Source organism: Streptomyces africanus (genome assembly GCF_002150735.1).
GTDB classification, from domain to species: Bacteria; Actinomycetota; Actinomycetes; order Streptomycetales; family Streptomycetaceae; genus Streptomyces; species Streptomyces africanus.
Genome location: NZ_MUKA01000030.1, coordinates 187 through 41,655, shown reverse-complemented (window position 1 = coordinate 41,655; position 41,469 = coordinate 187). Strand labels below are relative to the sequence as shown.

The following is a 41,469-nucleotide window of genomic DNA, read 5'->3' as shown; positions in this document are numbered from 1 at the left end:
CGGTGCTGGCGGTCTGGGCGAGTTCGGCATCCGCCTGGGTGGTGGTCAGCGCGCCGAGCCGCCGGGGTGCCTCGGACTGGTTCACGGCGGCGTAGCGCTCGCGCTGGGAAGCTTCCAGGTCCTTCTTCAGGCGGCGGGTACGGGCGGCCCGCGCTCTTCGTACGGCGCTGATCTGTTCGTCGGTGGCCTGGTCGGCCAGGTCCGCAGGCCCCAGGTAGCGGCCGGTGGCGGCGTGGTAGACCTCGATGCGGTGGTCGTGGTGGGGCATGAAACGGACCCGGACCCGGACCTGGATCCCGGCCTGTCCGGTCATCCACGCGCCCACATAGTCGCGTCTGCGGAAGCGGATGCCGCGGGTGGTCAGCGTGCGGGTGCCGGCGTCTTCCAGGGTGAACGTCCACAGATCTGTCGCGGGCACGTCCCGCAGCGGGGTGGGATCGTCCTGCCACGCCTCAAGCGGAGTCTTGCCCCGTAAAGGCGCGGGGCGGTGCTCGGTGTTCCACCACAGCGTCCAGTCCAGCAGCCGGGCGGTGAAGTCCTCGAAGCCGAGCAGCACCTCGTCCTTCGGGCGGGAAGAGCGTTTGCCGGGGCGCGGCTGGCGGGCATAGCCGGGCAGCGCGGCCAGGAACATGCTCTCCACCGCGCGGTTCAGGCCCTCCACCGTGCCCTTGAGGTGCGGGGTATAGGCGGGCAGGTCCTCCACGGTGACGTCCAGGAGATCGAACGCTGCGGTCACCGTCCGGGACAGGAAGTCCTTGCCGCGGTCCACCCGCACTTTCTCGGGCAGACCGCCGAGCGGACCGTAGGGGTCCTCGCGCAGGACCGCGGAGCGCAGCGCGGCCAGCACCGACTCCCGCGACGGATGCCCGGGCGTGACCGCCACACCGGTGATCGCGTTGGTGGCGCAGTCGGTGAACCAGGTGATCCACGGCCTGCGGGCATGACCGTCGACCTCGACCAGAACCGGGACCTGCATGTGGTCGGTCTCCCACACCTGGTTACGCCAGCCCCGCGGCCGGGCCAGGAACACATCATGCTTGCGCGCCGCCCGCTCCCCACCCGCAAGCCCGGCCCGCTCCCCCGGCGTCAGATCACGGCGGATCGCCCGGTGCAGCGTCGTCAGCGACGGTGCGTCTGCAGGCGGAAACTGCCTGGCAGCACGCAGGACCAGTTCGCGGTGGACCGCCCGCACGTTGCCCTTCCACAGCGCCAACAGCCCACGGACTTCGGGCGTGATCGTGAACCCCGTTCCCTGGGGCCGGGCGCCGGGGCTGGCGACTGCGGTCTCATCGCTCTCAGCGGCTGCCAGCCACCGCCACACCGTGCGCTCCGACACTCCTAGCGCGTCCGCGGCCACCCGTACATGGACTGCTGTCAGCCTCTTCCTTGCCCGCAGCGCGAGCAGCCGCCGCACGGCCGGACCGCGCAGCGCCGTCCTCGACGCCGCAGGCAGTCCGCCGTCTGGGCGGATGGCGTCGCCGTCCTTCATGTCAGCTCCCCTCACGCGGGTGGGGTCGTGTGTTTGCCGGCGGCCGGGAGCATGCGATCGGCCTCCCGTCTCTTGCAGGAGCGCTCCGTTCACAGTGGCGGCGCGACCCGCTTAAACAGCCGCCTCAGCAAGGCCCGGTCGACGGATGCGTCAGCGGTGGTGAGCAGCGCGTTCTGCAGGTGCGCAGTCAAAGCGGCCCACGTGTGGAACGTGCCGTGCGCGCACGACTGGTCGATCCACGTCAGGTCCGGGGCCGGGACGGTGCGCCACAGCGGATGGAAGCCGGTCACCGCGGGCGCCACTTCCGCTGCGGCCAGGCGTGGAACCTCCTGCCATGCGCCGATGCGCGATGCCAGCTGCGGCAGCCGGGACAGCGCCCGCTCGCTGCCCGCTCCGCACAGCACCAGCGTGATCCGCGTGCCGGGGTGGTCCCACAGGCTCTGCAGGTACTCCAGGCACGGCACGGACAGGCGCTGCGCCTCATCGACCACCAGCACCCGCGCCTCACCCAAAGCTTCCGCGACCGCGGCGTCGGCCAGCGCCGACGTGTGCGGGAAACGGCCCGCCAGCGCCAGCGCGTCGAACACCGCCCGCCTCATGCCGGCCACCGACGGGCGCACCGGTACCGGCGCCCACGTCACCTTCCAGCCCGGGGGCACTTCGCTGAGCGCCATCCGCACAGCGGCGGTCTTGCGGCCCGGGTCGCCGAACACACACACCGCGCCCTGGGTCGCCATCGCCTGACCGACCGCCTCGGCCACCGCCCGCACCGACGACGTCCCCACCAACTGCGCGCCGCCGGCAACGCCACACCCGTCAGCGCGCCGCCCTCCCCCACCAGCAAGCCCCCCGTCGCATCTGGTACGAGACGCGGGGGCGCAGATGTCTTCTCCGCGCCGCTCTGACGCGGCCCGGCCAGGGCGAGGTCAGACAGGGCCTGCCGCGTTTGCTGTTCTTCCCGCTCCTGCCGCACCACCGCGCGGCCCGGCAGGACCCTGCCAGCCTCCAAGTCCCGGCGCACCGCCCGGTGCAACGACGCCAGGGAGGGCACCTGGCCCCCGGCCTTTTTCAGATGCCGGTACAGCGCCGCCACGTTCCCGCCCGCCTGCGCCAGCACCTCCCACGCCTGGTCGGACAACTCCAGCCGGGCCCGCGGCCTGCGTTCCATGCGGCCTTCCGTCCGCGCCGCCTCCAGCCAGCGCCACACCGTGCGCACATTCACCCCGCCGACCTGGGCGCCGGCACGCACATGCGCCGTCGTCAACGTCCCGGCCGCCTCGAGCTCCAGCAACCGCGCCACCAGTACCGGCCTGGACACCCTCAACCCCGCCGTGACCTCACCCCACGCGCCCGGCTCCCCCACCCCACACCCTTCCGCCCGCGCAAAACCGACACCGACCACCGTGCCGCCGCGCAACCCTAGGAAGGATCAGAAGTGCCGTTCTCAAGACAGTGGAGCGGAGCGGGGTGTACCGCCCCATGACAGCCATGACGGCACCAAATCCCGCCCCATGTCAGTGACTCCCCACGCCCAAGACCCCACCAGCAGCGAAAACACCCTGACCTGACACGCCGTCACTGACACCCACCCACTGCCACCAAACCGGCACATCGCACTTCCAGGTAGGGCTGGCGCACGCCCGTGCCTTCGCCAACGTCCACGGCAACCTCGCCGCCGTCGCCCAAGCGACCCTGCATGACGGCTATCCGCTCGGGCGGTGGCTGGCCAACCAGCGCAACCGCTGGCGCACCGACCGCCAGCCCCTGCCCGCCTCCCGGGCGCAGGCTCTCGCGGCCATCGATCCCTGGTGGAACCCGCCGTGGCACCTGACATGGCAGCGGCGTTATTACCGCGCCCGCGACGCCGCAGCCGGCCATCCCCTGCGCCCGGAGAGCGGCTTCGACGGCCTCGACGAGGCCACCGCGCGCTGGCTACGCGCCCAGTGCCGCGCCTACGACCAGCTCCACCCCGACCAGCAGCACCTCCTCACGCTGATCGGAATCACCACCGAGACGGTCCGCACCGCCCAGGCCCCTCCCCCAGCGGCCAAAGCCCGACCGAAGCCCGCCATACGCCTCGCGCCCAAGCCCACAACCCTCCCCCGCGCAGCTTCAGCAAAACCCCTGCGAACACAACAGGCACGCCCAACGGCCAAGACGTCGACAAGCCCCGCCGCTCCGCCCGCACCCCAGCGTTCCCCCAAGCTGCCACAGCCCCCAAGCCACTTGCCACACCCCGCAGCCGCCTCGGGCACCGCCCCGACCTGATCCCGGGATTCGAGAGAGCCCTCACGCACGCCCGCGCCTACGCAGCCGAACACGGTCACCTCGCCGCCCCCCGCGACACCCATCACAACGGATTCCGGCTCGGCTGGTGGCTGTTCAGCCAGCGCAACCGCGCCAAACAACGCGCCCGCGACCGCCTGCCGCCCTCACCCCACCTCCAACATCTGGCCGCGATCGATCCGTGGTGGAACCCGCCGTGGGACCTGCACTGGCAGCGCAACTACCACCGCGCCCGCAAACATGTCGAAACAGGCCAGCCCTTCGACCCCGCCGCGCTGATCCCCTCCCCCGGCACCGCCCTCGGCAGCTGGATCACCCGAGCCTGCCTGAACTACCACCACCTCCACCCCGGCCAGCAGCAGCTCCTGGCCGGCCTCGGCATCACCGCCGAGGCCGCACACGCACGTACCCGGCGCGCGTATCCGTGGCGCACCGCCGTCGAACACGCCCGGACCTTCGCCGAGACCCACGGCCACCTCGCCGTCCCCCGCGACACCACGCACAACGGATTTCCCCTGGGTCAATGGCTGAACAAACAGCGCTACCGCACAAGAAGAACAGGCCCCACCCCCGCAGCCCACGCCCTGACCAGCATCGACCCCTGGTGGAACCCGCCCAGGGGCATGGTCTGGCAGCACGCCTACCAGCGTGCCCGCACCAACCCCCACACCCCGGCCAGCCGCCGCTGGATCCAGAAACAGCGACGTGGCTGGCTGCTCCTACACCCCCTACAGCAACACCTCCTCACCCACATCGGCCTCGCCCCACCGACCTGATCCGCCAACGCCCGTACCGGTGCCGATCCCTGTCCCGACAATGAGCAGATGGCCGACGCGCGCTTCTTCAACGACGAGCCCTTCCTCGACCACGAGGAAGGGCCTGACCTGCTCGGACACGGACAGTACGCCCGGCATGTGATCAACCTGCTGGACCGGGTACGAGCGCAGACCGAAACCGGAGTCCTTGCCATGATCGGGCCCTGGGGCTCGGGAAAGTCCAGCGTCCTCGGCAAGGTGACACGCCGTCTACGGGAGGCGGGCCACGATGAAGGCTGGCTGGTCGCGGAACTCAACCCATGGCTGTACTCCGATCTGGAGTCGCTGACGCTGGCGCTGTTCAGCGAGATCCGCGAAGCCCTCCCCAATGACGAACGGTGGTCCGATGCGCGGGAGAAGATCGGCGGATTCGGGAAGGCCATCAGTCCTCTGGGGAAGGTCACGGCTCTCTTCGGCCTGGACTCGGAGGGGCTGATCCAGGAGGTCAGCAACCGCATCAGCGGCGACACGAGTGCGTCCGCAGCCAAACACAAAGCCGAGGAAGCCCTGCGCAAAGCGGTCCGCCCGGTCCTCGTGGTCATGGACGACCTGGACCGCCTCACCCCCGAAGAGCTCCTCGTCGTCTTCAAGCTGGTACGCCTGGTAGGCCATTTGCCCAATGTGTACTACCTAATCAGCTTCGACGAGCGGACCCTGCTGGACGTCCTGCAACGCAGTGAGCTGGTCGGCAGCAGCGAGCCCCGCGCACGCGACTTCCTGGAAAAGATCATCCAGGTCCGGCTGGACCTTCCCGCGTTCCGTGAGCGCGACGCCGACATCCTGGTCGACCGCTCCCTCTCCGCAGTCCTCGCCTCGCACAGCCTGACCCTGACACCCAGCGAGCAGGAGAGGCTTTCCGAGGCCTACTACCGGCACCTGCAGGCCCGGCTGCGTACCCCGCGGGCCATCAAGCGGTTCTTCGGCCAGGTGGACGCCACCCTCGGCCAGCTCACCGGAAACGTCGACATCGTCGACTTCCTGCTCGTCACCTTCCTGCGCACCAGCGAGCCCCGCGCCTACCAGTTGCTGTGGCAGCACCGAGCCGAACTCACCGGCACCAGTGTCGAGATGCCCTCACGCCGCGACGAGCGGCCGGAACAGCGCATCGACCGCTGGCGCACCAGGCTCCAGGAAGCGGGCGTCGCCGGACAGCACCTGGACAGCGTGATCGGCCTGATGGGCATGCTGTTCGCACCACTCCGGCAGGCACTCGGCTACGGCGCCAACACCCAGGCCATCGCCCTGCGACGCGGTATCGGCAGCATCGACTACTTCGACCGGTACATGGTCTTCGGTATCCCCGACGACGACCTTCCCGAGCACACCTTCGACACCGCCCTGCAGCAACTGACCGACGGCGTCCCAGGCACCGAAGCAGACGAACTCCTCCTGCGCCTGCGCGACGACACCCAGCGCATCGCCCGCCGCATCGATTGCAGACGCGCTGCCGGCACTCCCCTTCCGGCGGCCGCGCTTCTGAAAGCCGCAGCCGAGCGCTACGGCCACCTGACCGCCGCCCCTCAAGGGGTCTTCGGCCTGTTCACAGCGGACCTCGCCATGGGTTCCCTCGCCAAAGACCTCCTGACCGACCTCGCCGAGCCCGACCGGCCCGCGATCCTCAAAACCATGGCCGAAACACCTGACGGAGCTGTCCTGGCTGCTCGCACTCTGCAACGCATCACCGTCCGGGACGACTCCGCCAGCCCAGACCACCCACAGACAGCAGCCACCCCCGAATGGATCGGCCAGGCCCGCTCACTCATGAGCCACGAGATCGCACGGCACCTCGCCCCAGCCGCAAGCCGACCCGTACACGAACTCACCGAGCTGGAGATCACCCTCCTCTGGGCATGGCGCCACACCGCACCCGAGGCCGCCCGGACCTGGATCAACCAGCGCCTCGACCAGGAGTGGACCCCGCTCGACCTCCTCGCCGCACTCCTCCCGCCCGACCGGGCGCCGTTCCCCGTCATCGACAACGACACCCTGCAAAGCCTCGACGCGCTCATCGGCCTCGAAGCGCTGTACAGCCGTATCAGCCCACACCTCGACACCCCCGCGGCAGACCCCGACAACTCCCCCGACGAACACCGGGCACGCCTCCTCCAAGCACTCCGCCAACACCGCGGCAACACCCCCGCCAGCGGCTGACCACCACCCGACCCACCCCTTCGGACAAGACGGAGCAGCAAGCCGTGACAGACAATCCGTTCGCCCTCGCACCCGAGCAATGGCAGCGCCTCGTCTCCGCCCGCCAGGCCTACACCGACACCGTCAGCCCGCACTACGACGAGACGCTGCAACACGTAACCCAACGTGCGTGCGTCAGCGGCGACATCGGCAAAGCCGACATCGGAGCACTGCTGATGTGGAAACGACTCAGAGCCGACACTCCCTGGGCCGCCGAACTCATGGCCCTCCCGGACGCCAAGGTACGCCGCGCAACCGCCGCAGCCACGGCCGCAGCCCGGGACACCACGCTCAGCCGCAGCTCGGCAGCACAAGCCGGCCGAGCAGCCCTGGCGTCACTACCCGGTTTCCGCACTGGTGACGCCCTCGCCTCCGCCGTCCTCACAGCAGCCGCACCGGACCGCATGGCCGTCTACGACCGCCGAGCCCACAACGGAATGCGCGCCCTCGGCCTCACCCTCAGCCACGCACCCGGACGCTACAGCCGCTACATAGAAGCGATCGACCAGCTCCTGACCGCCGCTCCAGGTCCCATCCGCAACTGGACCGCCCGCGACATCGACACCGCCCTGTACTGGCTCAACCACCCCGCCAACACCACACCCAGCACATACCAACAATCAACGAATCTGATCAGTACGCAAGGAAACTGACCACGCCTGACCAACATTCCCTCCAACTGACAAAGCGACAGGTCAGCACACAGCCCAAAACGCCCGCCCCGCCATCACCGAGCCGAAGCAACCCAGCCTGAAGCCCCTCACTACCACCAGCACCGAACTGATCAACCCAGGCCAACCCACCACCCACTGATCAGAAAAACCGCTCCTGGACAAACTCTCCGCCATCGACATGCGGTGGTCGTGATGGCCGTCGTCGTTACCTCGCCGCGCACCACCTGGCGCCTCGTAAGTGCCCCGGCCAGCGAGACGCGAGCGAGCTGGACGTGTTCGGCGCCCTTGAGGTACTGGCGGTCCCGAGCGCCGTGGCGTGCTCGGCGCGCGGCGCCGACGTCGCCCTGGCACCGCTCACCTAGCCCTGTAGGTGGGCTCGGCGAGCGGTGCCCTTTGCGCTTGTCGGCGGGCCGGGGTGTCCCGGGCCGCGTTTTTCGCGCGGGTGCCGGGGCTCTGGCGCCGGGGGTCGGTTCGGTCAGTTCAGGAGGGCGATGCGGATGGCTCGTTCGACATGGGCGGCGGTGTTTTCGTGTCCCGCGGCGTTGGGGTGGACCAGGGTGACACGCTTGCCGATGAGACCGCAGTTCAGCAGCGTGCCGGGGAGCTTGGCGGGCCAGTAGTCCGCGGCGTCGCCGCAGATGCCCTCGACCCACTTGGTGTCCGCGGGCTGGCAGGCGTCGTGGCCCACACTGGAGGAGTAGACGTCGACGTAGCGGTCGCCGAAGAACGAGGTGACCCGCTGGATCGTGTTGTTCAGCTGCTTGAGGACGGCGTCACGGAGCCAGTCGACGTCGGCGTGCTTGATCGAGCTGAGTTCGGTGAGGGCGAGTCGGTTGCAGTCACTGCCTTCCTCCGGCAGGACGGCCGGGTAGCCGACCGTGATCACCTTGGCGTTGGGCGCGGCCTCGTGCACCCGGGCCAGCATCTGGACGTACTCGCCCTCGACCCGGGCGAGCTTGTCCTGGATGCTCTCCTCCCCCTCGGTAGGACTGGTGTAGTACTCGCGGCACGACTTGCCGGGCGTCGCGCCCAGTTCGAGGCACTTGAGGAGCATGCCGCCGAAGGGCAGGCTGTTACCTCCGACACCGATGGTGACGACGTCGGTCTCGTCGTTGAGTTCCGCTCGCTCGATCTGCGGGTCCACCGCGGGCCAGCCTCCGGCGGGGGGCTGGACCGGGCTGATCGGCGTCTGCTTGGCGTCGGCGATGTCAGCGATGGTGGCGTTGCCGCAGCTGACGTTGGTCAGGTGGACGTACTTGCCCGGCGGGAACTCGTCGAGCTCCCGCTCGACAACGCCGGGGTAGGCGTCGCTGGTGCGGTCGCAGCCGTCCCGCGACGCATCGCCGAGCGGGGGCTGCGGGTCGCCGACGAAGCCGCCGGCGGTGTACGAGTCGCCCAGCGCGGCCCACTCGTACTGATCCGCCGCACCGGCGGGGAGCGCTGGCACGAGCGCGGACACCGCCAGCGTGAGCCCGGCGGCCAGGGCTCGCGTGCGCAGGCGGGAGAAGGGGTGTCGCATGGATCCTCCAGGGCTGGCCGGCAGAGGGAGTTGTCGAGGTGAAGGCCGCCAGTCGGCGTGCAGATGAAGACGCACCTAGCCTTCTCTCGCTCTAAGTAGTCTTCCGACTACGCTCCGAAGGTAGGGGAGGGCATACGGCGTCTTGCGGGTGTGCCGGGTAAACCACCCGCCCGTATTGCGCTGGGGCCCGGCCTCCGCGGCGAATGCGCCGGGCGGCCACCTCCGACCGCGAGAAGAGATGCCACAGCGGCCGGCTGCGACGGGCCGTACCAGGGCGGCCTGGCGTACCGACGGGCAGCCTGACCTCCTTCCGTAGAGGCAACCACCCACTCCCACGGGCCGCACACAAAGACCCGTACGGGCGCCCCCTCGTCGACCAAGACCGCCGAGTGAAAGACCCGCAGCACACCGCAGGGGTCACCAAGGCGCGGGGGCCGGCACCCATACGCCACCCGGACTGGGTCGCCAACCGCCCCCGGGGAGAGCACGAGAGACAGAAGGTTGCCGACTCCCTCACTGGCATTCGGCTCACCGGAGGACTTCGACAGGAGAGGCCCGGACCAGACGTCCGGGCCTTCGTCGTGCCCCGGGATCTTTCTTCCCGGCCACTGCTGTCCGTGTCCCGGCTTCCAGCTCTACGGGGTGAAAGAGCCGCGCCCGGCAGGACGAGACGCAAGCACCTGAGGCCTGTCACTGTCCCGCCCGCCATGTCGAACTCACGTCGAAGGCAGTACCGATGACCAGTCGCCAGACACCCGGGGCAACACCCGCGCCGATCGCCGCTACGCTGAACACGCCCACCCCGGGCCGGGCCGAGACCCCACAGGGACGCTCTCAGGCAGACAACCGCAGCAGGACCGCCGACCGCGCGGCGCACACTCCCGCGGACGACACCAGGCAGGTGTCCGCCGGTACTGCTCCTCCGCCTACCAGGAGAATCCCGATGTCCCGGGACCCACACTCCCCTGCATCCGCACACCCTGATCCACGCGGCACGCCCGAATCGGCCCCCGCCGGGAAACCGGCGCTCCTGTCGCAGCGCACCGCCCTGATCCTCTTCATAGCCGTCGCCACCGGCATAGGCATCGGCGTCCTGACCTTCTTCTCCGGGAAGTCCTACCCCAAGGCGGTCATCGCCGGTGTCGTCGCCGTCGGGGGCTGCGCAGCAGGACTGCACAACCTGATCGACTAGCCAAGCGGGGTCGGGCAGGGAGGCCCTGCCCGACCCCGCGGCCTGTCGGACGTCAGACGGAGCTGCACGAGCTCGCCCAGGGCTGTACCGGCTGCTCGAACAGCAGGGGTAAGTGATGGCAGCCCACTTACCTGTTTCTCAGCGACCTTGCAGGTCGGCCTCTGTGGCCGAGCGGAAGACGTCACCGCACGTCGGATTCGGCATCGGCGAGCGTTCGGCGAGGGTGACCAACGCGTAGCGCAGTTCCCTGCCGAGTTGGAAGAGTCGGCGGCTGGCCTGCCCGCCCTCGTAGGCGTGCAGGCGGAAGAGGCCGATGGCCTGTCTGTCACGATCGTCGGCGAAAGTGTCCGGAAGTCCGGCGAGCAGTTCGAAGTCGCGCTTTTTGGTAGCCGCGTCGGCCACCGAGCTCAGGGGGAGAGCGTCAAACTCCGCGGCGGGCACGGAAGTGTCGGCCGCGACGGCGTGGGCGGCCAAGGCAGCGAAGACCTCGATCAGCCGCTCGCCTACCGCAACGTCGATGCCCCAGTTCCGCAGGTTCTCGTGACGACGGGCCAGCCGCCACGGCTCCTGGTCCACCAGCGGCAGCAGGATGCGGCCCAGGTGGGCGCAGCGACGCCACAGCATCTCGTGCTCCGAGGTCACGGTGATCCTTTCTGCAGCATTGGAGGGCCTGCGGCGGAGAACAGACCCGACCACCGGAGGCCCTCCGGGCTTCCACTACACGCAGGGCACGTACAGGATGGGGCTGTTCGCCGAGCCCCGACCCACAGAGCCGCTCGAGCTCACAAAAGACCCGGCCGTCGAGGTACGCCAGGCGGCCTTCGGGTCACCGGGGTGGTTCACGCAGGTCGCCGCTGCGGTCGATGACCGCAGCGGTGGTGCGCACCTGCTCTGACGCAAGGTGGCCGCCGTCATCCACAGGTCCGAGAAGTCGTTGTAGAACTCAAGGTCGGCTTCGCTGGCGGCAGCTGACAGGCCCGCCCGAGCACGTCTCGAGGCCCCCGGTGCCCGTCATCCGGGAACCGCTGTGGTTGGGCTTGGAGGCGTAAGGCACACAGCTCGTTACCGCCTCAGTGTCCGGGTCCTGCGTGGTCACCGTGGCCTTGGGCGGATTCGGGTTCGGCGGAGGGCCTGCCTGAGCCGTCGGAGTGCTGGTGGCGATCAACGCGGCGCCTAGGACGTTTCTTTCAGATCATCGGATCGTTGGTCTGGGTGTGTCGTTGACTGACGCCCAGTGGGCCCGCATCGAGCCGTTGCTGCCGGACCGGACCCCTCGGCGGGGTGGGCGGTGGCGCGATCACCGGCAGGTGATCGACGCGATCGCGTTCAAGTACCGCACCGGAACGCCATGGATGGACCTGCCCGAGCATTTCGGCTCGTGGAAGGGCGCCCACAACCGGCTGCGGAAGTGGGCCGCCGACGGCACCTGGGAGAAGGTCTTCACCGCCCTGCTCGCCCAGGCCGACGCCGAAGGCGACCTGGACTGGGTCGTCGCGGTCGACTTCACGATCGTGCGTGCGCACCAGCACGCCGCCGGGGCCCGTCAAAAGGGGCCACGGCCGGCGAGCCGGCAGACCATGCCCTCGGTCGCTCCCGCGGTGGACTGACCACGAAGGTCCACCTCGTCGCGGACGGTCGCTGCCGGCCACTGGCGTTCGTCATCACGCCGGGCCAGGCCGGTGACGCACCCGCATGCGAGCAGGTCATGGCCCGCCTGTGGGTGCCCAGACGGATCGGCCGCCCCAGGGTCACACCGGACGTGGTCCTGGCCGACAAGGCGTATTCGTCCCGGGCGATCCGCCTCCATCTTCGACAGCGCAGGATCCGGACGGTGATCCCGCAGCCAGCGGACCAGGCCGCGAACCGCAAGCGACGCGGCCGGCTCAGCGGCCGTCCCCCGGCCTTCGACCGCGAGACCTACAAGCAGCGCAACACCGTCGAGCGGTGCATCAACAAGCTCAAGCAATGGCGTGGTCTGGCCACTCGCTACGACAAGACCGCCACCATCTACCTGGCCGGACTCCACCTCGCCGCCATCTTCATCTGGTCAGCGAGGTGATCCGCAGGAAACGGCCTAGGTGTATGAGGCCAGGACATTGCTTACGTCTGCGCGTAGTCGCAAAGCTGGCGGTCGTCCTTGAGCTGCACCGTGGGGTCAGCAGGACCCTGCGCGGCAAGCCCCAGCCGGTTGGGCCCCGGCCGCCATCGGCCCGCGCCGTCACCCGGTGGTGGATCCTCACCCACCCCGACGTCCCAACGACAGCGGGATCTCTGAGAGCGACGGGCCCAGCACGGTCACCGACGCTCTCGACGCGGCGTCCTCCGACCGAGTCCTCCTCGAGACCGACGGGCTCTTCGCTCGCTATGGAAAACGTCCGGTCCGACCAGCAGACCTTACCGACGTCGTAGCTCACCTCACCCCCCCATACTGGACTGATAAGCGCAGGTCAGGCCATCCAATCCTGACCCGAAATACCCCTTTTAGGCACCACGCGCTGGCCGGTCTCGGACTCGACTGGGCGACGGCGTAGCCACGTGGGAAGCTGCTTCAGGGTTCGTCCCGGACACAGTCGGCACGAACCCTCCACGCGCGGTGCGCGGCCACCTGACCGAAACGGGCCGCAACCGGCAACGCGTGCCGGGCTGTCCTGTTGATCGTGAGATTTTTCTTGCCCCGGCCTCGGACGGAACGGCGCGGCCTGCGCCTGTGGCACGTCTGGATCGTCCTGCCCCTGGCCCGGTGCCCGGGAACTCAAGCCCGAGCGCCGCATCGACTCCAAGACACTCTTCGACCTGGCCAAGCTCTCCTTCGGCGTGGTCGCCGGAGCCGGCGCTCTGGTTGCCCTGGTCGTGGCCTACCGACACCAGCGAGTCGACGAGGACGGCGCACTGCGCGAAGCAACCCCCCTGCACACCGAGCGCTTCACAGCAGCCGTCTCCCAGCTCGGCGACTCCGCCGCGGTCCCTCTCCCCGGGGCGCGGAGCGGTCGGCTGGCTGCCGGGCTCTCAGCAGCAGGTCGTAGGCCGCAACCGAGGGCGACGGCCGGGTGTCGGGCGGCAGGTGGGCCAGCCGCCGCTGGGTCAGGAATGTCACCGTCGGCTGCCTTCCGCGCCTCTAGCGCGACCGCGTCCGCGGTCAAGGCGCCGGCCCGCAGGGCGGTGGCGAGTCCGGCGACCAGGTGCTCATGGGTGAGGTGGCGGCCCAGCAGCAGTACATCGATCAGAGCCCGGGTGCCGTCCCTGTCCCCATGGGCCTTGCAGGCCGCAGCCCACCAGGCGGGGTGAACTTGCCTGCGGACTTCGCCTCTTCCAGGGCGGTCGCGCCCGGGAAGGCGCCGGGCTCTTTGTCCAGGGCCTCCAGGTAGTGGTCCAGCACCAGGCGGGCCTGACCCTTGGCGATGAGCCGCTCGTGCCGGGCGACTTCCTTCTGGCCGTCGTAGACCAAGAGCCAGTGCGGCAGGCCTTGGGACCAGAGCAGGTGCCACTCAGGCGGGTCCAGCAGCATGAGCTTCATCTTCCAGTACGTCGGCCGGTCCCCGCCTCGGGAACATGCCGAGCGAGATCACTGAGCTTGCCCCGGAGTTCACCGATGGACGGGTGGCCGATCTCCTCCGCGGTCCTCAGTGCGTCGAGCCAGGTCAACCGGGCCGCTTCCGGGTCGCCGACGGCAAGATGAGCGTCGCCGAGATGGCACAGGATCTCCGTCTCGCCGTACCGGTCGCCGAAGCCGCGGTCCAGGCCGAGGGCCCGCTGGTAGCAGTCGATGGCCTCGGTGTACTCGGCAAGGTGGTGATGTACGTAGCCGAGGCTGTCCCAGGCTCCCGCCTCACCGTGCCGGTCGCCGATCTCCTGGTTGAGAGCCACCGCCTGGGAACAGTAGTCGAGCGCCTGCTGGTAGTCGCCCAGCATGGTGTGTAGCCAGCCGGCGTTGTTGAGTGCCTTGGCCTGGCCGGCCATGTGGTCGGTCTGCCGGTAGAGAGCCAGCGCCTGCTCATTGTGATCGACCGCATCCCGCCGACGTCCCTGCCTGTCGCAAACCCAGCCCAGCCCGCGGTGTGTGTGGGCCTCACTGATCTGATCGCCCAAACGGCCGTAGAGGTCCAGGGCGTGGCTGAAGTGGGTGTGTCCGTCGTCGAGCCGGTCCATCTGGGTGTAGACGTTGCCGAGGCTGCGGTGCGCGCCGGCCTGCCAGGACCGGTCGCCGAGCCGCTGTGCCGCGTCGAGTGCGGTGTGCTGGCTGGCCGCCCAGTCGTGCCAGTGACCGCGGTAGTCGAAGAACGTCTCCAAGGCCCAGGCCAGTTGCCAGGCGTGCGCGTCGAAGCGAGCGCTCACCGCGAGGTCGACGGTGCTGAGCAGTACGGGGTGTTCGGTGGTGAACCAGGCCAGGGCGGCACCGTGGTCCGCAAGGTCCTGCGGCGTGACCCCCGGCTGGGCGGCGGCCAGGATGATCGGGTCACGATGCGGGTCCAGCCGCCGGGCGGCGGTGTGGGCCGTGTGGAGGTAGAAGTCCACCAGCCTCAGCAGTGCCTCCTCGCTGCTGTCGGCCAGGTCCTCCCGCGCCCGTTCAGCTGCGTAGAGGCGGATCAGGTCGTGCATGCGGTAGCGGCCGGGGGCGTATTCGTGGACCAGGTGGGCGTCCTGAAGTCTGCGCAGGAGCACGCGCAGGCGCGCCAGGGGCAGTGCGGTGAGGCTGGCGATGGCGTGCCGGCTGATGTCGGGGCCGGGTGCGAGACCGAGCAGCCGGAACATTCGTGCGGCATCCGGGGCGAGCGCGCGGTACGAGGAGGCGAACACCGTCCGGAGATCGGCCGTGATGTCACCGGTGTCCAGGGCGTCGAGCCGCGTCTGTACCTCGTGCAGTTCGTCGGCCAGTTCGGCGAGCGGAGTGGCGGGGTTCACGGTGGCGCGGGCGGCGAGAATGCTGAGGCCGAGAGGCAGGCCCGCACAATGGTTCAACAATGTGGCGGTTGCGTCAGGTTCGGCGGCGACCCGGTCGGTGCCGAGGTGGCGTACGAGGAGGCGATGGGCCTCGGTGTCGGTGAGCGCGTCCAGCGCGAGGGGTCGTGCGCCGTGGGCGGCGGCCAGGCCGGTGAGCTGGCTGCGGCTGGTGACCAGGACGGTGGACGCCGGGCCGCCGGGCAGCAGGGGAACGACCTGGGCGGTGTCGCGGGCGTTGTCCAGGACGATGAGCAGCTGCTTGCCGGCGGTCAGGCTGCGATAGAGCGCGACCTGGGCGTCCGGATCTGCGGGGATGTCGCGGGGATCGGTGCCGAAGGCGTCCAGGAAACCGCGTACGGCCGTCTGCGGCGGGACTGGTTCACCGGACGGATCGAAGCCTCTCAGGTTCACGTACAACTGCCCGTCGGGGAAGTCGTCGAGGTGTTCGTGGGCCCAGCGCAGGGCAAGCCAGGTTTTGCCTATGCCTCCCACGCCGCCGATCGCCGAGATGAGCAGCGGTTGGTCAGTGTCGGCAGCGTCCTTCACAAGGTTGTCGAGGGCGGCGAGTTCACGATCGCGGCCGACGAAGGCCAGGGGTGGAGCGGGGAGTTGTCGCGGAACGACTCCCCGGTGCACCGTCGCGGGCGCTGCGGCGCTGGTCTTGGCGGGCTGGAGCGCGGGGTCAGAAGTAAGGATCTGTTGGTGGAGCCGGCGCAGCGGTGCGCCGGGATCGACGCCCATCTCCTCGGCCAACTGCCGTCGGGCGCGCTCGAAGCGTTCCAGCGCCTCGGCCTGCCGCCCGCACCGGTACAGGGCCAGCATCAGCTGCCCGGCCACCCGCTCATCCAGCGGATGCTGCTCGGCGCGAGCGGACAGTTCCGCCGGCAACCGGGCGTGCTGCCCGAGCCGCAGCCGAGCATCGGCCAGGTCGATCTGCGCTGCCAGCCGCTCGGCGTCGAGGCGGGAACGCTGGTCGTTGAACCATGAGGTGTCCGCCCCGGCGAACGCCTCCCCACGCCACAGCTCCAGCGCCTCCTGCCACAACGCCACCGCGTGCTCATCCGTGTCCGCCGCCCTGGCCTGGTCCGCAAGCCGGCGGAACCGGTGCACATCCACCGCCGCCGGCTCCACCAAGAGCCGGTAACCGCCCTGGTCGCTCACGATGTCCACGCCCGAGGGGGCCAGGGCCTTACGCAGCCGCGACACATACCCGTACAGCGTTCCCAGGCCCCGTGACGGCACCCCCTCGCCCCACACGCGGTCCAGCAGTGCGTCCGTCGGCACCGTTCGGCCGACATCCATGAGCAACGCCGCCAGCACCCGCCGCTGCCGCGCATGCCCCACGGCCACCGGTGTGCCGTCGCGCCACACCTCTATGGCGCCAAGGATCCCGAACCGCACTGCCACTCCCCCCGCTCGCTCTGCTCCCCTTATCGGTGTATACGGCGCTGACCAGCGGGACCAGCGGTGATTCAAGACTTTCCCAAGGTTCGCTGCAGGCGTCCAGAGCATGGTGGGACATGACCAGGCGGCCCCACCACGGGGCCCGAAATCAACCGCAGGAAGAGGCGCTCATGTCCATCAAGCGAGGTTTCATCGGAGCCGCAGCCGGGGCCGTCGTAGTTCTCGGGGCCCTCACCGGGCCCCTCACCGCCCCCGCTCAGGCCGCACCGACGGGCGATACAGGTATAGCCGCCCTTTCATGCAACGACCCCTGGTCGGACCGGAACACCATCGGGTACTACTGCACCGGCAACGGCAACGTGCAGTTCCGAGCCGTGGCCCTGTGCGGCAACGGCACTGTCCAGCCCGGCCCTTGGCGCTACGCGACGGGCCAGTGGTCGTACGCCTACTGCGCGGGCAAGGGCGGCCTGGCGGACGGGTTCCTGCAGACGCGCTGATCAGCACGGCCGGGGGGAGCGTCCGTTCCTCAGCACCTTGATGGGCTGGGGAACGGACGCACGTCGTCGACCGGCTCATCTTCGAGGGCGACATTGAGGCTGCCCGGCGGCTGGTAGTGGCACCCTCCTCGGAACTGCTGACCACAGGGCCCGGCAGCGGACGGCGTGAAGGCGAGCGACTCCCCGGGATCGACGGCCGGCTCAGTGCCCCGGGCGCTGGAAGTGGGCGTAGGGCGGATGCGGCTTGAAACAGATCAGCACCTCGATACTGGCTTCCGCCGCGGGGGGGGGGAACAGGTTGGTGACCTTCCGGTATGGCCATCGGTGGGGCCGGTCGTCCAAGGTGGGCGATGAGCGAGCTCCCGCCCGGTGATATCACTGACGAGATGCGCCAGGCCGTGGACACGGCGCATCGGCAGGGGCTGCAGAAGGGCCTGCGCACCCTCGCGGCCCACATCCGCGCCGACGCCGAAGACCGGTACGACGGCGCGGAGCCCGGGTGGCGGGGCCGGCGTCGAATGGACGCTGCGGTGCCCGGGCGGCCGTCAGGGCGTGTCGCCGCAGTAGTAGAAGCGGCAGCTGACGCCGGGGCCGGGTGAGCGGGGTTCGCCGGGGCGCGGGTCGTACAGGGCGCGGCCTCCGGGCCACCGTCCGAGTTCGGTGGACAGGGCCACGCCGTCGTCGACTTCTTCGGTCCGCCACCCGTGGATGTCCAGCAGCAGACCGTCCAGTGGCCCGCCGACCAGTTCCGCGTAGGTCCGGTGTGGGAGCGGGCCGGGGTTGGGGTCGTCGTGGTCGTGGCCGTATACCCGGCCCCTCAGCAGCTGCTCATCGCCGTTCATCCGATCAGCCTTGCAGCCGCCACCGACAACGCGGGCTGCCCAGGGGCTGCCCGCGCCGCCGGTGGCGCGGCCTTGCTGGGTCAGGTGCGGAAGCGGGAGAGGCAGCCGCCGGCCTTCTCAGCGGTGCTCCTGGATGCGGCGTCCTGCTCCTGGCGCTCGCGTTCGTCCGCTTCCGTCTGCTGCTGGGCTGCGGCGGACCGGCTCTGGCAGTCCTCGTACAGGTGCGGGCGCGACTCGCGTGGCTGGTCCCATCCCCGCGCCTCGATCCGCTCCCATGGGTCGTCGGTGACCTTCCGCCCACATGCGAATGCGCCGACGCCCACGGGCATCTGGTCCGTGGACGTCGGCGCTGTCAGCGGTCAGCTCGCCATCATGGCCCGGAGGTCGCTCAGCGACAGCTCGTTCGTGCCACGGTCCGCCGCCTTGCTCTGCGTCCAGGCAACGATCGCCGGGTACGCATCCTGGTAGTGGGCGCCGGCGGTCGTGTGCTGCCCGTCGGTGGTGGCGACCTGGGTGAGGCAGGCGGCCAGGGCGTGCGGGCCGCTGCCGCTGTACCCGATCTCGTAGCCCAGAGCGTTCTTCTGCGGTAGGAACGACAGAACGCCCTTGTCCGTCCGGGCCCAGAACAGACCGCGGCCGGTGTGGAAGCGGCTGAAGATGTCGTTCGGGCGCAGTTCGAGCGGGGCGTACGTCGTGTAGCTCCACTGATCCGTGCCGCCGGTGCCCTCGTGCTTGAAGTGCTCGCCCACGACGGGCAGCCCGAACTCGGGGTCGTAGAAGGTTCGGCGGCACATGCAGCCCGATCCGTCGGTGGCCTAGGGGCTGTCCTTGTCCTCCGTGACGCACGGGTGGAACAGGATCGGGATCTTCTTCGGCTCCACGAGTGTGCAGTGCATCGCGTTCGGCTCGCAGCGCACCAGCCTGCTCAGCCACTCCTGGACGAGGTGTCACGGTCTGGAACGCCTCGATGTCCAGCACGGCGTTCAGCGACGACGAGGCGACGCCGCGCTGGGGTTCGGTGTAGAGGACGAAGTTCAGGTAGCCCTTCGTCGGATCGGTCAGGTTCAGATCGCGGGCCTCGAAGGGCAACGTGGCGCTCCAATGCGGGGGTCTTGGCAGCCGGGGCGCGGCCGCCGGGAACGGTGAGGATCAGCCGGCGCGGTGTTCCGGGCGCAGGGTGAGGCCGCCGTTCAGGAACTGCGCGGTGTCGTCCGGCCCGAGTCCGAGGGCGCGGGCGACGGCGGTGCCTTCGTCGTCGCGGACGAAGGCGAGTAGGATCTTGCGGCTGGCGGGGTCGGCCATGGTCCGGCGGGCGGCTTCGATGGTGTGGGCGACGCAGCCGGTGGTGCCGTCTTCGACGATGTCCCGGCGCGTGGTGTCGGTGGTACGTCGGCCACAGCACCACTCGGTCCCGGGCCGCCGGCCGCGCTGTGGCCGACAAGCTGGCAACGCCGCACGGCGCGCAGCCGTGAACGGGCTGAACGTTCTCGGCAGGCTGGCGAACGCAGCGCCCTCGAGGCCGTCCTGGTGCAGCCGGAAGTCGTGATGGAAGTCGACGTCGACGTCGCCCGCAACAGCAACGGACGGCGGTCGGCGTTCGAGCGGCTGCAGCGGCGCCTGGCCCGCCGCGGAGCCGGTGCGGCCGAGGCGGCACGGCAGGGGCCGGCGCACTACGTCGCCTTCGACCTGCTCCACCAGGGGCGACACCGACCTGACCCACGTGTCTCTTTGGTGGGTCATCAGTTGATCGGTGTGCCTGTCCGATTAGTGATTAGGTGGGCCGTCGAGGGGACGTGGGAGAAGATCCTCGCCGCCCTTCTCGCGGCAGCGGACGCCGCCGACGACGTTGCCTGGATCGTGTCGGTCGACTCGACCGTCGTGCGGGCCCACCAGCACGCCGCCGGAGCACTCAAAAGGGGGCCGCAGGCCGAAACGAGCCGGCCGGCCACGCACTCGGACGCTCCCGCGGAGGGCTGAGCACCAAGATCCACCTGGCGGCAGACGGCCATGCACGGCCCCTGGCTCTGGCCGTCACCGCGGGCCAGGCCGGTGACGCGCCCGTCTTCGAGGCGGTCATGGCCCGTATCCGCGTGCCGAAAACCGGCCAGGCCGGCCCCGGACCCGCCCCACCATGGTCCTGGCCGACCGCGCCTACTCATCCCGCGCGATCCGCAGTCACCTGCGTCGCCGGCAGATCCGCGCTGTCATCCCACAACCGTCGGACCAGATCGGCCACCGTCTGCAGCGGGGCAGCCAAGGTGGGCGTCCGCCCGGCTTCGATGCAGAGGCCTACAAGCAGCGCAACACCGTCGAGCGGTGCATCAACCGCCTCAAACAGTGGCGCGGCCTGGCCACACGAACCGACAAACTCGCCAGGCCGCACTCCACCTCGCCGCCATCCTCATCTGGACAGGACGCCGACCAAGGAGACAGAACCTAGCCGATCGTGCTTCGACGGAAGGCGTCGATGGTGTCACGTACTGCCGGTGCCTGCGGCCACGGTGCATGGAACCCGGCTGAACCGGCAGCCGTCCACCAGCCGGGTGGCGAGGTGGACGCTGTGGAGAAACTGGGTCCTGTGCCCGCAGAAGCAGTGGAGAAACCAGGGAAATCGACTGTGTGTTCTTGCATTCGCCGGGCACGAGGAGCGACGGAGGTTGATAACTATGGTTCCCCTGCTTCTCGTTCTTCTGCTGGCTCTGATCCTCTTCGGCGCGGGTTTCGCACTGAAGGCACTGTGGTGGATCGCCGTCATCGTGCTGGTCGTCTGGCTGCTGGGCTTCGTCATGCGCTCCGCGGACACAGGTGGCCGCAAGGGCCGCTGGTATCGCTGGTAACAGCAGCATGCGCGTGGGCTCCGGTGCATCCGGGGCCCACAGGCATGTCCCGGAACAGGACATCCCTCCGCGCAAACGGTGTATCTACCACCTTCTTGGGAACCGGGCCTCATAGCTGGGGCCCGGTGAAGCAGTGGAACCTGCGCCTCCGAACCACCGGACCCCAGCCACCCCGACGCCCCGCACCGCGCGCCACTTCAGCTGGCCGCTCCTGCACTCAGCAGGCCGGTGCACCGACACCCATCTCCGGGCGGTGGGTCACCGAATAGCGCACCCCCGGAATGCTGCCTCTTGTTATGCAGGCGTCATGACGGGCGCTTGGGGAGCGGCGCTCGACCTCCCCAGGCGTTGCGCCGCTCCCGACCAGCCCACGTCAGTTACCCGCGAACTTCCGTCCTACGCTCACTCAGCCGGCGGGCACGCCACTGCGCCACCGTTGTGGTCAGGTGTTCCTGAAGATGCGCCGGAATCGGCTCCTTCGAAGGCCATGCCGTGCACGGGCCACTGCCCCCTCTGGTGTCACCGCACCAGCGACCGGCGCCGGCCAGCGGCTCCGCCGCCCGGAAACGGCCGGATGAGCAGGTCGGTTACGCGACCGGCTCGTAACGTCACAGTCTGGTCCGGACCGCCGGCCGCCACGTCGCGCAGGCCGGCCGCCTCGGCTTCATCGGCCATAAGGCGGAGCTTCGTTGCGACCCACTCGGCGACGTACCGGCAGGGCACGCAGGCGGCAGGCGGCAGCCACTGGGCAAGATCCTGATCTGCCTTGGACCGGTTCGAGCGGGCCGTGACAGCGACCAGGCTGGTGGCCGCGCCCCGGTCATTGGCGTACGCCTCGCGGGCTTGAGCCGTCCACGCCGACGCACCGCTGTCCCAGCTTTCCGCCAGGGGCACCATGTGCTCGATGTCCAGGCCGGAGGCTGACGTCACCCACACCTGGTCGCAGTACGACCATCAGCGCCCGCCCGTCAGAGGGCAGTTGGGGCCGATAGCTGGAGGTTCGACAGCCTCGGAGATCAAGACCTCGGCGCGCGTGTTGCAGCCGTCGGACGGGTTGACACCGGCGTTCCCGTGGCGGAAGGCATCCCGGTCGTAGCCGTCCCGGGACACGGTCCCCGGGGACACGTTGGCGACAGCTTCGGACAGCGGAAGGGCCTATGCCGCGTAGGCGAGCGGCGCGAGCGGGAAGGACAGGACAGCGAGAGAGGCGGCGACCAGGCGCGCAGCACGGCTTTGAGCATGAGTTGTTGATAGCGACCTGCGACGGGGCGGGCGCTATCACCTGTTTGCTCAGTGCGCCGCCCGTGTGGGTGCAATGGTCATACCGGACCAAGAGCGCAAGCGCCCTTCCTGTAGGAGTCGCAGGCACCGCACGCGGTGGGGCCGGGCGATGGACGTGCTGCAGGCCGCGACCTCGCTCCGCGCTTCTCAGAGACAGCGCCCCCCAACGGGCTTCCCGAGGCCTTGTCTGGTCTTCACATCAACCCCTGGTCTCAGCTCTGGCCAATACCGCTCTTCTGCCGCATGAGCCAGCTGATGGCACCGAGAACGAGGCTGTACTCGTCAGCTGGCCCGAAGACCGACCGCCAGCGTCAGTTCAAGGACCCGGTGTGGCGATGCGAGATCCGGAAACAGCTCCCGCAGCTGCGACATCCGGTACCGGACTGTCTGGGGATGGACGAACAACGCCGCCGCCACCTCGTCCCGCCTGCCCTGGTGCAGCAGCCACGCCCGCAACGTCTCCTCCAGCCGCTGTGCGGTCGCGACGGGCAAGGTCCGCAACGGTGCGAGGGCTCGGGTACGCAGGTCTGCGAACGCGTCCGCGTCGGCGCTCAGCACCAGCTCGGGCAGGTGGTCCTCGGTGTCGCGAATATCGGAGGAGAGCAAGCGCGCGCGTACAGCTCGTGCGTACGAGGCGGACGCACGAGTCCAAGGCCGGGGCGGGCCGACCACGGCCGTGCGGTCGGTCAGCTGCCGCAAGAGATGTGATCGGTCGGCATCGGGGACGAGCAGCACACCGGTGGCATCCGGCAGATCGTCGAGGACGAGGGTGCTCGGGTCGAGCGCGCGGTAGGCAGGCCGGGCCTGGGCGGCGGGCAGCAGGACCGCGGTCAGCGAAACCGGAGGCTGCCACCCGGCCCGTTGAGCAGAGGCCAGCAGCACGTCCGGGCTCGCGCCGGCGAGGAGGTCGCGGGCCAGGTGTTCCAGGTGACGCTCGTGGGCCCGGCCCCGAGCGGCCAGTTCGTCGGCGTGGCCCGCGGCGCTCGCGGCGGAGAGCTCGTCGATGTAGGCGAAGGTCAGCTCGGCGAACTTGGCGACCTCGGCGGCGGGCAGACCTGCGGGTACGGCACCCGCTGCCAGGCATCGCCAGGCCACGCGGGCGCCGACGCGGTAGGCGCTGAGCAGGGCGTCCATCGAACGGCCGTCGCGCACTTCGCCGCGGCCCAGCTCGTAGGCTGCGTCACCGCCGTCGCCGCCTGTGGTCTTCCCGCTCGCGAGGTCCAGGTAGTGCCCCAGGGCGGTTCGGACGGCTCGGCGGATGGTGGCGCCCATGCTGCCCGAAAGGGCGTTGGCGTAGGAGGGGACCTCGTCGATGATCGCCTGGACGACCTCGTCGGCGGTGGTCTTCACCGCCGCCCGAAGTGCGGTGACCGTCGTCTCATCAAGGGCCAGTTCGCTGGCCCTCCGGATTGCATGGCTCACTTTTTTGTTCCTTGCGAACAATTCAGCCGACCAGATTTACGTCCTGCGGTCAGGACTTTACGCCTTGAGGCGCAGCAAGCTGGAGTCATGACGAGTGCAGCCCTCCGCAGCAGGGCGTGGAAACTGCTGGAGATGGTCACGACGCCGCTGTTGCCTTCGGACTACCTCGACCTGGTCAGCCCGCTGCGTGCGGGCGCTGACCTGCGGGGGCGCATCGAGGCCGTGCACCCCGAGACGGGCGACGCCGCGACTGTCGTGATCAGGCCGGGACGGGGCTGGCGCGGCCACACAGCCGGTCAGTACGTACGGATCGGGGTCGACGTCGACGGGGTGCGCCTGTGGCGTGCCTACTCCCTCACCTCGCCGACAAACCGCCAGGACGGCCGCCTCACGATCACCGTGAAGGCGATCCCGGACGGCAAGGTCAGCAACCACCTGGTCCGCAGGGCGAAACCGGGCACGCTGATCCAGCTCGACCAGCCGACCGGTGACTTCGTGCTGCCGCATGCCAAGCCCGCCAAGGTGCTCTACCTGACGGCCGGCAGCGGCATCACGCCCGTGATGGGCATGCTGCGCGACACCGCGTTCGACGACGTCGTCATGGTCCACTGCGCGCCACAGCCGCAAGACGTGATCTTCCGCAACGAACTGCACGACCTGGTCGCGGACAAGAAGCTGCGGCTCACCGAGGTGCACACCGACACGGACGGCAAGCTCGACATCGCCCGTCTCGACGAACTCGTGCCCGACTGGGCCGAGCGCGAGACCTGGGCTTGCGGGCCCGCGGGCCTGCTCGACGCCGCCGAAGAGCACTGGAGCGAGCACGGCGTCCCAGAGCGCCTGCACACCGAACGCTTCCGCCCCAGCATCGTCGTCGCCGGCGACGGCGGCGAGGTCAGGTTCAGCGCCACCGGCAAGACCGTCGACGCGGATGGCGCCACGCCGTTGCTGGACATCGGTGAGGAGGCCGGCGTGCTCATGCCCTCCGGGTGCCGCATGGGCATCTGCTTCGGCTGCATCACACCGCTCAAGGCGGGCGCCGTCCGCGACCTGCGCACCGGCGAGATCACCGAGGCCGAGCCGGGCGTCCTCATCCAGACCTGCGTGTCCGCCGCGGCGGGCCCCTGCGACATCGACCGGTAGGAGCACCTTGACCGCCATCGACCCCACCGCCCACCTGACCGCGGAGCAGATCGAGGAGCTGGGCCGCGAGCTGGACGCGATCCGCGACGAGGTGATCGCCGGCCGCGGCGAGAAAGACGCCGCCTACATCCGTAAGGTCATCTCGGCGCAGCGCAAGCTCGAGCTGGTCAGCAGGGGCGTGCTGCTGTTCTCGATCTTCCCGCCCGCGTGGCTGCTCGGCACCGCCGGGCTGTCCGTGGCGAAGATCATGGACAACATGGAGATCGGCCACAACATCCTGCACGGCCAGTGGGACTGGATGCGGGACCCGAAGATCCACTCCACCACCTGGGAATGGGATCACGTATCGCCGGCCGACCAGTGGAAGCACTCGCACAACGAGCTGCACCACACGTACACCAACGTGATCGGCAAGGACAACGACCTCGGCTACGGCATCATGCGCGTCGACGAGGACCAGAGGTGGCACCCGATCCACCTCGGCCAGCCGCTGTGGAACTTCATCAACGCCTGCTTCTTCGAGTACGGCATCGCCGCGTACGACCTGGAGCTCGGCAAGAACCTGCACAAGCGCCGCCGCAAGAACCCCGAGTTCCGCGCGCGGGCCAAGGCCGTGGGCCGCAAGATCCGCAAGCAGGTGCTCAAGGACTACGTGATCCACCCGCTGCTGTCGGGCCCGTCGTTCCTCCCCACGCTCGCCGCCACGTTCACCGCGAACCTGGTCCGCAACATCTGGTCCCACTCGGTGATCATGTGCGGGCACTTCCCCGAGGGCGTGCAGGTCTTCGAGCGCCGGTCGATCAAGGGCGAGACGCGCGGCCAGTGGTACCTGCGCCAGATGATGGGCTCGGCGAACATCAGCGGCAGCAGGGCCATGCACTTCATGACCGGCAACCTGTCGCACCAGATCGAGCACCACCTGTTCCCGGACCTGCCGAGCAACCGGTACGCCGAGGTCGCGGTGAAGGTGCGCGCGCTGTTCGAGAAGTACGAGCTGGAGTACGTCACCGGCCCGCTGCCCAAGCAGGTGTTCTCCGCGTGGCGCAAGGTCTTCCGGCTCTCGCTGCCGAACAAGAAGCCCAAGGTCAAAACGCCGGACCGCGAGCAGGAGCTCGTCGCCGCCTGATTCCCGGTATTGGTTCAGATCTTTCGGCCGTACCGGCGGCACCGCCGGGTTCGGTGAGATCCGTTGCAGACGGTGGGCCACCGCGACGTCGGACCGTACGACACGGGATCCCGAGCAGCTCAGTGTCCGGCTGCGCTGCCTGGACGTGCGCCAGGAGCTCAGCACGATTCCTTCCCCGGGCCGCGGTCGCGGCACGCTACGAACAGTTGTACCGGCAGTGGCGACGGGCCAAGGGGTGACACCGCAGTGGGAGTCCGCGCCCCTGCCCGCGCCGCTTCCGCGGGAGAGATCGTCCCTCGCCTGACGTCAGCATTTCCGTGCGCTGCCGGGGCGCCACCAGGCCCCCCTCACACGCCAACACCACGACTCGGACGCGATCACGCGCACACCCCGCTCGGTCATGGCACGGCTCGAGGTGCGCCGAGGGCGACGGGCGTGCCGGTTCGGGTTCAGACCGGCTTGAGCACCCCCAGGTCCGTCAGCAGACTCGCGGTGTCCGGGCCTGAGGTCCATACGTGGGCGTTCCAGCCGGCGTCCAGAGCGCCGTTCACGTTCGCCCGGCGGTCGTCGATGAACAGGATTGATGCGGCTGGGAGCGCTAGTTCGTTCGTGACGTGGTGGTAGATCGCGGCGTCGGGTTTCGCCAGCCGCAGTTCGCAGGAGAAAAACCAGTCGGTGACGTAACCGCCCCAGGGGGCTGCGCGGGCGGCCGTGGCCATCTCAAGAGTCGCGTTGGACAGTATCCCGACGCGGATGCCGCTGTCCGACAGGGCCGCAAGGAGGGAGATCGCGTCCGGACGGATGGTCGTCCACGCTTGGGTGTCGATGCGGACCAGGTCGGCGATGACGCTGGGCGTTGCCGAAATGCCGAGGTCGGCAAGGACTGAGGTCCAGTAGGCGTGTGCGGTGCCGCCCCGGTCGTACGCGTCGCGGTGCGCCCAGTAGGCGGTTTCCAAAGCTTCGGGTTGATGGGGCAGGCATGCCGCCAGGGATGCGTACAGACCTGGTGGGGTGGCGAGTACTTCACCGAGATCGAAGATGACCGCGCTCGGAGCGGTTGCGGCGGAGGGTGTCACACGGCCTCCCACGAGTGGAGGTGGCGCCACGACATGTTCTGCCACCAGTGGCTGCTCCAGTCGGCTTGGAACTCGAACAGCGAGTACCACCGGGCGGCGAAGGATTCTGGCGCGTGCAGAGGGAGGCCGGCCAGGAAGTCCCCGACCTCATTGCTCAGCCGGTTGTCGACGGCCAGTTCGTGACTTGCCAGGGCGAGATGTCCGGCGAACCTGTAGTCGGCGACCGGGGTCACCAGGAAGTCGTCGACGGGGACCGAGAGCGGCACTACCGCCTTGGCCACCGCATCAGCGACTCGGCCGAGCGGTTCGTTGGGCCGGTTCCCGGAGGCGTCGAGATTGACGTTGTATTCGTATGAGCCTGTCCCTGTCCGGGTTATGCCGTGGTTGTAGACGGGAAACGGTGTGACGTTCTCGAAGACGGAATCAAGGACGGTGATGAGTTCGGTCTCGGTGGCCTGGGTGCACAGATTCCCGATGAGGGTGGCGTGCGGTGGGAACGCGCCTGCCGACACGAGTCCGAATTGCCTGTTCAGCGCGAAAGTCACCTGGGTGACGGCCCAGCAGGTTGCGGGGTCGGGCCGGAGGAAGATTCCGTAGCGGATGTCCGTCAAGGTCATCCCTCTCTGTTCTCGTCGGTGCTGGTTGGGGCAGCTACTGGCCGAGCTGGTCCTGGTAGGCCTTGATCGCCTTCTTGGCGTCGGCGGCTGCCTGGTCGAGCGCCTCGTCGATCGACTTCTGGCCGGAGAAAGCGGCCTGGATCTGGTTGATGTTGCCGGTACGGATGGCGGTCATCGCGCCGGTCACGCAGCCGGCTGGTGCCGACACGGTGGGGGTGTTCTTGATCTGGGTGGTGAACGTCCGGAAGTTCGGATTCGCCTTGAGGTACGCCTGCTGGGAGGAGGACGCGTCGGTCTTGGAGTTGACCGGCACATAGCCGGTCGCATGGCTGAACTGCTCCTGAGCGGCGGCCGAGGTGAGGAAGGTCTCCAGCTTCCAGCCGGCCACCTTCTGCGCGTCCGTGGCGGTGCTGCTGAGCCAGAGGGCGGAGCCTCCGATGACGGGGCCGGAGCTGCCCCTGGGACCAGTTGTGGGGAACGGCAGGGCCTCGTAGTCGAACCTGGTGCCGCCCTTCAGCGCACCGAGTGCGCCCGAGCTGTTCAGCATGAAGGCGACCTTGCCGGCCTGGAAGCCGGAAAGGGCAGCAGAGCCGTCGGGCGCCCCATCCACAGCCACACCCGTGCGGTAGAGGTCCGCTACCTTCGTGATAGCCGACTTCGCCGCACCGGTGTTGATGGTGATACCGGAGGCCGCGGTGCCCTTGCGACCGTTGTCCGGCGTGCAGAAGTCCTGGCCCGCGGTGGCTGCGAGCTGTTCGATGTACCAGTCGTCGTCGGGCATGGTGAAGCCCTTCTGCCCGGTCTTCTCGGCCACGGTCCTGGCCGCGGCGACCACGGCGTCCAGCGTGCTGAGATCGGTGCTCTTGGGGATGCCGGCCTTCGCGAGCAGGTCGCGGTTGACCCACAGTGCCGGTGTGGACATGTTCATCGGGACGGCCTGCAGTTTGCCGTTGACCGTGTAGTAGTTGCGGCCTGTCGCGGAGAGATCCGCGAGCTTCAGGTCACCGGGGTTGGCCTTGGCCATGTCCGCCGCCGGGATGCTCTTCTTGACGTCGGTCATGAACCCTGTGGCGATGTCACCGGCGACCATGATGGTCGGGGTGGAGTTGCCGCGCAGGCCCGCCGTGTACTTGGCCAGCAGGTCGGCGTAGATGCCCTGGAAGGTGGCCTTGACGTGGATCTTGCCCTTGTTGGCCGCGTTGAACTGACTGATCAGCTTGTTGAAGGCGACACCGTTGGCGGCGCCGAGACCGTGCCAGACCGTGATCTCGGTGACGCCCTTGGCGTTCTTCAGTGCGGACGCGTCGGGCGCCCCGCTGCCGCCCCCGCTCGAGGCCGGACTGCAGGCCGCTGAGCCGGCCATGACGGTTACCGCTATGGCGGCAGCCGCGAATCTGCTTTTCATGACGGTTCCTTCGGATCAATGAGGAGGGACGGGGCCGGTTCAGCGCAGGACGCCGCGGGTCAAGCCGTTGATGAGGAAGCGCTGGGCGAAGATGACGAGGAGGATCGTGGGGACGACCACGAGGACAGCACCCGCGAAGATCACTGCCGGGCTGGCCGCCTCGGAAGCGGCGAGCTGGGAGATCCCGACCTGGATGGTCCGGGCGGCGGCCGTGTCGGTGATCAGCAGCGGCCAGAAGAAACCGTTCCACGCAGCCAGAGCACTCCAGATCACCGCGTTGGTGACCTGGGGCCGGCAGGCCGGCATGATGATCGTGAACAGGGCCCGGATGTCACCGGCGCCGTCCATCCGTGCCGCCTCCCAGATTTCGGTGGGCACGGCGGCGAACGCCTGCCGGAGCAGGAAGACCGGGTATCCCGCAGCCACGTACGGGATCACGACCCCGAGGATCGTGTTACGCAGCCCGATCGCGCTGACAAGTTCGTAGTTGGGGATGACGATGCTCTCGGCGGGGATCGCCAGCGTGACAAGGACCAGAACGAAGGCGATCTTGCGGCCCCGCCAGCGCGGGAAGACCAGGGCATACGCCGCCAGAGCCCCGGTCAGGAGCTGCCCGAGTGTCTGCAGTGTGACGACGCCGACGCTCACGAAGTACTCCCGCACCAGCGGTATGGCCGTCATCGCCTCGTGGAAGTTGCCGACCGTCACATCGGCCGGGCTGGGAACGATCCCGCTGCGCGCGAACTCCCCGTTGGGCGTGAAGGCACCGACGAACGAGACGTACACGGGCAGGAAGACGATCGCCGCGAAGACCAGCACAGCCGCGAACCGGGCAATGGCCCACGCTCCCGCAACGTGCACCCTGTGCGGGGAGGAGGGCGCCGCATCAGCCTCCGGCTTCATCGGAGCCGGCCTGAGTTCTGTCGAAATCATGCTGCCTTCTCCCGTCCGAGCAGCCGGAACTGGAGCGCCGTGATCACCGCGACGATGAGAACGAGAACGATCGCGATGACCGATGCCCGGCCGAAGTCCGGTGTGCCGTTGCCGAAGGCCAACTGGTACATGCGGTAGACCAGGTTGGTCGTGGCTCCGGCGGGTCCGCCCCGGGTCAGTACCTGGATCTGCGCGAACGACTGCAGCCCCGTGATCGTCTGGGTCACCACCAGGAACAGGATGCTCGGACGCATGATGGGCACGAGGATGCGAGCCGCGAGGCGGAAGCCGGCCGCGCCGTCGAGCTGCGCGGCCTCGATGACCTCCGGCGGCACGTCGCGCACGGCTGCTGTCAGGACGAGGAAGGCGAACCCGAACTCGTACCAGGCGGTCGCGATGGCGATGGACCACACCGCGGCAACAGGGCTGTCCAGCCAGTGCGGGCCGGGCACTCCCAGATTGCCGAGAATGATGTTGAGAACTCCCACCGACGGCGCGAAGAGCCCCGCGAACACCGTGGAAGCCGAGGCCGCGGAGTAGGCGAACGGCAGCGAGAAAATCACGTTGAAGATCCCGCCGCCCGGAAGCCGGCCGCGCAGCAGAAGCACCGCGCACAGCGCACCGAAGGTCGCCAGGAACATCCCCAGCAGGGCGATGACGACCGAGATGACGACCGTATGCAGGAAATCCGGGTCCGACAGCAGCGAGGTGTAGTTGTCCAGGCCGACGAACCGGGTCGGATTCCCGATGAGGTCGCTGGCGTAGGTACTGAGCTGCAGGCTCCGGACAAGCGGCCTGAAGACAAAGACCGCCAGCAGCGCGGCAGCCGGCAGAACAAGCCACGGGCCGACGCCGTTTCTTCGCCACCTCGCCGCCAGGGAAGACGACGTATGTGAAGGCATATGAACTCCTTTGCCCGGCGTACCGCAGGTCCGCCACGTTACGGGAACGTTCCCGGGCTGGCAATGGCTTGAAAGTATCAGAGGCCCGGCGAAGCGAACAAGCAACGCTTCGGCAAACGGCAGGTTGCAACAAAAGTCCGTGTCTGCCGCCCGTCACCCTTGTCGAACACGGGCGATCGGCGTAGCCTGCCGCCGGGAACGCTCCCGGTCCGATGGTGTGCCGGATGCCTACGGCAAACCAGGAAAGGGGCGTCCTGTGTCGGACCCCGGTGTCATCCTCGGGCTCGCGTTCAGAATCCTCGTCGCGATGGTGCTGGGCGCGGCGATCGGCATGGAGCGCCAGTGGCGCCTGCGCACCGCCGGCATTCGCACCAACGCCCTGGTCTCCGTCGGCGCTTCCCTGTTCGTGGTCATGGGGGCCGTGGGGCTCGGCACGGATCCCGGGGCGGATCCCACGCGCGTGGCGGCCCAGGTCGTGTCCGGGATCGGTTTCCTCGGGGCCGGCGTCATCCTGCGGGACGGGGTCGACATCAGAGGACTGACCACGGCCGCGACCCTGTGGTGTGCGGCGGCGGTCGGCTCTCTCGCCGGAGCGGGGATGGAAGTCATGGCGGTCATCGGCTGCGTGGCGATCATCGCCACCAACACGCTCCTGCGGCCCCTGGGCCGATTCGTCAACGGACGCCAACGGCAGGCCGGGTCACTGCTGCAGCAAGCGGACGACGAAGACGTCCCGACCGACTTCATGCTCGAAGTCGTCACCACCGACAAGAGCGAGTCGCGCATCAGGGCGCTGGTACTGCAGGCAGTCGATCGACCGGAGTACAGGCTGCGGTCGCTCGACATACGGCCCGGGAAGAGTTCACAGACGAAGGTCATGGCGGGTGTCTCGGCACAGCACGCCGGTGATACGGCCGGCCTGGAGGTTGCGGTCCAGCGGATCGGGCTGGACCCGAAGGTGACATCCAGCCGGTGGTGGCCCGCCGAAACCGACGACTGACCGGACCCGCAAGCCGCGCGACGATCACGGCAACCGACGAACTCCGCCCGCAGTCCGGCCTTCGACGAGACTCCCTCTGAGCTCGACCAGGCGGTCCTGGTCTGTCTTGCCTTCGATCCTGTCGATCAGGAGATCGATCGAGGTTCTGCCGATCTCTTCCACCGGCTGGCGGAACGTGGTGAGCCCCAGGTAAGGGGTAGCCAGCGGGCCGAAACCGTCGTAACCGGTCACTGTGTAATGCTCGGGTGCCGATTCCCCCCGCTGCCGCAGCACCTCCAGGGCGTCGACGGCGGCCGCGTCGGTAGGACACATGATGGCCGTGACTCCAGATCCATCGATCTGGTCTGTGATCACCTGGCCCGCTTCCCTGTCCGAGGCGGCCTCCCAGACAACGGCGGTTTTCCCTGCGGCCCGTACGCCCTCGATCATGGCAATGCCCCTGGCGTACTGGCTCAGCGAATACGAGCGGTCGGTCAGGACCACCGCGATGCGCCCGTGTCCGAGCTGCAGCAGATGCTCCGCCAGCATCGTGCCGCCGTCAGCGTCATCGCAGAACACACTCGTGATGCCGCGGCTTGTCTCGCGGCGGCCGGCCACCACGATCGGTACTCGTTCGATGAACGGGACGATCTCTTCCGAGGGCAAACGAGCCGACGACACGACCAGGCCGTCCACCTGCAAGGAGACGAGGGTCGTCAGCGCACGCAATGCATCGGCCACGCCCAGGTCGGCGGCACTGGTGGCGGTGACGATCTGATAGCCGCGATCCTCGGCCGCGCGCTGCATCGCAGTCTGCAGCCATGCGTAGAACGGCCGAGTGACGTCCCGGAGCAGGACACCGACCGTCTTCGTCTGCGAGGCGACAAGCCCCCGGGCCATCGCATTGGCCACGTAGCCGAGTTTGCGGGCGGCGCGCTCGACCCGGTCCCGGGTAGCGGCGCTCACCTCACCTTGTCCCGAAAGGGCACGTGACACGGCAGATTTGGAGACCCCGGCTTCCGCGGCGATGTCCAAAATCGTAGGAGCCTTGCCGCGGACCCTCGCCATCCGTTCCAGCTCCCTACACTCTTCAGCCAATGTCATCCGGGAACGTTCCCTGCCACGACTATAACCGCTGGTTGTTGCAGCAAGCATCACGTGAAAGGCCCATGAGCATCGGTCGACAGTCTGTCTCCCCCGGGCGTGGTACAGCCCGATCTCATCGAGAGCGGCCCGCACGGCGCAATCTCTGACCGGCGTCCTTGAGCCTCTATTGGCGAGGCAGGCATCCGGATGTTCATGAGCACGACGTTTGCGGCGACGGCCAAGTCGAGCTGCTCGGTCGGGGCCGCGGTTGGCGCGTCGCAGGCGGTCGTTGCCGATCTTGAGCCTGCTGAAGCCGTTCGGTGGCGCGGCTGTTGCTGCGCGGAGTCCCCCGCGGGGAGCGAGCCAGGTCGTCGCGGATGTCGGGGGTAGTCGCGACGGAAGGTCGTGTTGGCCGCTTGCAGCTGAGTGGCGAGCGCGAGGGCGCTCGGCGAGCGCCCTGTCTCGGCAGTGAGTGTATCGATGGCGTTGCGGATGTCCTGGCGGCTGGGCAGCGGACGGCTCTGGGGGGCATGACGTGGTCCGGGTAATCGTGGCGGGCCTGGTGGATTGCTCGCGGCGGCGTTCGAGGCTGGCGAGCAGGAAGGGCGGGACCGTGGGACGGGGGCGGATCTCGGCGTCGAGACGGTGGGCTTCAGCGGTGAGGGCGCTGATGTTGGCAGGGGTGAGGGCGACGTTGGGGCAATCCAGGGGACGGCAGTCGAGGGCGGCGGGCCGAAGGCGTTGATCGGTGGCGGCCGGGGACGGCACAGGGCCTTGTCGGGATTGAATGTGCCGGACGGCCAGGCAGATGGCCGGCATGAGCGCGATCGTCTTGCACGACCTGGGCAGCCGCCGCGAGTCCCGCAGCTGATTCGCCACCGCTGCCCGGGTCGTCGCCGGATCCGGCGACGACCAGCTCTACGCCTGGGTCCGGGCGCGCGAGGCGTAGTCCCGCTTCGCGTTCCTCGAACAGCGCTATGCCTGCGAGATCATGCGCCGCTTCGGGCACGCCGTCGAGCCGCCGATCGACCCGTTCAACCGGCCCCGGCACCGCGGCGAATTCGGCTTGCGTGTCCCGCCCTCGCAGACGGCGATGCAGGACGTCTTCGGCCGCTGGCGCGAGGACCTGCCAGGCGCCCGGATGTACCTGGTTGCCTGCCGCGATTATGTGATGACGAAGATCGCGTGCCTGTCCGGAGTCCGGGCCAACGAGCTGTGCGGGGTGTGCATGGGCGACCTGCACCGGGAGCACGGCCATTGGGGCCGCTTCGTCGTACTCGGCTCCTCGGACACGCCTGGGCCACCACGGCACTTCGGTACATGGCGACCGCGCACGCCGAACCGGAGCACGCGAATCTGGCCGCCAGTGCCCGGGCGGCCCCACGACTGGTGGTGAACACGGGGCACCTGCGGTGAAGCGGAATCTGCGGATGGTCGCCGCCCAACGGGACTATGGCGGCCGACTGAGGTGCTGGCCGCGTTCCAGCGGGTGGGGTTCAACCCGTCGCTGAGCAGGGTTGCCGCGCTGTGGGGCGGCAAGCCGGTCACGGTTCGCCCTGGACGACCTGGACCTGATGTACGCGGCGCTCGACTGCACGGTCGCCGACCTGCTGCAGACCGAGCCGGTCGCCGACGCGCAGGCCGCCCAGGATTCCGGCCAGCTGGCGGTCGGCACCGAGGGCCGGGAGGCGGGCCGGTGAGGCCCGCCTCCCGTACCCGCTACGGCGCCACGGCGTTCGCAGCTTCCTTCACTTGCGCCCATTGGCCGCAGCGATTCCGGAACAGCTGAGATACGCGCCAAAGGGCCAATTAGTTGATCTTGATGCGACTTCGCACGTGGTCAGCGCAGTGAGGCCGCAGTAAATGCGTAGACCCCGCCCTGGCGGCCGGAACGGACCGCCGCAGGTCGCGAGGATCACGGCAGGGGCTCCGTCGCAGTAAATCCGGTACTTACTGCGGCAGTTGCGAACGCGTTCTCCGCGGTCGAGAATCCGCCCGAATGCGATTCGACTATGGGGACTTGGGGGGGGGACTGTGAGTGCCCGACGCGGAAGGCCTGGCGCCAGGCTGTTTGCCTGGGTCATGCCCGCAGATCTTCCGTCACGGGCAGGCACTCCGCGAGCAGGTCGACGACGTCGCGCCAGGCTCGCTGCGCGTGCTGTGGGTGGTAGCCGACGCCGGGGACCGTGGGGTGGTCGACCGGCGGATGGTGGAAGGCGTGCAAGGCGCCGCCGTAGACCGCGAGGCGCCAGTCGACGCCCGCGGCCTGCATCTCAGCGGTGAACGCGTTCCGTTGCGCGGGATGCATGATCGGGTCTTCCGACCCGACCCCGGCCCACACCGGGCAGCGAATACGCGCCGCCTCGCCCGGTCGGCCCGTGGTAGTTGCGTTGACTGTGCCGATCGCGCGCAGGTTGACGCCGTCGCGCCCGAGTTCCAGCCCGATGGCGCCCCCGGTGCCGTAGCCGACGACGGCGATCCGGTCGGGGTCGGTCCGCGGTTCGGTGCGCAACACGTCGAGCGCCGCATGGCCGATGCCCCGCATCCGCTCGGGATCAGCGAGCAGTGGCAGGCAACGGGCCAACATCTCCTCGGGGTCGCCCACATAGCGCCCGCCGTGAAGGTCGAAGGCCAGCGCTACGTATCCCAGCTCGGCGAGAGCATCGGCCCGGCGGCGCTCGACGTCGCTGAGCCCCGTGCCCTCCGGTCCGAGCAGCACTGCGGGCCGGCGGTCGACACCGGCCGGGAGCGCGAGGTGCCCGATCATCGTCAGACCGTCGGCCGGGTACTCGACCGTACGCGTCGTGATCGTCGTCATGAGACTGGACTGTAGTGATCGTCGAGCCCGGTCCGGCGGCTGTTCTGCCGCTGGCAGAACAGTGCGCGTGTCCCTCTGAAATACGGGGGCCGAGCGGGTCTTCTTCCCACCAACTGCCGCCGACTAAGCACCAGGGTCACGGCGCGGGCCGCCTGGCCGCGCCGGCGCAGCCCCACTTCTCGTGGGGCCAGGGGTATGCGGAAGGAGGGCTGATGTCGACGGCCGATGAGCAGCGACTGTTCACCGAGGCCTGCCTGCACGGGCTGCGCGCCCGCCTGTGTGACGTCGCCAAGCTCGCACGGAAGGTCGCCGGGGTGCTGGAGGTGCCGCAGCCGGCACCCGCGTGACGGCAGGGGGCGCCGTTGGGCGGTCCGCCGACGACGAGCTCCGTCAGCGGCGGCGCAGTTCCGCAGCCCAGTTCCGGAGGTAGTCTTCCAGGACGAGGTTGTCGCCGTGGGTCACGGTCTGGACAGCTGGGCGCACATGATCACTTTGTCGTGGAGGTCCTGGGCGACGCGCTCCAGCTCCCCGGTCCGGATGGGACATGCCCAGCGTGGGCTGATCTGACCAACGTACCCGGCCAGCTGGACGAACAGCGCCGGGTCGCCGTCGAACTGCACGTGCATGCGGACCATCGCGCCAGCGAACAGGACGCCGGCTGGGCGAAGAACGCCGAGACCGGCTCCACTACGTCCCCGGCGGCGTCCAGCACGACGTACGACTGGGCTGGGTCGGCCACCTCGACCAGGGCACCGGTCTGTGGCAGCACGAAGTTGATCAGATCCCGAGAGGGATCACCCGTCTCAAGCATGAGCGGAAGCTAGCAGAGATGCCATCTGACCTGTGGTTATTCGTCAACTCAGTCAACACCACCGTGCCGATCACCCTTGCCAGCGCCACCGAGGACCACTCGATCAGGTTCCACCAGTACCACCTGGAGGACATGGGTTCTCTGGGGGGAACGAGCCGTTGCGGTACCAATGTTCTCGCGTTGATGCAGCTCAGCGCTCCATGGTCGACCATACAGCGTGCAACACGTTTGGTGTTCGACCGGTTCACCACCATCGCTGGCTTGGGTGGTTTCATCCGTCCGGCTTCCACCAATCGCACCGCGACTCTCCATCACTAGCAGCGTGTCGGCGGCGCTGAATCGCTATTCAACGCCGCCGACAGGGCGAGCGCGGTGTCGTCATCGGTGGCCGCGACGTCGACGACGACCAAGCCCGGCTCCCTCACGTGCGCCTGTTCCCTGGACTGCGGGAGGCCCCGCAGCCGTCACTGACAGCCCCGGCTGGCCGCCTTATCGGTCGGCCGGCTCGTAGGCGACGTCCTGCAGCGGGCAGCTGCACCCAGTTCCCGCAAAGCTGCCAGCTCGGGTTCGTCCACGGTCAGGCTCCAGCGGAGCTTGGTGCCCACCCACTCCGCGGCGTAGCCGCAGTGCGCCTCGACCGCGGGCGGCAGCCACTGGGCCGGGTCCTGGTCGGCCTTGCTCCTGTTGGAGCGGGCCGTGACCGCGACCAGTGATGCCTCCTGGTCCTGGTCGTTGGCGTAGGCCTCGCGGCGCTGCGCGCTCCCTGAGGATGCCCCGCTGACCCTCGCCCCTGGCCGCGCGAGCGGTCAGCTCGCGATGCACCGCCGCGACGTTCCCCTTCCACAGCCCCAGCAGAGCCCGGACCTCATCAGTAACCGTGAACCGCCCGGGATACGCGGCCCACTCCCCCGGTGCCCGGGCCGCAGCCTCGTCCCGCTCGGCGGCCGCCCGCCACCGCCGCACCGCACGCTCCGCAAACCCCGAGCACGTCCGCCGCCGACCTCACCTGCCCAGTGGTGAGCTTCCCCTCCCGCCGCAGGGCCAGCAGACGGCGCACCGCCACACCGCGCAACGCCCGAACCGACACAGCCGGCAAAGCCCCACTCGCCTCACCACCCACCCCTTCCGAGGCCGGGTCCTGCTCTCCCTGATCCACACCCCCGAGCACACCAACACCCATCGGCCAGCGGATCAGAACTCACGAAACTGAGACAGCGTCACCCCTGATGCAATAACGCCCCCGCAACAGCTACTCCCCACGGAAATCTCGCCTCCGAAACAGTGACCCCACCCCCCTCAACCACCACTGACCAGCAGCAACACAACCAGGCCCGCTGTCCCTCACCCACTGTCCCAAACCGAGAGGTCGCACCTGCCCAGCGGCTGCTGAAGTTCTCAACGTGTGAGTAGCCGCCTCCGCGACAGCCAGCCAACCCGATGGCGACCGGACGGCAGCAGCCACCTGGTCACCTCAAGACAGCAGACCGCCCCGCATACACGCCCTGCCACCAGGCAGCCAGCGCTCCACGCTGCTGACGCTCACCTGCTGCGATCAGCACACCCACTGACGGTGTCCTCCGCCTCCATCAGGCGCTTGCGCTGCGGTGTGGACCGGTCCTTGGCTGCGGGATGTCCGCCATACCGGGGAGCCCGGCACGGCGGACGCCCGCCTTGCGTCTATTGCCGCTCGTCGGCGCTCAGTTCCAGCCGCTGGTGGACCAGACGGGCGAAGTGGGCCAGGGTGCGTCCGGTGGCCAGGTCGGCCGGTCCGAGGCGGATGTCGAACAAGTCCCGGGCCTGCATCAGGAACTGCATCCCCAGCAGCGAGTCCAGTCCGAAGTCGGTGACGTTGACCGTGGGCTCGAGATCGACCGGGTCGGCCTGCAGGACATCGGCGAGGAGCTGGGTGATCGCGTCGGTGATCTTGCGTACCGCCTCGTCCGCCGGGAGGTCCGCCAGCGCGTTCAGGAGCTCCTTACGGGCGTCCGGGGATGCCGCGGAGGACGCCGGAGCCAGCGGGGCGAACCGGGGGGTGGCCAGGGCAGGCAGCAGATGGCGTGCGGTCTCCCAGCTGTAACGGCCGGCTCCGGCGACGTCGGTGCCGGCGGCCACAAGGTGGTCGGCGGTGGTCAGGACCTCGGCGGGGGTGAGCAGCTCGAGGCCGCGTCCGGCCATGGCGGCCTCCATGCCGCTGCGGGCGACGTAGCCGGTTTCGCCGATCGGCCCCCAGGCCAGCGCCGTACCCGTCCGGCCGGTGCCGCGCCGGGCCCGGGTGAGGGCCTCCAGGTAGGCGTTGGCCGCCGCGTAGGCGGACTGTCCCGGGTTTCCGATACTGGCGGACACGGACGAGTACGCGAGGAACAGGTCCAGGTCGCGGTCGGCGGTGAGGCGGTCCAGCAGGGCGGCGCCCGCCGCCTTGGGCGCCAGTACGGCGGCGAACCGCTCGTCGGTGAGGTCGGACAGCACCGCGTCGTCCATGTGCATCGCCGCGTGCACGATGCCCCGCAGGGTGCGCCCGGTGGCGTCCACGGCGTCGAGGACCCGGCGCAGCGCCGCTTCCTCGGTGACGTCGGCAGCGTGTGCGGTGGCCTGCACACCGCGGTCGGTGAGTTCCCGTAGCAGGGTGTGCGCACCGGGGGCGTCGGGTCCGCTGCGGGAGAGCAGGGCCAAGTGCCGGGCCCCGCGGTCGGCCAGCAGGTGGGCGGTGGCTGCGCCGAGCCCGCTCAGTCCCCCGGTGATCAGGTAGGTGCCCTCGCCGTCGAGGCTGAGGGAGCCGAGGGCGGGTTCGACGGGGACGGGTTCGTCCAGGGGGTCGAAGGTGACGACGACCTTGCCGGTGTGCCGGGAGTGCTGCAGGAGGTGGAAGGCCTCGTCGACACGGGCGGCGGGATAGGCCGAGTGGGGCAAGGGCCGGTAGGAGCGGGAGCCGATCGCCGCGCCGAAGTCCTCGACGAGCCGGGTTCGCAGGGCCGGGTCCTCCACGACGGCGTCGAGGTTGAAGCCGATGAAGGTGAGACTGCCGTTGAAAGGGCGCAACATGATCGGATTGTTGAGGAAGATGTCCCTCTTGCCGAGCTCGATGAAGCGGCCGTTGGGGCGCAGGAGGTCCAGGCCCTGGGCGATGGCCTCGCCGCTGAGGGAGTTCACCACGACGTCCGCACCCTGACCACCGGTCAGCTCGCGCACTCGGGGGACGAAGTCCAGGCTGCGGGAGTCGAGTACGTGCTCGACGCCGAGCGTGCGCAGCAGGTCCCGTTTGGTCTCCGTGCCGGCGGTGGCGATGACGCGGGCGCCCTGCCGACGGGCGCACTGCAGGACAGCCAGACCCACCGCCCCGGCTCCGCCGTGGACGAGCACGGTCTCCCCGCCACCGAGACGGGCCTGGTGGACCAGGGTCTGGTGGACGGTCAGAAAGGCGACGGGGAAGGTCGCCGCCTCCGTGAAGCTCATCTCGTCGGGAACGCGGACGACGGAGAAGGCGGGGGCCGTGGCGTGTGAGGCGAGTGCGGCGGGCACGATGCCGCAGACCCGGTCGCCTGGCTTCAGGTCCCCTACCCCCGCTCCCACGGCACGCACGATGCCGGCACCGTCGGTGCCCAGTCCCCTGCTGAGCGGACTGTTCTCCACCGCCTCGGGCGGAAGCAGGCCGTTGGCCCGCATGGGGTCGCGGTAGTTCAGGGCCACGGCCCGCATCTCCAGGACCACCTCGCCCGGTCCCGGCTCCAGGGCGTCTGCCTGCCGCCAGACGAGCCGCCGGTGCAGGCCCGGGTCACGGGCTTCCAGAATGAACGGCGTACCGGCGGGGACGCCCGGGGGCTCGTCCACCGGGTGCTGAACCTGCCGGGGCACGAACCGGCCCCGTGCGGTCAGAATGATCTCGTCCTCCCGAGCGCTCCGGTCGTCGTCGCCGGGTGCGAGAAGTTCACCGGCCAGGCGGCGGGCGTCGGTGTCGGCTTCACCGGTGCGGTGGCAGGACAGGCGGCGCAGGCACAGGTCCGGGCGCTCGTTGGCGAAGGTGCGGCAGGCCGCCCAGACGGCTGCGTCCACCGGGTGCGTCGGCTGCTCCGGGGCCGGGAAGAGGCCGGTGGGGCGTGTGACGAGCCATACCTGAGGGCTGGTTCCGCCCGTCAGGCCGTCGCAGGCGGTGGCCAGGGAGCGCAGGAGGGCCGCCCGGCGAGTGGTCCGTGTGACGGTCTCGTGCGGGCCGGGTGCGGCGAGCAGCAGGACGACGCGCGGATCGGGGTCCGTGGGCAGGGCCGCCTTCCAGGCGGCGGCCTCGTCGGGCGCGGTGATCACGGTGGCCTTGCCGAGGCGGGCGGCCAGAGCTCGCGCGGTCGCCGTCTCGGTGCCGTCCTCGACGGCGATCACCCAGGTCGTGCCCAGAACCGGCCCCGCTGTCTCGGTGGTGGCCACCGCCTGGCTGTGGTCCGCCGCGGCGAGGAGGACGGAGCGGTCCTCGGGCCCGGTCTGCACCACACCGGAGAAGCCGCACCGGTGCAGCAGCGGTGCCCACCGGTCCCGGGCGAGGATGCGGGTCACGGGACGCAGGGTGTGGTCCCCACGCTCCCAGAAATCGTTCAGCGTGCCGTACAGCAGGGCCTGGAGCGGGGCGTGGTGGGGTTCGGTGGCCAGCAGGTGTCCGCCGGGGGCCAGCACGCTGTGCAGCCGGCGCAGGGTCGCGGCCAGGTCGGTGGTGGTGTGCAGGGCGTCGCCCGCGAGGACGAGGTCGAATCCGTTTCGGGGCAGGCCTTGGTCGGCCGGATCGGCATTCGGGTTGAGAGTGCGGTAGTCGACGAAGTCGTGGGCCGAGAAGCGGTGTTCGGCGCGGGTGAGGGTGCTGCCGGTGGGTGCGGTGCAGGTGTAGCGGGTCCGGTCGGCCGGCAGTACGGGCAGGGCCGCGGCCGTCAGGGCGGTGGTGGTCGCGCCGAATTCCAGGACGCGCAGCGGACGGTCGGCGGGCCAGCGGGTGACGATGTCACCGAGCAGGGCCTGCACGGCACGGTGGGCGAAGCGGTGGGCGGGGCCGGACTCGTGGAGTTGCTCGTAGGCGCTGTCCCCGGCCGGCAGGAGTTCACGTGCGTCGGCGTGTCCCCGCACCACGTCGGGCAGCCGGCGCAGGTGCCGGTTGAGGAGGAGCGTCTCGGCGCCGTACGCGGGATGGTCCTCGATCAGGGCGCGCAGCAGGGC

At 69.3% G+C, this 41,469-nt stretch carries 35 protein-coding genes and 6 pseudogenes; 18 read left to right on the top strand and 23 right to left on the bottom strand.

From position 1 onward, the window contains the following. Positions 1 to 1,489: Mu transposase C-terminal domain-containing protein (locus CCL05_RS05240; RefSeq protein ID WP_086559298.1), on the bottom strand; the 1,489-nt coding region annotated here is incomplete at its 3' end. An 89-nt stretch (positions 1,490 to 1,578) separates the two neighbouring features. Continuing rightward, the gene (locus CCL05_RS45955; RefSeq protein WP_244204173.1) at positions 1,579 to 2,250 is read right to left on the bottom strand and encodes an AAA family ATPase; all 672 of its coding nucleotides are present in this window, start codon (positions 2,248 to 2,250) and stop codon (positions 1,579 to 1,581) included. A gap of 817 nt (positions 2,251 to 3,067) precedes the next feature. On the opposite strand from CCL05_RS45955, the pseudogene CCL05_RS47090 reads away from it, so the two are divergent. The 4 genes and pseudogenes from CCL05_RS47090 to CCL05_RS05215 all read left to right on the top strand — a co-directional run. Beyond that, positions 3,068 to 3,232: pseudogene (locus CCL05_RS47090) on the top strand (helicase associated domain-containing protein); the annotation flags it as partial. Positions 3,233 to 3,432: 200 nt separating this feature from the next. Then, the gene (locus tag CCL05_RS44435) at positions 3,433 to 4,551 is read left to right on the top strand and encodes a helicase associated domain-containing protein (RefSeq protein ID WP_244204172.1); all 1,119 of its coding nucleotides are present in this window, start codon (positions 3,433 to 3,435) and stop codon (positions 4,549 to 4,551) included. A gap of 48 nt (positions 4,552 to 4,599) precedes the next feature. Beyond that, on the top strand, positions 4,600 to 6,741 hold the full coding sequence (locus CCL05_RS05220; RefSeq protein ID WP_086559293.1) for a P-loop NTPase fold protein: 2,142 nt from the start codon (positions 4,600 to 4,602) through the stop codon (positions 6,739 to 6,741). Positions 6,742 to 6,785: 44 nt separating this feature from the next. Next, positions 6,786 to 7,433, top strand: a complete 648-nt coding sequence (locus CCL05_RS05215; RefSeq protein WP_244204171.1) for a hypothetical protein — start codon at positions 6,786 to 6,788, stop codon at positions 7,431 to 7,433. Between the two features lie 496 nt (positions 7,434 to 7,929). Here CCL05_RS05215 and CCL05_RS05210 read toward each other — a convergent pair whose 3' ends face one another. Beyond that, entirely contained in the window at positions 7,930 to 8,973 is a 1,044-nt protein-coding gene (locus CCL05_RS05210) for an SGNH/GDSL hydrolase family protein (RefSeq protein WP_086559292.1), read from the bottom strand. Between the two features lie 943 nt (positions 8,974 to 9,916). Between CCL05_RS05210 and CCL05_RS05205 the strand changes: the two genes are divergently transcribed. After that, the gene (locus CCL05_RS05205) at positions 9,917 to 10,165 is read left to right on the top strand and encodes a hypothetical protein (RefSeq protein WP_086559291.1); all 249 of its coding nucleotides are present in this window, start codon (positions 9,917 to 9,919) and stop codon (positions 10,163 to 10,165) included. A 138-nt stretch (positions 10,166 to 10,303) separates the two neighbouring features. Here the strand turns inward: CCL05_RS05205 and CCL05_RS05200 are convergent, their stop codons facing one another. Next, positions 10,304 to 10,807: a hypothetical protein gene (locus tag CCL05_RS05200; protein ID WP_086559290.1), complete on the bottom strand. Its 504-nt coding sequence runs from the start codon at positions 10,805 to 10,807 to the stop codon at positions 10,304 to 10,306. 557 nt (positions 10,808 to 11,364) lie between these two features. Here CCL05_RS05200 and CCL05_RS05190 point away from each other — a divergent pair. Next, positions 11,365 to 12,224, top strand: a protein-coding gene (locus CCL05_RS05190) for an IS5 family transposase (RefSeq protein ID WP_208641365.1) whose coding sequence is annotated in 2 segments (ribosomal slippage) — positions 11,365 to 11,710 and positions 11,710 to 12,224 — 861 coding nt in all. Because the reading frame shifts where the segments join, the coding sequence is not laid out codon by codon here. A 640-nt stretch (positions 12,225 to 12,864) separates the two neighbouring features. Further along, positions 12,865 to 13,150: pseudogene (locus CCL05_RS45945) on the top strand (pentapeptide repeat-containing protein); the annotation flags it as partial. Between the two features lie 235 nt (positions 13,151 to 13,385). On the opposite strand, the gene CCL05_RS45520 reads toward CCL05_RS45945, so the two are convergent. After that, positions 13,386 to 13,670 (bottom strand): hypothetical protein, encoded by a 285-nt coding sequence (locus tag CCL05_RS45520; protein WP_244204170.1) that lies wholly within the window; start codon positions 13,668 to 13,670, stop codon positions 13,386 to 13,388. Positions 13,671 to 13,675: 5 nt separating this feature from the next. Then, on the bottom strand, positions 13,676 to 16,504 hold the full coding sequence (locus CCL05_RS05165; protein ID WP_244204169.1) for an AfsR/SARP family transcriptional regulator: 2,829 nt from the start codon (positions 16,502 to 16,504) through the stop codon (positions 13,676 to 13,678). Positions 16,505 to 16,677: 173 nt separating this feature from the next. Here CCL05_RS05165 and CCL05_RS05160 point away from each other — a divergent pair, with 173 nt between their 5' ends. After that, positions 16,678 to 17,004 (top strand): hypothetical protein, encoded by a 327-nt coding sequence (locus CCL05_RS05160; RefSeq protein ID WP_086559286.1) that lies wholly within the window; start codon positions 16,678 to 16,680, stop codon positions 17,002 to 17,004. A gap of 545 nt (positions 17,005 to 17,549) precedes the next feature. On the opposite strand, the gene CCL05_RS05155 is transcribed toward CCL05_RS05160, so the two are convergent. The 4 genes from CCL05_RS05155 to CCL05_RS44710 all read right to left on the bottom strand — a co-directional run bounded on the left by CCL05_RS05155 (position 17,550) and on the right by CCL05_RS44710 (position 19,541). Continuing rightward, positions 17,550 to 17,846 (bottom strand): hypothetical protein, encoded by a 297-nt coding sequence (locus tag CCL05_RS05155; protein ID WP_086559285.1) that lies wholly within the window; start codon positions 17,844 to 17,846, stop codon positions 17,550 to 17,552. Between the two features lie 80 nt (positions 17,847 to 17,926). Next, a complete protein-coding gene (locus tag CCL05_RS05150; protein WP_143589811.1) occupies positions 17,927 to 18,169 on the bottom strand; it encodes a hypothetical protein in 243 nt (80 codons plus the stop codon). A 36-nt stretch (positions 18,170 to 18,205) separates the two neighbouring features. Continuing rightward, a complete protein-coding gene (locus CCL05_RS05145) occupies positions 18,206 to 18,640 on the bottom strand; it encodes a hypothetical protein (protein ID WP_244204168.1) in 435 nt (144 codons plus the stop codon). 355 nt (positions 18,641 to 18,995) lie between these two features. Next, positions 18,996 to 19,541, bottom strand: coding sequence for a hypothetical protein (locus CCL05_RS44710; RefSeq protein WP_158102418.1), 546 nt, complete (start codon positions 19,539 to 19,541; stop codon positions 18,996 to 18,998). A 72-nt stretch (positions 19,542 to 19,613) separates the two neighbouring features. Between CCL05_RS44710 and CCL05_RS47400 the strand changes: the two are divergent. Continuing rightward, positions 19,614 to 20,276 (top strand): annotated as a pseudogene (locus CCL05_RS47400) (IS5 family transposase); the annotation flags it as partial. A gap of 236 nt (positions 20,277 to 20,512) precedes the next feature. Next, positions 20,513 to 20,683: a DUF5670 family protein gene (locus CCL05_RS05125; RefSeq protein ID WP_030933194.1), complete on the top strand. Its 171-nt coding sequence runs from the start codon at positions 20,513 to 20,515 to the stop codon at positions 20,681 to 20,683. A 606-nt stretch (positions 20,684 to 21,289) separates the two neighbouring features. Here CCL05_RS05125 and CCL05_RS05120 read toward each other — a convergent pair. Both CCL05_RS05120 and CCL05_RS05115 read right to left on the bottom strand, forming a co-directional pair. Next, a pseudogene (locus CCL05_RS05120) lies at positions 21,290 to 21,924 on the bottom strand (GmrSD restriction endonuclease domain-containing protein); the annotation flags it as partial. 322 nt (positions 21,925 to 22,246) lie between these two features. Further along, positions 22,247 to 23,386: a PucR family transcriptional regulator gene (locus tag CCL05_RS05115; RefSeq protein ID WP_086559283.1), complete on the bottom strand. Its 1,140-nt coding sequence runs from the start codon at positions 23,384 to 23,386 to the stop codon at positions 22,247 to 22,249. 87 nt (positions 23,387 to 23,473) lie between these two features. Between CCL05_RS05115 and CCL05_RS05110 the strand changes: the two genes are divergently transcribed. Genes CCL05_RS05110 through CCL05_RS45930 form a run of 3 tightly spaced genes read left to right on the top strand, consistent with a single transcriptional unit; the run spans position 23,474 to position 25,959 of the window. Then, positions 23,474 to 24,529: a ferredoxin reductase gene (locus CCL05_RS05110; RefSeq protein WP_086559282.1), complete on the top strand. Its 1,056-nt coding sequence runs from the start codon at positions 23,474 to 23,476 to the stop codon at positions 24,527 to 24,529. A 7-nt stretch (positions 24,530 to 24,536) separates the two neighbouring features. Next, positions 24,537 to 25,655 carry a fatty acid desaturase family protein gene (locus CCL05_RS05105; protein ID WP_086559281.1) on the top strand — a complete coding sequence of 373 codons (1,119 nt, stop codon included), beginning with the start codon at positions 24,537 to 24,539 and terminating at the stop codon, positions 25,653 to 25,655. A gap of 58 nt (positions 25,656 to 25,713) precedes the next feature. Next, positions 25,714 to 25,959: a DUF6207 family protein gene (locus CCL05_RS45930; protein WP_244204174.1), complete on the top strand. Its 246-nt coding sequence runs from the start codon at positions 25,714 to 25,716 to the stop codon at positions 25,957 to 25,959. 145 nt (positions 25,960 to 26,104) lie between these two features. Here CCL05_RS45930 and CCL05_RS05095 read toward each other — a convergent pair whose 3' ends face one another. Genes CCL05_RS05095 through CCL05_RS05075 form a run of 5 tightly spaced genes read right to left on the bottom strand, consistent with a single transcriptional unit; the run spans position 26,105 to position 30,693 of the window. Next, complete coding sequence (locus CCL05_RS05095; RefSeq protein ID WP_158102417.1) at positions 26,105 to 26,731, bottom strand: HAD family hydrolase; 627 nt, start codon at positions 26,729 to 26,731, stop codon at positions 26,105 to 26,107. Further along, on the bottom strand, positions 26,728 to 27,348 hold the full coding sequence (locus tag CCL05_RS05090; protein WP_086559279.1) for a hypothetical protein: 621 nt from the start codon (positions 27,346 to 27,348) through the stop codon (positions 26,728 to 26,730). The genes CCL05_RS05095 and CCL05_RS05090 overlap by 4 nt, the downstream gene beginning before the upstream one ends. Before the next feature lie 34 nt (positions 27,349 to 27,382). Further along, positions 27,383 to 28,753: an ABC transporter substrate-binding protein gene (locus CCL05_RS05085; RefSeq protein ID WP_086559278.1), complete on the bottom strand. Its 1,371-nt coding sequence runs from the start codon at positions 28,751 to 28,753 to the stop codon at positions 27,383 to 27,385. 39 nt (positions 28,754 to 28,792) lie between these two features. Then, on the bottom strand, positions 28,793 to 29,686 hold the full coding sequence (locus CCL05_RS05080; RefSeq protein WP_086559277.1) for a carbohydrate ABC transporter permease: 894 nt from the start codon (positions 29,684 to 29,686) through the stop codon (positions 28,793 to 28,795). After that, positions 29,683 to 30,693 carry a carbohydrate ABC transporter permease gene (locus CCL05_RS05075; RefSeq protein ID WP_143589809.1) on the bottom strand — a complete coding sequence of 337 codons (1,011 nt, stop codon included), beginning with the start codon at positions 30,691 to 30,693 and terminating at the stop codon, positions 29,683 to 29,685. The genes CCL05_RS05080 and CCL05_RS05075 overlap by 4 nt, the downstream gene beginning before the upstream one ends. A 151-nt stretch (positions 30,694 to 30,844) precedes the next feature. Here CCL05_RS05075 and CCL05_RS05070 point away from each other — a divergent pair, with 151 nt between their 5' ends. Continuing rightward, entirely contained in the window at positions 30,845 to 31,588 is a 744-nt protein-coding gene (locus tag CCL05_RS05070; protein WP_244204167.1) for an MgtC/SapB family protein, read from the top strand. Between the two features lie 24 nt (positions 31,589 to 31,612). Here CCL05_RS05070 and CCL05_RS44705 read toward each other — a convergent pair whose 3' ends face one another. Continuing rightward, positions 31,613 to 32,671, bottom strand: coding sequence for a LacI family DNA-binding transcriptional regulator (locus CCL05_RS44705; protein ID WP_158102416.1), 1,059 nt, complete (start codon positions 32,669 to 32,671; stop codon positions 31,613 to 31,615). Between the two features lie 973 nt (positions 32,672 to 33,644). Between CCL05_RS44705 and CCL05_RS05060 the strand changes: the two genes are divergently transcribed. Continuing rightward, positions 33,645 to 34,049 (top strand): site-specific integrase, encoded by a 405-nt coding sequence (locus tag CCL05_RS05060; protein ID WP_244204166.1) that lies wholly within the window; start codon positions 33,645 to 33,647, stop codon positions 34,047 to 34,049. 34 nt (positions 34,050 to 34,083) lie between these two features. Then, positions 34,084 to 34,442, top strand: a pseudogene (locus CCL05_RS05055) (helix-turn-helix domain-containing protein). A 291-nt stretch (positions 34,443 to 34,733) separates the two neighbouring features. On the opposite strand, the gene CCL05_RS05050 reads toward CCL05_RS05055, so the two are convergent. Then, the gene (locus CCL05_RS05050; protein WP_086559274.1) at positions 34,734 to 35,471 is read right to left on the bottom strand and encodes a dienelactone hydrolase family protein; all 738 of its coding nucleotides are present in this window, start codon (positions 35,469 to 35,471) and stop codon (positions 34,734 to 34,736) included. Between the two features lie 212 nt (positions 35,472 to 35,683). Here CCL05_RS05050 and CCL05_RS47085 point away from each other — a divergent pair, with 212 nt between their 5' ends. After that, complete coding sequence (locus CCL05_RS47085; RefSeq protein WP_279629922.1) at positions 35,684 to 35,818, top strand: hypothetical protein; 135 nt, start codon at positions 35,684 to 35,686, stop codon at positions 35,816 to 35,818. A gap of 111 nt (positions 35,819 to 35,929) precedes the next feature. On the opposite strand, the gene CCL05_RS44700 is transcribed toward CCL05_RS47085, so the two are convergent. Then, positions 35,930 to 36,106, bottom strand: a complete 177-nt coding sequence (locus CCL05_RS44700) for a hypothetical protein (protein WP_158102415.1) — start codon at positions 36,104 to 36,106, stop codon at positions 35,930 to 35,932. Between the two features lie 194 nt (positions 36,107 to 36,300). Between CCL05_RS44700 and CCL05_RS45925 the strand changes: the two genes are divergently transcribed. After that, on the top strand, positions 36,301 to 36,600 hold the full coding sequence (locus CCL05_RS45925; protein WP_086559273.1) for a hypothetical protein: 300 nt from the start codon (positions 36,301 to 36,303) through the stop codon (positions 36,598 to 36,600). On the opposite strand, the gene CCL05_RS45920 is transcribed toward CCL05_RS45925, so the two are convergent. The 3 genes and pseudogenes from CCL05_RS45920 to CCL05_RS05035 all read right to left on the bottom strand — a co-directional run. Then, on the bottom strand, positions 36,597 to 36,743 hold the full coding sequence (locus tag CCL05_RS45920) for a DUF6207 family protein (protein ID WP_279629923.1): 147 nt from the start codon (positions 36,741 to 36,743) through the stop codon (positions 36,597 to 36,599). The genes CCL05_RS45925 and CCL05_RS45920 overlap by 4 nt on opposite strands. Before the next feature lie 28 nt (positions 36,744 to 36,771). Then, positions 36,772 to 37,061: pseudogene (locus CCL05_RS45915) on the bottom strand (HNH endonuclease); the annotation flags it as partial. An 898-nt stretch (positions 37,062 to 37,959) separates the two neighbouring features. Beyond that, on the bottom strand, positions 37,960 to 41,469 hold a 3,510-nt coding region (locus CCL05_RS05035), incomplete at its 5' end, for an SDR family NAD(P)-dependent oxidoreductase (RefSeq protein WP_244204164.1).

Excerpts from the sequence above, each read along its gene's own strand:
- CCL05_RS05220 (WP_086559293.1), top strand. The coding sequence starts at position 4,600 with ATGGCCGACGCGCGCTTCTTCAACGACGAGCCCTTCCTCGACCACGAG.
- CCL05_RS05210 (WP_086559292.1), bottom strand. The coding sequence starts at position 8,973 with ATGCGACACCCCTTCTCCCGCCTGCGCACGCGAGCCCTGGCCGCCGGG.
- CCL05_RS05205 (WP_086559291.1), top strand. The coding sequence starts at position 9,917 with ATGTCCCGGGACCCACACTCCCCTGCATCCGCACACCCTGATCCACGC.
- CCL05_RS45520 (WP_244204170.1), bottom strand. The coding sequence starts at position 13,670 with ATGCTGCTGGACCCGCCTGAGTGGCACCTGCTCTGGTCCCAAGGCCTG.
- CCL05_RS05160 (WP_086559286.1), top strand. The coding sequence starts at position 16,678 with ATGTCCATCAAGCGAGGTTTCATCGGAGCCGCAGCCGGGGCCGTCGTA.
- CCL05_RS05155 (WP_086559285.1), bottom strand. The coding sequence starts at position 17,846 with ATGAACGGCGATGAGCAGCTGCTGAGGGGCCGGGTATACGGCCACGAC.
- CCL05_RS05145 (WP_244204168.1), bottom strand. The coding sequence starts at position 18,640 with ATGTGCCGCCGAACCTTCTACGACCCCGAGTTCGGGCTGCCCGTCGTG.
- CCL05_RS05125 (WP_030933194.1), top strand. The coding sequence starts at position 20,513 with ATGGTTCCCCTGCTTCTCGTTCTTCTGCTGGCTCTGATCCTCTTCGGC.
- CCL05_RS05110 (WP_086559282.1), top strand. The coding sequence starts at position 23,474 with ATGACGAGTGCAGCCCTCCGCAGCAGGGCGTGGAAACTGCTGGAGATG.
- CCL05_RS05090 (WP_086559279.1), bottom strand. The coding sequence starts at position 27,348 with ATGACCTTGACGGACATCCGCTACGGAATCTTCCTCCGGCCCGACCCC.
- CCL05_RS05085 (WP_086559278.1), bottom strand. The coding sequence starts at position 28,753 with ATGAAAAGCAGATTCGCGGCTGCCGCCATAGCGGTAACCGTCATGGCC.
- CCL05_RS05080 (WP_086559277.1), bottom strand. The coding sequence starts at position 29,686 with ATGATTTCGACAGAACTCAGGCCGGCTCCGATGAAGCCGGAGGCTGAT.
- CCL05_RS44705 (WP_158102416.1), bottom strand. The coding sequence starts at position 32,671 with ATGACATTGGCTGAAGAGTGTAGGGAGCTGGAACGGATGGCGAGGGTC.
- CCL05_RS05060 (WP_244204166.1), top strand. The coding sequence starts at position 33,645 with ATGCGCCGCTTCGGGCACGCCGTCGAGCCGCCGATCGACCCGTTCAAC.
- CCL05_RS05050 (WP_086559274.1), bottom strand. The coding sequence starts at position 35,471 with ATGACGACGATCACGACGCGTACGGTCGAGTACCCGGCCGACGGTCTG.
- CCL05_RS47085 (WP_279629922.1), top strand. The coding sequence starts at position 35,684 with ATGTCGACGGCCGATGAGCAGCGACTGTTCACCGAGGCCTGCCTGCAC.
- CCL05_RS44700 (WP_158102415.1), bottom strand. The coding sequence starts at position 36,106 with ATGGTCCGCATGCACGTGCAGTTCGACGGCGACCCGGCGCTGTTCGTC.
- CCL05_RS45925 (WP_086559273.1), top strand. The coding sequence starts at position 36,301 with ATGCCATCTGACCTGTGGTTATTCGTCAACTCAGTCAACACCACCGTG.